Raw genomic sequence first — 57,339 nt, 5'->3', positions numbered from 1 at the left:
GCACGAGCGCCGGGAACACGCCGGCTTCGATCTTGCCGTTTTCGTCGCGGGCCTGTCCGATGAGCTTGATGCGGTAGCCGAACTCACGGGCGAACTGGATGTCCAGAGGATTGAGGCCGCGTATGCCCTCGATGGAGAGCTGCGAGAAATCGTAATGCACGCCCCATGCGAGGCGGATGAGCAGAACCAGCTTGTGGGCGGCGTCCTGTCCGTCGATGTCCAGCGAGGGATCGGCTTCGGCAAGGCCGAGGTCCTGGGCTTCCTTGAGCGCGGTGGGAAAGTCGAAGCCGTGGCTGTTCATTTCGGAGAGTATGTAGTTGGACGTGCCGTTCAAGATGCCCATCACAGACGTGATGTGGTTGCCGGCAAGGCTGTCGCGCAGGGTCTGAATGACGGGAATGGCTCCGGCGGAACTGGCCTCGTAGCCGAGGGCCACGTTCTTCCTTGAGGCAAGCGCGAAGATTTCCCGCCCGTATTCCGCCAGAAGCGCCTTGTTGGCGGTGACGACGGACTTGCCGTTTTCCATGGAGCGCATGATGAGTTCTCTGGCCACCGTGGTTCCGCCCATGAGCTCCACGACCACCTGAATGTCGGGATCGTCGGCGAGGGACAGGGCGTTGTCGGTGAGAACGATGCCTTCGGGCAGATCCCGCTTCTTGGCGAGATTGTGTACGGCCACCGCCTTGATCGTGATTTCACGGCCCGTTCTGCGCAGAATTTCGTCGTGATTCTTTTGCAGCATTTCCACGAGACCGCTGCCGACCGTACCGAGGCCGGCTATGCCGATGCAAAGGTTCTGAGACATGCAAGCTCCAAAGGAGGAAAAAGGTTCTGCCGGTCAGACGGCGGATGCCGCCTCACACCGGCCCGGAGCGGGCGGAACCGTGCGCCTGTGCGCGTTCTGCCGTCCGCCCCGTCTGGTGATGATCAGCCTTCCTGAAGCACCTTCTTGATGCCCTGAAGGGCCTGTCTGGTGCGTTTCTGGTTTTCAATGAGCGCAAAGCGCACGTATTCGTCGCCCATCTGTCCGAAGCCGATGCCGGGCTGCACGGCCACGTGGGCCTTCTGCAGCAGAAGCTTGGAAAACTCCATGGAGCCCATGGCACGGAAGGGTTCGGGAATGCGGCCCCAGGCGAACATGGTGGCTTTGGGCGGCGTGATGGGCCAGCCTATGCGGTTGAGCCCCGCGCAGAGCACGTCGCGGCGCTTGCGGTACTCGTCGCAGATCTTGTCCACGGCGTCGCGCGGCGCGTTGAGGGCCACGGTTGCGGCTATCTGGATGGGCTGGAAGATGCCGTAGTCGAGATAGCTCTTGATGCGGGTGAGAATGTGCACGAGATCGCGGTTGCCGAGGCAGAAGCCCATGCGCCAGCCGGCCATGGAATACCCCTTGGTCATGGAATAGAACTCCACGCCCACGTCTTCGGCGCCCTTGGCCTGCAGGAAGCTCGGCGCCTTGTAGCCGTCGTAGCACAAATCGGCGTAGGCCATGTCGTGGATGACCCACATCTTGTGCTCCTTGGCGAATTCCACAATGCGCTCGAAGAACGGAAGGTCCACGACCTGCGTGGTGGGATTCTGCGGGTAGCTTATGATGAGCAGCTTCGGCTTGGGCCAGGTCTGTCTGGTGGCGGTGAGCAGGTCTTCAAAGAAGTCGCGGTCCTCCGCCACGGGAATGCGGCGCACGTCGGCCCCGCAGATGACGGGGGCATACACATGGATGGGATAGGTGGGGTCCGGAGCAAACACCACGTCGCCGGGGTTCAGCATGGCAAGGCACAGATGGGCGAGCCCTTCCTTGGAACCTATGGTGGCTATGGCCTGCGTTTCCGGGTCGAGGTGCACGTCGTAGCGGCGGGCATAAAGGTCGCATATGGCCTTGCGCAGGTTGGGAATGCCCCGGGAGACGGAGTAGCGGTGGTTCACGGGCTTGCGGGCGGCCTCGCACAGCTTGTCCACGATGAACTTGGGCGTCGGCAGATCCGGGTTGCCCATGGAAAGATCGACGATGTCGATGTTCTGCTGACGCAGCTGCTTCTTGATTTCTCCCACCACGGCGAAGGCGTAGGGGGGCAGACGGTCTATCCTCGAAAATTCGGGCATACTGTCCTCACAGTACGGAAAGCCAGACCATGCCGCGCTCTTTCCCATGGCGCTGGCATGACGCTTCCGGGCTGCTTCGACGCAGTCTGAACTGCTGAGGATTACAGGCATGCCGGGCTCTTGCGCGGCATACGGAAGATGGCGGACTCTGGACCGGTGCCGGAGGCGCGCTGGCATGACGCGCATCCGACGGAGCCTGCCTTGATGATATTTCACGTTTATAGTAGTACATCAAGGGAGTTGTAAAGAGGCCGGCATGAGGGCTGCCCGGCTTTTCTTTTTTCATAACGCGGCCCGGGCGAAAATCATGGAACAGATGGATATGCTGGCCTCGGAAGACACCGACAGGCCGGAGGAGTTTTCCGGCACTCTGGAGAGGGTGGTCTTTCACAACGAGGAAAACGGCTGGACGGTATTCCGGCTCCGTGTCGAGGGGCGGGAAGACCCGGTGGTGGTCGTGGGCAGTCTGTCCTCGCCTCAGCCCGGCGCCCGTCTTCGCGTGAAGGGTCGCTGGATCAATCATCCTAAATTCGGCAGGCAGATTCAGATGACCTCCTGTGAGGAGGAACTTCCGGCCACGGAAGAGGGCATACGTCTCTTTCTTGCCTCCGGCTGCATCAAGGGCATAGGCCCCAAGTGGGCCGACCGCATCGTGTCGCATTTCGGCGCGGACACGCTCGACGTCATGGATCACGATCCGGACCGCATGCTGGAGCTGCCGAGATTCGGCAAGAAGCGCCTTGAGGCCATGAAGGCTTCCTGGGCGGAGCATCAGGGCATACGCGAGCTCATGATCTTTCTTCAGCCCCACGGCGTGACCGCCAACATGTCGGTGCGCATCTATCGCCAGTACGGCGCGCAGGCCCTTGCCGTGGTGCGCGAGAATCCCTACCGCCTCGCCATGGACATACACGGCATAGGCTTCACCACCGCGGATGCGCTTGCCCGCAAGCTCGGCTTCGACGAGTCGAGCCCGCTGCGCGCCGAGGCGGGCGTGCTCTACCTGCTCATGCGCCTCACCGAGGACGGGCACATTTACTACCCTCGCAATCTTCTTGTGGAAGAGGCCGTGGCCAGGCTTTCCATTCCCGCGGACATGGCCGACGAGGCCGTGGTCGATCTGGAGCGGGAAGAGCGCGTGGTCATCGAGGATCTTGGAGATCACGAGGGCGTGTACCTTACGCGCAACTATGTTTACGAGTCCAAAATAGCCTTCTACATGCAGAGGCTCCTGCACTCTCCGAAGTCCGTGCGCATTCCCGAGCCGAAGAAGCTCGTGAGAAAGGTCATAGACTCCATGCCCATGACGCTGGCAGAAGAGCAGAAGCAGGCCGTGTATACCGCGGCATCCTCCAAGGTCATGGTGCTCACCGGCGGTCCCGGCACGGGCAAGACCACCATCCTGAACGCCATCATCAAGGTTTTTCTGGAGGCCAAGGCACGCGTGCTCCTTGCCGCGCCAACGGGCCGCGCCGCCAAGAGAATGTCCGAGGCGAGCGGGCTGGAGGCCAAGACCATACATCGTCTGCTGGAATACAGTCCGGCGGAGGACGGCTTCAACCGCAACGAGAACAATCCTCTCGCCTGCGGACTTCTGGTGGTGGACGAGGCCTCCATGATGGACACCATGCTCATGTATCATCTGGTGAAGGCCGCTCCCGTGGGGGCCACCTTCATTCTTGTGGGCGACGTGAATCAGCTTCCTTCCGTAGGGCCGGGCAACGTCCTGCGCGACGTCATCGCCTCCGGCGTGGTTCCCGTGGTCGAGCTTCTGGAAGTGTTCCGTCAGGCGGCGCAGAGCGACATCATCTGCAACGCGCACCTCATCAACAGAGGCAGTCTGCCGGAGCTGCATCAGCGGGCCGGGCAGAAGACGGACTTTTATTTCTTCCGTCAGGAAGACCCGGAGGCAGCCGCGGATCTTGTGGTCGATCTTGTGAGAAACCGCATTCCCCGCAAGTTCGGTTTCCATACCGAGGACATTCAGGTGCTCTCGCCCATGCTGCGCGGCGCCGTGGGCGTGAACAGCCTGAACCGGCGCATTCAGGACGCCGTGAATCCGCAGCCTTCGTCCCTGGTGCGCGGAGAACGGCAGTTCCGCCTGAACGACAAGGTCATGCAGGTGCGCAACAACTATGACAAGGACGTGTTCAACGGCGATACCGGAACCATCATCTATCTGGATGCCGAGGAACGCGAGGTCACCGTCCGTTTCGACGACCGCAACGTGAACTATCTCTGGGAAGAGATGGACGAGCTCGTTCCCGCCTACGCCATTTCCATACACAAGTCGCAGGGCGGCGAGTATCCCGTGGTGGTCATTCCGCTCATGATGCAGCACTACATGCTCCTTCAGCGCAATCTGCTGTATACGGCCGTGACGCGCGGCAAAAAGATGGTCGTGCTGGTGGGAGAATGGCGCGCGCTGTCCATGGCGGTGAAAAACAATCATATCCGCAGACGCTACACCTGGCTCGCGCACAGGCTTGCCGGCAGCGAAGGTTCGGTGCATGCCGACATGCTGCCCGAGGTGGGCTCCGGCAGACGCCGCGCGGGAAAGGACGAGGAGAAATCATGACAGCAGTGCATCATCCGACGCTCGGAACGCTGACGGAATTTTTCGGCGCGAAGGCCGTCGTTCTTGGGCTTGTGCTCTCCGGGGCGGTGCTTGCCGGCGGCTGTGCCGGTCAGCCCAAAGTGCCGCAGCAGAAACAGAACGCGGCCGGCGAAGTGCGGGACGTGCAGACCATTCCCCAGAGTCTTGCCGTGTTTGCCGAGAAGGCCGGCGGAAGCGCGCTTCTGCGTTCGTCGGCTGCAGCTGCAGCGGATATGCAGAAGTTCCGCAGGAATTTCCTTGCGCCCTGGAAGGCGGGCAAGATGTCCCGCGCCACGCTGCGGGAATTTGAGGCCGTGCTGAACTGGGCTCCCGGCAGGCGCGGCTACGCAGAGAACCTGCGCCCCTGGAGCGACGCGGCGTGGGAGAAAATGAGATACAACGCCGCGCTGGACGACGTTTCGCAGGAGCGCCGGGCGGCCATTGTGGTCCGTCATGCCGATCTTCGTCTCGCTCCTACCGTGAAGCCGCGTTTTGCAAGAATCGAGGGCGCGGGGCAGGGCTGGCCCTTCGACGACTTCCAGCAGAGCTCCATGGCGGCAGGCACGCCGCTCATGGTGCATCACGCAAGCCGCGACGGTGCGTGGCTTCTGGTGCAGAGCCCCATGGCCTGGGGCTGGGTGGAGGCCGGAAGCGTGGCCTTCGTGGACGAGTCGTTTAAAAATCTGTGGCAGTCGGCTTTACTGGGCTGCGTGGTGAGGGAAGGCGTTTCCCTGCGTTCGGCGGGCGCGTTTCTCGCTCTGGCGGACATAGGCACGGTGCTGCCCATGAGCGGGCAGACGGTGCTTGTGCCCGTGCGCGGTGCGGACGGGCGTGCGGCCGCGGCACATGCCTTTGTGGAAGAGGGGAGCGTGCTGCCCATGCCGCAGCCGCTTTCCGCCCAGGCCGTGGCCGTCATAGGCGACCGCATGATGGGCGAGAATTACGGCTGGGGCGGCATGTACGGCAACAGAGACTGTTCGGCCATGATGCGCGACCTGTTCGCGCCCTTCGGCATATGGCTGCCCAGAAATTCCGCGGCGCAGGCAAAGGCCGGAGATTTTCACAGCGTTCAGGATCTTTCCGCCGAAAACAAGGCGGACGCCATACTTCGCGGGGCCGAACCCTTCCGCACGCTTCTGTGGCTGCCCGGCCACATCGGGCTCTACGTGGGCCGCTTTGACGGAAGACCCGTGTTCTTCCACGATATCTGGGGCGTGCGCAGCAGACTGCGCGACGGACGCGAGGGACGCGTCATTCTCGGCAGAGCCGTGATCACGGGACTTGCGCCCGGCAGCGAGAGAGGCGATGTCGACCCGAAGGGACTGCTTATTGAGCGTATACGCGGATATTCCATCATCGGCGGACGGTAATCATGGAAAGGACGTTTAAATTTTACGCCGTCACCTACGGCTGCCGTGTGAACCAGTATGAAACGCAGGCCATACGGGAATGGTGGCAGAGTCTGGGCGGCACGGAAACCGACGACCCCGCCGAAGCGGACGTGATGCTTGTGGATTCCTGCGCCGTGACGGCCGAAGCCGTGAGCGACGCAAGACAGATGACGAGAAAGCTCGGGCGTCTCAACCCCGAAGCGCGCATTTTTGCCGCAGGCTGCGCAGCCTCGGCGGAACCTGCGGATTTCAGGCTGCCCGGCGTTGCCGCGGTGATTCCGCAGAGGGACAAGTTCGTGCTTCTGCGGGGGCATCCGCTGGAAATGACGGACTTTTCCGTTGCGGAGGAGGGCAGGCCCCGCTTTGCGCCCTTTGCCATACGCTCCTTCCGTCGGGCGAGGCCCGTGGTCAAGGTGCAGGACGGCTGTTCCCAGGGCTGTGCCTACTGCATCATCCCGCTCACGCGCGGACCGGCGCGCAGCCGTCCGGTGGACGACATTCTGGCCGAAACGCGGCGGCTGCTTGAGAACGGATACCGGGAAATCATGATTTCCGGGGTGAATCTGCGTCAGTTCCACGCCGACGGCGCAGACGGAAGGAATTTCTGGACGCTGCTTCGGCGCATGGACGCGGAGTTTTCACCGGAGTGGCGGGACAGGGCGAGATTTCGCCTGAGCTCTCTGGACCCTGCGCAGGTGACGGCGGCGGAATGCCTTGAAACGCTGGAAGGCTGCCGCATGGTGTGTCCGCATCTGCACCTTTCTCTTCAGAGCGGCAGCATGGCCGTTCTGCGTCGCATGGGGCGTTCTCCCTATTCGCCGGAAAGCGTGACCGACGCCGTGGCGAAGATGCGCCGCTTCTGGCCGGTGATGGGGCTCGGGGCCGACATTCTCATGGGATTCCCCGGAGAAACCGAAGAGGAGACCGAAGAGACGCTGGCGATGCTGCGCGCTCTGCCTATGACCTACGCCCACGTGTTTCCCTATTCCGTGCGCCCCGGAACGCGCGCGGCCGAACTGAAGGATCAGCTCCCCAAAAAGGTGCGTCAGGAGCACGCCGCGAGGGTTCGAGCCCTCATGGCGGAAAAGCACGGGAAGTTTCTTCAGGCTCAGCTTGCCATGCCCGGCATGACCGTAGCGTTCGACAGCGCGGACGCAAGACACGGCAACAACGAGTGGTATGCCGACTGCCGCATGGAAGACGAATCGTGCGCGGCGAGGCGCGGGCATGAACTTGTCCGGGTTTCTCCCGTGCGCGTGGAAGGAAATTTGATCATCGTTCGCCCCGCAGGGGGAGAAGACCTTACGAACCATCCACCAGGAGAATAGTATGCCGCTTCGCAGCATGACGGGCTTCGGCCGTTTTCAGCAGGACAACGGCGACATGGTCCAGACCTGGGAGATCCGCAGCGTCAACAGCCGCTTTCTCGACCTCAAGTGGAAGCTCCCCCCGCAGGCCCGCAACATGGAGGCCCGCTTTGAAAAGATCGTGCGGCGCTTCGCCTCGCGCGGTCGCGTGGAACTTACGCTGAACATTCAGTTTTCCCGGGAAGAGCGCACAAGTTTCGACAGCGCGCAGGCCGCGGCCATGCTGGACGCCGTGAAGGCCTTTGCCTCGTCGAGAGGCGACATTTTCGAGGTGGACTACATGACGCTCATGCAGCTTCCCGTGCTCTGGAGCTCGGCGGGAGAGGAAGACGACGATGCGCTTTTCGAGCCCCTCGCCCTCGGACTGGAATTCGCTCTTTCCGACTGGAACGAGTCCCGCGAGACGGAGGCCGCAGCGCTTGCGGGCGATCTTGAAGTGCGCTTCGGCCGCATGGCCGAATGGGTTTCCGCCATCGAGGAGCGTGCGCCCGAGGTGAAGGCCGCCAGGTTCGAGCAGGTGCGCGAACGCCTTTCCGACATGATGAGCAATCTCGGCGTCGAGCTTGAGGAAGGACGCTTTCTTCAGGAAATGGTCATCATGGCCGACAAGCTGGACGTGACGGAAGAACTCATACGCCTGCATTCTCATCTGCTGCGTCTGGCCTCGCTCATGGAGAGCGGAGAGGATGCGGGGCGCAAGCTGGACTTCACGCTTCAGGAGAGCTTCCGCGAAATCAATACCTGCGGCAACAAGATCCAGGACGCGCAGGTCTCCCGCATCGTGGTGGACTGCAAGAACGAACTGGAAAAGTGTCGCGAACAGGTGCAGAATCTGGAGTAGTCATGGCAAGGCAGCAGCTTGTCAACGTGGGGTTCGGCAACTACGTGCTGGCCTCTCGCGTGGTGGCCATAGTGAACCCGCTCTCCTCTCCCATGCGGCGTCTTCGCGACGACGCCCGCGCGGAGGGCCGTCTTGTGGACGTTTCGCAGGGACGCAAGACGCGGGCCATTCTGGTCACCGACTCCAACCATGTCATACTGTCCGCCATTTCTGCGGACACGCTGGGCCAGCGCTTCGCCTCGCAGGGCGGGGCCGACGGCTCCGACGAAGAAGACGAGGATGATATATGAGCAATGATTTCGGTCCGCGCCGCGGCCTTCCCTTCGTCATCTGCGCGCCATCCGGTGCGGGCAAGACGACGCTGGTGAGCAGGCTGACCGCGGAATTCCCTCTGGAGTTTTCCATTTCCTGCACGACCAGGGCCCCCCGCGGCACCGAGAAGGACGGCGTGGATTACATTTTTCTCGATCGTGAGACCTTCGTGCAGCGGCGCGGGCAGGGATATTTTGCCGAATGGGCCGAGGTTCACGGCAATTTCTACGGCACGCCCCTTCAGCCCGTGCTCGACAGACTGGCGCTCGGCAGGGACATGCTTTTCGACATCGACGTTCAGGGCGCGGCGCAGCTTTCCCTTTCCCTGCCGGAAGCACGCTTCGTGTTCATTCTGCCTCCGTCCATGGAGGAGCTCGAGAGGCGGCTGCGCGGCCGCGGCACCGACAGCGAGGAGGCCATTCGTGTCCGTCTTTCCAACGCGCGCACCGAGATCATGAGCAGCCACTGGTTCGACGCCATCATCGTGAACGACGACCTTGACCGTGCCTATGATCAGCTGCGTTCCTTCTATCTGGCCTCCACGCTTCAGCCTTCGCTCAAGCCCCAGCTTGCCCGGAGCATCTGCGGAGGTTAGTCTTTTCCTGCCCGGCGTCATGGGAATGACGCTTCGACGCAGAAGAGCGAAAGAGCCGTTTGCGGCGTTTCACGCTGCGCCCCTTCAACCCTGACGACGGGAGAGCTCGGCAAAAGACGACGACACCCGACATGGACGGACTATGAGCAAGAACTGGATATTCCGCACCCGCAGGGACGGCAGAGCCGTCCCGGATTCCTTCCACGACGCGGCCGAGCGCTGCGGCATTTCTTCCCGCCTGGCCGAAATTCTCTGGCTGCGCGGTCTGGAGAGTCCGGAAGAGCTGGCGGAATATCTTTCTCCCGGTCTTCGTCATCTGGCCAGGCCTTCATTGTGGCCGGGCATGGCAAAGGCAGCCTCCGTACTGGCGGAAGGTCTGCTGGCCGGGAAAAAGCTTGCCATATGGGGCGACTATGACGCCGACGGCGTGACGAGCACGGCTCTTGCTCTTCAGGTGCTGCGACATCACGGCTACGACGCGCTGTGGCATTTGCCCGACAGACGGGAGGAAGGCTACGGCATGAACGCGAAGGGCGTGGAGGCGCTTGCGGAAGCGGGCGCGTCCATGCTGCTTACCGTGGACTGCGGCATTTCCGACGCGGCGGCCATCGCGAGGGCCAGAGAGCTCGGCATGGACGTGGTGGTCACCGACCATCATCTGCCGCCGGAAACGTTGCCGCAAGCGACCGCATTGTGCAATCCCAGGCTGGCGGAATGTCCCTGCGCTTCCCTTGCGGGCGTGGGCGTCACGTTCTTTCTCATGGCCGAGCTCAACGCACGCCTCGCCGAGGCGGGCTCGCCGCGCATGGACATGCGCCGCACGCTGGATCTCGTGGCGCTTGGTACGCTGGCCGATCTTGTGGATCTGGAAGGACAGAACCGCATTCTGGTGAAGAACGGCCTGCTCGTCATTGCCGAAGCGAAGCGTCCCGGCATTTCCGAGCTCAAGGCGGTGAGCGGATTCGCGCCGCTTGCCAGTCTCGGTGCGGGACAGGTCATCTTCAGCCTTGCCCCGCGCATCAATGCCGCCGGGCGCGTGGCGTCGGCGGAAACGGCGCTGGCGCTTCTGTGCGCCGGGGATTGCGACAGCGCGGCGGATCTTGCTCGCACGCTGGACGGCTACAACACGCAGCGCCGTCAGGAAGAGGAGCGCATTACCGAAGAGGCCATGGTGCAGGCCGAAGCCGCGCTGAACGATCCTGCGCTGGTCATTGCGGGACGGGACTGGAATCAGGGAGTCATAGGCATTGTGGCTTCGCGTCTGGTGGAGAAGTACCACAAGCCTGCGCTCGTGCTGTGTGCCGACGGCGACACGCTGAAGGGCTCGGGACGCTCCATCAGCGGATTCGACCTGCATGCGGGACTTGCCCGCTGCGCGGGAGAACTGCTTTCCTACGGCGGACACCGCATGGCCGCCGGCGTGCGCGTGCGGCCGGAAAATCTGGAATCGTTTCGCTCCCGCTTCGTGAGCGTGGTGCGCGAGACCCTTGGCGACGCGCCCGTGCCCGCCGTGCAGATGATTGACGGAAATCTTGATTTCAAGGCGGCGACGAATTTTATTTTTCTCAAGGAACTTGAGATGATGCAGCCTTTCGGCGTGGGCAATCCCGAGCCTGTGTTCCAGTCCCCGCCGCTGCTTGTGAAAAGGCGCAAGATTTTCGGGCCGCAGAAGAATCACGTGCTTCTGGAACTTGCCGACGAAAGCTGCGGCATCACGCTTCAGGCCAAGGCATGGAGGCAGGCCGAGCAGTTTCCGGCCGACCTTGAGGGCAGGCGCATTCTGCTTGCCTACAGCCCCGGCATAGACATGTATAACGGCGCGGCCAGCGTGGACGTGCGCATAAGAGACTGGAAGCTGGTCTGACGATTGCGTCACGGGACGACGTTTCCGGCATACGGGCTCCGCAGAGCTTTTCCGGCAGGAAGAGTTTTGCGGGGCTTTTGTCATGGCCCGGGGAGCGACGACGAAGAAAGAGAGCGTTTCAGGGACGGCAGGCCAGAACCTTCGTGCGGCATCTTGCGAAGGGCGGCCCGGGCAGGCTTCTGCGCCCTTGTCCTGCGGAACGCGCGGCAGAGCGCATAAGCGCTTTTCATCGCGCAAACGCGGGAAAAGAAAAGGCCTCCGCGCAGCGGAGGCCTTTCGGAATGCCGGGCGCAGGCGCCTAGTCGCGCACGCCGTGGAATTCGATCTCGGTGATTTCGTAGGTCACGCGGCCGCGGGGAATGTCGATGGTGACTTCGTCGCCGACCTCATGACCGAGGAGGGCGCGTCCCACAGGAGAGTTGATGGATATGGAGCCCTTGGCGAAGTCGGCTTCGTCGGGGCCAAGCAAGGTGAACTGGCGTTCCTCGTCGGTGTCCACGTCGACCACATGCACGGTAGCGCCAAAGATGACCTTGTCGCTGTGGAGCGTGTCAAGGTCGATGACAGTGTACTGAGGAAGCTGGGACTCGATGTAGTTGATGCGGGCTTCCAGAAATCCCTGGCGCTCACGGGCAGCGTCGTAACCGGCATTTTCCTTGAGGTCGCCCTCTTCGCGGGCTTCCTTGATGGCCTGAATGACGATGGGACGCTCTTTCTTGAGCTCTGCGAGTTCTTTTTCCAGCTTCTTGTAGCCCTGTACGGAAATAGGCGTGCTCATGGCAGGTACCTTCAAACAAAAGTGATATGCAAAAAAAGAGGCCCAACTTCTTGAAAGAGAGGTCGTCACTTCCAAAGAAGCGGGGCATCAGGAAATGCTTTCTTTGCAATATAGGCCTGCCGGAGAGCGAAGTCAATCCCCGGGAGCGTTTTCAGGCCTTCGACGGGGCGTTCGGCGCGGATGATGCGTAAGGTGCGACCTCAGGCGGCACGGGGCGTGCGGAAACGTCGGGAGGACGGCGGACCTGACTTCCGGCCGGTTCGCATGGAAGGCCCCTACGTCCGTCTCTCTGAAGAGGCAGAAGGCGTACGCTTTTATTGCTGGACAAGTTGTCCGGCTTCTGAGAAGATAAGAGTTCTATTATTCTGTTGCTCGGCTTGACGGGCGACTAAAAACTTCATGGAACTGCTATGGCAAACGATAATCAGCCGGATAAAGTCATTTATTCGATGAACCGCGTGACCAAGCGCCATGGTCAGCGCGAAGTGCTCAAGGACATTTCGCTCGGCTATTTCTACGGCGCGAAGATCGGCGTGCTCGGTCTGAACGGCGCGGGCAAGTCCTCGCTGCTCAAGATCATGGCCGGCGTGGACAAGGCCTTTGACGGCGACGTGGTGGTCGCTCCGGGCTACACCATCGGGTATCTTGAACAGGAACCGCTGGTGGACGAAACGCGCACCGTGCGCGAGGTCGTGGAGGAGGGCGTTCAGGAAGTCGTGGATCTCGTGAAGGAATTCAACGAGATCAACGAAAAGTTCGCCGATCCCGATGCGGATCTGGATGCGCTTATTGAGCGTCAGGCCAAGGTTCAGGAAAAGATGGACGCCCTGAACGCGTGGGATCTCGACTCCCGCCTTGAAATGGCCATGGACGCTTTGCGCTGCCCGCCCGGGGACACGCCCGTCTCCGTGGTGTCCGGCGGCGAGCGCCGCCGCGTGGCCCTGTGCCGTCTTCTTCTTCAGAATCCCGACATTCTTCTGCTCGACGAACCGACCAACCATCTTGACGCCGAATCCGTGGCCTGGCTTGAACGCTATCTGCAGAGCTTTCCGGGCACGGTCATCGCCGTCACGCATGACCGTTATTTTCTCGATCATGTGGCCGGATGGATTCTTGAGCTCGACAGAGGGCGCGGCATCCCGTGGAAAGGCAACTATTCTTCCTGGCTCGAGCAGAAGGAAAAGCGTCTCGCGCTGGAAGAAAAGGCCGACAACGAGCGCCGCAAGACCCTTGCCCGAGAGCTGGAGTGGATTCACATGTCCCCCAAGGGGCGTCATGCCAAGGGCAAGGCCCGCATCAACGCCTATGAGGCCATGCTGAGCCACGAGAGCGAGCGGCTTGCGCCAGACCTTGAGATCTACATTCCGCCGGGACCGCGCCTCGGCAAGTCCGTCATCGAGGCGAAGGACCTGTGCAAGAGCATGGGCGACAAGGTGCTTGTGGAAAAGGCGAACTTTCTGGTGCAGCCGGGCGCCATCGTGGGCATCATCGGCCCCAACGGCGCGGGCAAGACCACGCTCTTCAAGATGCTCGTGGGCGAGGAGAAGCCCGATTCCGGCACGCTCAGCATAGGCGAGACCGTGAAGTTCGGCTACGTGGATCAGAACCGCGCCTCCCTTGAGCCGGGCAAGACCGTGTATGAAATCATAAGCGGCGGCAACGACTTCATCAAGCTCGGCGGCCGCGAGGTGAACGCACGCGCCTACTGCTCCCGCTTCAACTTCCAGGGCGGCGATCAGCAGAAGAAGGTGGACGTGCTTTCCGGCGGCGAGCGCAACCGCGTGCATCTGGCCTGCATGCTCAAGTCCGGCGCCAACGTTCTTCTGCTCGACGAACCGACCAACGACATCGACGTGAACACCATGCGTGCGCTGGAAGACGCGCTGGAGAACTTTGCCGGATGCGTGCTTGTCATCAGCCATGATCGCTGGTTCCTCGACCGCATCGCCACCCATATTCTCGCCTTTGAGGATGAGGGGCAGGTGACCTTCTTTGAAGGAAACTTCTCGGAGTATGAGGAAGATCGCCGCAAGAGACTCGGCAAGGAGGCGGACACGCCGCACCGCATGAAGTACCGCAGGCTTACCCGTCAGTAAGCCCGGCTTCACAGGGGGAAGAAGCGACCTTCGTTCCTTTTTCTGAACAGAAAACGAGGCAGCCCGTCGGGCTGCCTCGTTTGTGTTTCAAGCCGGGAGGAATTCCTTCCTGCTTTTCATGCCGCGCTGGGATGCGGGAAGCGTTCTTGCGGGTCAGGCGCCTATCCTGCCTCTGTAGGTGGGCTTCTGCGGCACGACGGGCTCGGCGCGGCGCAGGGTGAGCAGCGTGATCTCCGCGCCCACGCCGAGACGCATGGGCACGTATCCCCACATGCCCGTGCCGGGACTGACGTAGAGAGGCATGGAACCGGCCTTGTAAAGGCCTGAGCGGAACCCGCCGTTCAGTCGCGATACGAGGGGGAAAAGAAAGAAGAACTGTCCGCCGTGCGTATGCCCGGAAAGCTGGAGATGACAGCCGAAGGCGGCGTTCTGCTCCGCGTGTCCGGGGCGGTGCGACATGAGCACTTTCAGTCCTTCTCCCGCGCCTTCCAGCGCCTTGCGGGGATCGGGCGCGCCCATGGATTCGTCGAGACTGCGGAAGAGCACGGCGCAGGGGTCGGTGACGGCGGCGATGACCACGTTTCTGCCGTTCACCTCATATGTCCGATGCTCGTTGAGCAGTACCGTCATGCCCCAGCTCCGCCAGGTTTCCACCCATCGGCGAAGCCCTGAGTAGTAGTCGTGATTGCCCACGCTGATGATGACGTCGAAACGGGCGCGCAGTTCGGTGATGGGCCGCAGAAGGCTGCCTATGCGTTCGGGCCGGCCGTCGGCGAGGTCTCCGGTGATGAGCGTGAAGTCGGGGTTGAGTTCGTTGGTGCGGCGCACCACTTCTTCCAGCCACGCCCCGGTGAAGGTGGAACCGATGTGCAGATCGCTCAGATGGGCGATGGTCAGACCTTCCAGATCCTTCGGAAGTCCCTGCAGGGGAACGTCGACTCTTTTCACGGAGGGCACGACCAGGGCCCGGGCCATGCCGAAGGCCGCCGCAACAAGACTTGCGCCGAACATGGACCATTCCGCAGCCGGAGAAAGAAGCACGGAGAACATGCCGTCCTTCACGCCTTCGATCTGCGGCACGAAAAGGGAGACGGCAAAGGTGAGGGCCAGCAGCGCGTCGCGCAGAAGGACGATCCACGAGAGCACCATGAACGACGAGGAGATGAAGCCCCCGGCCCGGATGAGCGAAAACGGCAGGTCCGGCCGCCACGTGATGAGCACGCGCATGCCCGTGATGGTCTGGGAAACAAGGAAGAGCAGAACGGTGAGCGGTATTCGCCAGCCCATGGGGACGGGGTCGTGCCATAACAGGCTGAACGACATGTAGGCTGCCACCACGAGCATGAGGGTGGTGCTCGATGCAAAGAACATTCGGTTGCGGGCGTAGTCGGCCATGGCAAGTCCTTGGACGGGGTTCGGGGAAAAGCCGGGCCGCGGCATCTGCCCGCGGCCGGCATGAGGGGTGAGGGGCATCGTGGCGCCCGGAGGCGTCCTGAAATTATTTCGGGGCGATGTACTTTTCCATGGCCTGGGCGGAACAGGTCTGCCCGCGCCAGAAGGAAGAGGCCCAGAGTATGAGCACGGAGGCCTGCGCATCGTCGAGATGGCGGAACTTCGTTTCCAGATTGCGCGGGCTGCTGCCGTGCTTCTGGTAGAGCTCCTTTCTGTCGCAGTGCTCCATGACGTGGATGAGCAGATGCGTGAGCCTGAGGTGCGAGGTGTCGATGACGATGTTCTTGTGCGCGTCGATGATGGTTTTCAGCTCCGCGGCGGTGAAGAGCGATTTCAGCGCGCTCACGGTACTGAACCAGGTGTCGATGGTCCAGGGCAGCATGAATTCCGCTCCGGCGGTGCGGCTGCGGAAATGCTCCTTGATCCAGACGTCCTGTTCGTCGCTCGGGGTGCGGCCGTAGTGAAACATGATTTCTCCGAAGGCTAGAAGGGACGGGTGTAGGGAATGTCGCCGTATTCGAGGGAGGGATCTTCGGCGCAGGGCAGAAGAGGCCTCCGTCCTTCCTTCCAGTCCCGGAAATGGGCGATGATGCGGGCGTGATCGAAGCAGAGCGGCTCGGGCAGCGCGTCCAGAGGATAGAAGGCCGCGTCGGCGGCATCGTCGCCGGCAAGCAGATTTTCGGGGTGTTCGCTGCGGCCCACGAACACCGTGGTGAGCGTGTGACAGCGCATGTCGCGCAGCGGCCAGGAGTACACGCCGAGAACGCCCTCCAGCGTGACGTCGAGGCCGGTTTCTTCCTTCATCTCGCGGACGGCGGCGTGTTCGGCGCTTTCGCCTTCCTCAATGAAGCCGCCGGGCAGCGCCATGCCGAGAGGCGGATTTTTGCGCCGGACGAGAACGATGCCGCGCGCATCGTCATGAATGACGACGTCGGCGGTGGGCAGGGGGTTGCTGTAGCGGACCACGAGCGTGCCGCAGGAGGGGCAGTAACGGGGATGATTCATGCGTGAACCTCGGAAGCTGATGAAGTCAGAATGGTGAACCCGGCCTGTTCGAGGGTGGAGAGGGGCAGGGCGCCTTCGCGCAGAAGGCGCAGGCGGCGTTCCCCCAGAGGTTCCACGATGGTGCTGGCTTCTCCGCCGCCGGGAGCGGGAGGCTCGTCGAGAATGCCGTCGGTGGAAGGATCGAGAGACTGAAGAAGTTCCGGATCGAGCTCGGATGCGCGGGTGACGGCCGCTCTGCCGCTGATGTTGGCGCTGCTCGAAACGATGGGGAAGCCGCAGCGCCCGGCCAGAGCCCGGGCCGCGGGATGAGAGCTTACCCGTGCGGCGATTTTGCCGGTACCTCCGGTGAGCGCCTCGGGAAGATCATCCTTTGCGGGCAGAAGCAGGGTGAGAGGCCCGGGCCAGAAGCGGGCAAGAGCGGCGATGTCTCCGGTAAGGTCGCTTCCGGGGACGGCCACAAGGTCAAGCTGGCTTTCGTCGTCCAGAATGACGGGCAGCGGCATGGAAAGAGAACGCTTTTTGCATCGGAACACGCGGTGCACGGCGGCATCGTCGTCGGCCCGGCATCCTATGCCGAAAAAGGTTTCCGTGGGATAAAGGAGCAGGCCTCCGTCTTTTATGCGACGGGCCGCTTCCTGAAGGGAAAGGGTCACATTTTTCTCCGTGGCAACAGTAAAGGCTGATCGCAGAACGGATGACCGATCCCGCGTTCGCTGTTCCGGCGGAGGCTGGAACGGCCGTCGCCTTCCGGGCGCGGAAAAACGGTTTTTCCAAAGGCCCGGACGGCTGATCCCCGAAATGCGGGATTTCGGGAATGTCCGGCTTTGAAGCGGAAACGTCAGACCGTTCCTTTTTTTCATACCTGTTCGCCTGATGACTTGCAAGGGAGAGGAGAAGGCGGACCGGAGAAACGGCGCTGGATGAGAACGCAAAAACGAACCGGCCGTAAAGAACCGCGCCTTTGCTTCCTGGAAGAGATGATGGGCAGGAGAAAGCATGACGGAAAATGCCTTGGGCAGCGCCGGAGACCGTGGCCGTTACTGCCTCGACAGTTTTTCAGCGCTCGCGCCTTCAGGGAAGAGCGCCACAGGGAGCCCCGGAAATTCAGGGCTCCCTGTGGCGCTCAGAGGAAGCGGCGCGCACGAGACGTGCGAGCCGCGGCGATTTGCGGTCAGCGTACCGTGACGACTTCGCCGTGCGCAAAGCAGTATTCGGAAAGTTCGTTTCCCAGTCCCGGGAGGTCGGGAATGGAGAAGCGTCCGTTTTCCGGCTGATAGTCGTGAATGCAGAGCCTTCGGTTGTAGTCGTAGCGGCAGTAGACGTGCTGTTCGTGAATGGTGAAGTTGGGAATGGCCGCTTCCAGATGCAGTGCCGCTGCAGTGGAGAGCGGGGAGGCGCACACGTGCGCCTGCACGCCCACGTCGTAGATATGGGCGAGGTCACAGACCTTTTTGGTTTCCGTTATGCCGCCGCAGTTGCCGATGTCGGGCTGGATGAGCTGAATGGATCCGTCTTCAAAATAGGGCGCGTAGCCCCAGCGGGTGTAGATGCGTTCGCCCTGACTGATGGGTACGGACACGCGGTCGGCCACGAACTTGTTCATTTTGGGCGTGGGAGTGCAGGGTTCCTCAAAGTAGAGCACGCCGTATTCTTCCGCAAGACGGCCGAGCTGAACCGCGCCCTGCGCGTCGATGTAGGAATGGTTTTCCATGATGATGTCCACACCTTCGCCCACGGCCTCGCGCACGGCCGAGAGACGGCGCTTTATCATGTCGTAGTTCTTCGGCGTGAGAATGCGGGTCGTCTCCTCGGCCTTCAGACGATGTCCGTCCTCGGCAAAGGTGAAGAAGTCTATCTTGATGGCGTCGTAGCCTTCGCGCACGGCCTTCATGGCATTGGATGCGTAGTCTTCCACGGTGATTGCGGGAGTCTTTCTGTCATCCCAGCCGAACTGGAGCTGCGAGGCGTAGCATCTGAGACTGTCGCGCATTTTGCCGCCCAGAAGCGTGTAGACGGGCACGTTGAAGTGTTTGCCCTTGATGTCCCACAGCGCAATATCGAGGGCCGATATGCCGGAAAAGACCACGGGACCGCCGTTCTGTCCCCAAAACGAGGACTTGTAGAGCTTTTCCCAGATGACTTCGTTTTCAAGCGGGTCCATGCCGAGAATACTTCTGGCAAAGTCCTGAATCATGCCGAATGCGGCCCTGTGCGCGTTGCCGTAGGCAAGCGCGGCCTCGCCGTCGCCGTAGATGCCGGCATCGGTGTAGACGCGGCAGAGCACGGGAGCCCAGCCGGGATTGTCCGCAGGATGCATGTCCATGAGTATGACGTCGACACTGGTTATCTTCATAGAATCAACCTCCAAGTGCAGGCTTAGTGAATCGTCCATCTGAGCAGACGGTTTTTGGCCTTTTCAAAAAACTGCATGACAATGACGAGCACGATGACCATGAATACGAATCCGCACCAGGCTTCCGCGTACAGGCCGTATTCCGTGTACTTTTTGACGTAGAAGCCCATGCCGTATTCCGCGCCGTACATTTCGGCATAGACGAGAACCAGAAAGGAACCGCGCAGGGACGTGATGAATCCGGAAAGTATGGACGGCATGGCTGCGGGAAGAATGACCTTGCGCATTCTTTTGAAGCCCGTAAGCTCCAGCGTGGCGGCATTGTCGAGATAGCGCCTGTCTATGGTCATGATGCCGTTGATGGTGGCAAAGAGCGTGGCCCATATGGTGTTGTAGACCACGAGAAACAGCGAGGCCGCGCGAAAGTTCGGGGCAAGAAGCAGCGCGAAGGGCGACATGAGAATGGCCGGAATGACGCTGATGGAATAGATGACAGGGTGTATGACTTCCCGGAATTTTTTGTGCATGCCCATGAGCGTTCCGAGAAAAAGGGCGAAGGCTACGGCAATGACGATGGAAGGAATCATGAGCTGGAAGGAATAGAGCATGTTCATGAGAAGCGTCTTCCAGTCCTTCAGAAACGCGGCGCCTATTTCGCTCGTGGGGGGAAAGAGAAAGGAGTTGAAGGCCTTGGTGTCAGCAATGTATTTGTAGCCGAGAATGATGCCTATATAGATGAGGATGGTGATCCAGTATTTCTTGAGGAACGTGACAAACCTGACCATAGACGCTCCTTGAAAGGAAAGGGCCCGTCGTTCCTTCCGGAGGACGGGCCCGACGGATTAGAAGTTGTTGGCCTTGAAGAAGGCGAGACGGTCATCGTAGAACGCGGGATCTTCATTGTAGCGTTCCGCAACGAGCTCATCGAGAGCGGCCTTGTAGAGATCCACGTTGATGTGGGCGTCGAGGTCGTAGTTCCTGGCGCTCTCCGGCAGGAAACCGGTATCCATCATGATCTTCCAGGTGGCCTTTACGGCGTTGCGCACGGGATCGACACTGGGACGGTAGTTGGGATTCTTGAGATATGCGGCCACGAAGTCTTCGCTGGCATGCAGTTCCCTGGCAAGTATCTTCACGCTTTCATCGGGATGGGAGAGAAGGTACTGCTCGGAGCGGATGAGAGCCTTGAGCAGCAGTTTGACCGTCTTGGGGTTGGCCTTTACGAAGTCGCTGTTCATGTTCATGCGGCAGCAGCCGTAGTTGGGCTGAAGCTGGTCGGCCCACACCACGATTTCCAGCTGATCCTTCATGTTGCCCACGCGGAACAGAAGGTCGCCGCTCAGGCTGGCGTAGTCGGCCTCACCCTTGATGACGGAGGTGAGGCGGTCGCTGTTGGTGCTGTAGGTGAGCCAGGTCACGTCGTCGATGTTGTACCCCGCCCACATGAGGGGACCGGTGATCCATGTCTGGCTTTTGGGCGCAGCGATCTTCTTGCCGATGAAGTCGGAAACGCCGTGCCAGCCTGTGCCCTTCTTGGCTACGATGTACATGCCCTTGAGCATGTAGCCGCCCACGATGGTGAAATCCGAGCCCTTGGCCATGAACTGCAGAGGGTTGTTGGTGCCGTTGTTGGAGGTAACGTCGACCTGTTTGGCGTTCAGGGCAGTGAGGGCATCAGAGGTGGAGTTGAGCGGAATTTCAATGACGTTGATGCCCACGTCCTTGAGATAGCCGTTGTTCTTGGCAAGAGTGACGAGCACGTTGCCGCTGTTGGCGCGGGCCCAGCGCACGGTGTCCACTTCGGGCTTGTCCTGGGCCATGGCCGTGCCGCAGGTCAGCAGAGCGGCGGTAAGCATTGAGACGAGAATTTTTTTCATGGGTAGGCTCCTTGCATGATTTGTACGCGTTCAGGCCATGCGCCTGTTCACGTCACGGTTGATCTGATGGATGAGGGTGTTTCGCAGTTTCAGCGTTTCCAGGTCGTCGAACTGCGTTTCGCGCGTGGGACGTTTTTCCGGCGGTATGGAGCAGTCGTAGATGACCCTGCTCGGCGACTGGCCGAACACAAGAATGCGGCTAGAGAGCAGCAGCGCCTCGTCCACGTCGTGGGTGACGAAGAAGACGGTCTTCTTGGGATCGGTTCTGGCCCACAGCTCGAGCACGAGATCCTGAAGTCTTGCCCGGGTGACGGCGTCGAGCGCGCCGAAGGGTTCGTCCATGAGCAGTACGGGAGGATCAATGGCAAAGGCGCGGGCGATGGCGCAGCGCTGCTTCATGCCGCCTGAAAGCTCCTTGGGCAGCTTGTCGAACACGGACTCGTCGAGTCCGACGTCGCGTATTTTTTCAAGCGCCGTTTCTTTCCAGTGTTTTTTTCCGTCACTGGGAAAACGCTGCTCAAGCGCCAGCATGATGTTTTCTCCCGTGGTCATCCACGGAAAGAGTCCGTAGTCCTGAAACACCATGCCGCGGTCGAGGCCGGGCTTTTCTATGCGTCGGCCGTTCATGGTGATGTCGCCCTTCACGGGGTGCTCAAGTCCTGCCAGAAGACGGAGAAACGTGCTTTTCCCGCAGCCGGAGGGGCCGAGCAGACAGATGAACGACCCGGTGTCGATGGAGAGGTCGATGTCGTCCAGCACAAGATGTTCCGGACTGTAGCCGAAAGACAGATGGTTGATGCGGATGTCCTGCATATGAAAAAGCGCTCCTTGCCTCAGCGGAGCATTTCAAGGAAGGCTTCCACGCGGACCTTGAGCTGCTCCGTGTCGGCAGGAGAGTAGTCGGTGACGATCTGCAGGAAGGGAAGATGCAGCTTCTCCCGGACGAATCTCTTGACCGACCACGATTCCACGTCATAGGTCTGGCAGCCCTGCCAGGTGAGGTCGACCACGGCGTCGACCCGGAATTCCGCGGCCAGATTTTCCAGCACGGCGTAGCGGTTCGGATTGGGCGACATGACCGAACAGGGCGTGTCGAGGTAGCGGGAGGCAAGGGCATCCAGCGGATCGGCATTCTCATCGATCATGAGACGTACCTTCTTGTAGCACGAGCAGTTGTCCAGGCAGACGACGCTTGCCCCGCAGTCTTCCAGCAGCTTCACTACCTTGTGGGAGCCGAGCCCCACGGGCACGCCGGTAAGAAGAATGCGCGGCGCGGAGGCGGCGAAGGGGCTTTCGCCGGAAGCGTCGACTTCCCGTGCCATGTCTTCCAGCAGTTCCGTGGCCTTGTCCCAGTCAGGCACGAAGGAGGCACGGTGCGCGATTTCCATGAGCTGCATGCCGGAAAGCGGCGAGGGCTTTTTTTTCGCGAGGTCGAGCACGCTCTTGAGGGCGAGGCGGAAGCGGTTGGCCTTGCGTATGGCCGAGCGCAGCTCCTTTTCTCCTATGACCACGCCGAAGCGCAGCTCGAGTTCCCGGACGAGACGCTCATACTGTCCCTTCCAGTACGCGAGCGCGGGCTCGTTCTGAATCTGCGGAAGCTGGAGCATGAACATGCTCTTGCGTTCGGACAAAAGCTCGAACATCTTTTTTTTGCCGTCGCAGGTGGTGTCGGCAACGACGATGTCGGAGGCGGCGAGGTACGGGCAGCTGTCCTCAAGGGCAAAGCCGAAGCTGCTCTTGATGAGCGGACAGAGCGAGCGCGGAAGAATGCTCTCCGCGGGTGGAATGGAATCGTTTTTCGTGCCGCACAGCGAAACGGGGACGGCACCCGCCGCCAGGGCGATTTCCAGAGGGGAGTATATGCAGTACTGACCGACTACCTTCACTCCGGCCTGCTTCGCTTCCTGAAGGGCCAGAACGTTGCGGTCGGTGACGTCCTTGAATCGTTCAACGCTGGGATAGCTCATGAGTTCTCCTTAGCAAGGCGCGCGGCAATGAGCGCCGCGCCGAGTGCGCCTGTGTTTTGAGGATCGTTTGCCACATTGACGGTGGTGCCGAGTTCCGAGGACAGGCAGCGCGCAAAGGCCGGCAGCGTGGCGAGTCCGCCTGTGAAGGTGTACTCGCCGCGACAGGCGATGCGTCTGGAAAGCGAGACCATGCGTTTTGCCAGAGATCGGAACACTCCGGCGGCCACGTCTTCGGGACTCACGCCCTGCGCCAGCAGACCGACGATTTCCGTTTCGGCAAACACGGCGCACATGCTGGAAATGTCCGCGGGCTTGCCCCGACCCGCGGCCTCGTCCAGAGCCTGAACGTCCATGCCCAGAATGCCGGAAAGCACCTGAAGAAAGCGGCCTGTTCCGGCAGCGCACTTGTCGTTCATGACGAAGTCCTGTACCGATCCGTCGGCATCTACGGCAATGGCCTTGCTGTCCTGGCCGCCGATGTCCAGAACGACGCCGGTGCCCGGAAAGAGATGCACGGCCCCCAGAGCATGACAGGTGATTTCCGTGACGGTTTTGTCCGCAAAGGGCAGGGCTATGCGTCCGTAGCCCGTTCCCGTGACGCGCGTCAGCGCCGGGCGGTCCACCCCGGCCTGTGCGCATGCCCAGTCAAGGGCGTCTTCGCCTGCCTGTCGGGGATTCCAGCCCGTGGGCACGAGCGCATGGGCCAGCACGTTGTTGGTGAGTTCATCCAGAATGACCGCTTTTGCGGCCACCGAGCCTACGTCGACGCCTGCCACCGGCATGATGTTTCTCCTGTTCTTCCGCGTCGCGCCTCGGCATGGAGGCGCGACGGCGGGATGCTGTTACGGACGGATGACCTTGTCGGCAAGGTCGAGACTTGTGACGATGTCCAGCATGTTGGTGGTTTCGCCGACCTGCTTCTGCTCGGTGAGGTGGAAGAATTCAAGGCAGGTGCCGCACACAAGGATGCTCACGCCGGACGCTTCCAGCTTCTTCAGGGCATCCAGAGCCTTGCCGGGCGTGGAAGCGAGGCGCACGCCGCCGTTGACCATGACGATGCGCCAAAGCTCATTCATTTCGGGCAGCGTAGCGAGGAAGTTTGCCATGAGTCTGGCGCCGAGTTCGTCGCTGCCGGAACCGATGACGTCGGAGGTGAGCATCACCAGAGTCTTGCCGGAGCGCGAGGGGCCAGCCTCGGCAATGATGTCTTCGGCCTCGGCGCAGTTGATGCCTGCCTTGCGGCCGCAGACCTTCCATTCCGAGTCGCCGGTCTTTTTGATGTCCGTGACGTAGCCGGAACGGCCGAGGAAGCGACTGACGTTTTCCGTGGCGGGCACGTTGTCCACGCAGACTTCAACGAGGTCGGGAGAATCTTTCAGAGCGTCGCGGGTGCGTATGACAGGTTCAGGGCAGGCCAGGCCTCGGCAATCAAGAGAAACGGACATGGGACCTCCAAAAAGGGTTGCAGGTGAAGAATGATGAATGCGGAATCTCTGGGACATGCTCCGCACGATTTGCGGATGCGGAGCAAGGGAAGACGGCGTTGCGGACAGGCGCATTGCGGCAGAACGGGGATGACGGGCCGGGGGGGGGCACGCCGGGCGATCGGTTCTTCATGTCTGGTGCCGGGAAGCCGTCGCTTCGGGAAGAAAGGACAGAGGCGTCGTCGCGAGTCCGCAACAAAAACGCTCCTTCCGGGCAGGTGACCGGAAAGAGCGTCGAAGCGGCGAGATCGGAATTAAATCAATCAGCGCTGCCGGAACCGTTGATGTCCAAGAAAGAAACTCTTCCCGTCACAGAAGCGGGAGAGTCAGGTGAAGGGAATCTTGTACATGGACGTCATCATGGCTGAACGGGCAACGTATGCTTGGCCAACGTGCGCGCCTGATGCGCGACACGGATGAAAAAAAATTCAGGATGTTGTCATCAACTTCATGATTCTTATTCAAGATGCTGTGAAACTGTCAAGACTCATTTCGCCGTTTTTGCCTTTTTCATCATGCTGCGATGAAAGGCTCATGACGAGTTCATGGTTCTTCCGGGCGACCGCCGTTCCCGAAAGCGGCACCGGACAGATGCAGAATTTCTTGTCCCTTTCGGAAGACGGGAGGCATGGGCGGAGCTTGGACTTGCTTCCGGCGCAGGCTCCGCTTATAAGAGCCTCATGAGCTTGAAACCCCTGCGAATCATGACCGTCGGCAGACCGCATGCGCCTTTCTGGAAGGATGCGGCGGCCCATTATCTGGAAAGGCTTGCCCGCTTCAGGAAGGTGACGGACACCGTCATCCGCGATTCCGATCCCGCGCTTCCGATCGCGAGGCGCGTGGAGGAGGAAGGAAAGCGCATACTCGCCGCCCTTGCCCCTCAGGACATCGTGATATGCCTCGATGAAAAGGGGCGTTCCATGACGTCCCGGGACTTCTCACGGTTTCTGGAAGGACTGTCCTCGGATGCGACGCGTCGTCCGTGCTTCATCGTGGGAGGGCCTTTCGGCCTGCACGACAGCGTGCGGGAGAAGGCGAGACATCTCATGGCGCTGGGCCCGCAGACCCTGCCGCACGAGCTGGCCCGCGTGGTGCTCCTTGAGCAGCTTTACCGGGCGGAAACGCTGATCCGCAACATGCCGTATCATCACGACTGAGGTGATGTCAGCAGGGGACGCGAAGCGTGCCTTCCATTCCGGCGGCAGGGCGACACGGCCGAGACCTGTGTGCCGCCTGGTTCGTGCGTCTGTCGTTCGCGGCAGTGAGTCACCTGTCAACGAAGGGCCGGCGTCTTTTTCGCCGTTTGCCCGCCCGCTCGCAGCACGGCCGCGACTGCCTGCAGCCTGCGCAGAGCCGGGCCGTGCCGGAAAGTTTTGTCGTTAGCCTTCCTCGCCCGCCATTCTCCGAAGTTCCGTTTCTCTTGCTTTCGCATCCAGCGGGCGGCAGAGCGTGAACGTTTCGTCGCCGCGCACTTCCTTGGATACCTGAAAATGCTGGGCCGCCCGCGCCGCGAGCTGCGGCCAGTGCGTGATGATGAGAAGCTGACGGCGCGAGGCAAGATCGTTCAGACGGTCGGAAACGCGGTTCAGCGTGATGCCGCCCACGCCGGCATCCACTTCGTCGAAAATGAGCGTGGCGTCTTCGTTCGTGGACTGTATGCCCACCACGGCGAGAAGGAAGCGGGAGAGTTCGCCGCCCGAGGCAATCTTGTCCAGAGGCTGGGGGCGCTGTCCGGGATTCGGTGCCCAGAGCAGACGGTAGCGGTCTTCCATGCAGGCGGGGCAGATGACCTTTACCTTGTCTTCCACCTGCGGCCACAGTTCGTGAGGCGTGCGTTCCGGCTCCACGTGAACGCGCTCGGAAAAGCCGAGTCCGGCCAGTTCCTTTTCCAGCGCGGCGCAGAAGCGCGAAGCGGCGTCCTTGCGCAGGGCGTTGCATTCTTCAAGCGTCGCATGAAGTTTTTTGGCCAGTTCGCGTTCCTGTTTTTCCAGTCGGTGCAGATCCAGTCCGCAGGCGTCGAGAAAGGAAAGATTCTCGGTGATTTCGTCGCGCAGGCGCAGAATTTCGGGTATGCTGCGGCGCATCCGGCGCTTGAGCTGGGAAAGCTCGTAGAGTCTTGCCTCAAGCTCGTCCGGGTCGTACTCGCCGTCGGATGCGGGGGTGCTGCGGAATCGCCGCGTGAGCTCCCTGGCCTCCTCCTCGAAGTTCATCAGAGATTCCAGCGAGGGAGAAAAGCTTTCGTCTTCCTGTGAGAGGGCATGGAGCAGGCGTTCCAGCTCGCCGAGCAGCGTGGAGAGGCCTCCTCCTTCGCCGCCGAGCATGAGCTCGAGCCCCTGCTCGTACTGTGAACGCAGGTGCTCCACGTTCTTGAGTTCCGCGCGGGCCTTTTCCAGGCGTTCTTCTTCGCCTTCCTCAGGGGCGACGCGTTCGATTTCCTTCTGCTGCATTTCCAGAAGCTCGCGCTTCTCGCTCAGCATTTCCATGCGCTCCAGAAGCCTGCGCCGCTGTTCCGCCACTTCTTTGAGCTCCCGCACGAGCGCGTCCTTGCGGCCGATCAGCGACGGATCGGGAAGAAAGGAGTCGATGAGCGACGCCTGATAGGAGGGCTGAAGCAGCCGCTGCTGACCGTGCTGGCTGACGTGAAAGAGCAGCGCGGGACGAAGCGCGCGCACGGCATCCTGCGAGGTGAGGGATCCGTTGAGAAAAAAGTGGCTGCGCCCGGAAGAGGCGGAAAGCTCGCGACGAAGCACCACTTCTTCCTCTCCCTGTGCGCCTCGTCGCGTGAAAAGCGCTTCCACCTGCGCCTTGTCGCGCCCGGGGCGCACCATGTCGGTGGTGAGCCGGTCGCCGAGGACGAAGTTGATGGCCTTGAGAATGAAGCTCTTGCCGGCGCCGGTTTCACCCGTGAGCACGTTCATGCCGTCGCCGAACTCCAGCTCCATGTCGTCGATGAGCGCAAGACCGCGTATGCGCAGATATTCCAGCATCGTATCACCAGAAAAAAGGTTGACCGGGCAGTCCCCGACAGCAACATCTTTCGTTGAAAACGGATAAAAAGTCAAGAATAAATTTACTTAATGATAAATTAAAAATTGATTTATTAACCAAAAAAACGATGCCGTGTCAATGGAAAACGTATTTTTACGATCGGTGTGACGAAGAGTGAAGCGGAAGTTTGAGGGAAGACTTCGAGGACGTCGGGGAGAGACGAATGAAGTTTGCAGGGAAGAGGGCGAGCCTTGTCGCGATCCGGGGCACCATGTCGGTGCTGAGCCGGTCGTCGACGGATCGGGCGTCGCGGGAGACGACGCGGCATCGGGTGCGGCGCGAAAAGCACCGGTACGTGGCGTTCCGGCAGGGGGAAAACGACTGAAAAGTCAGGCGTTGTCCCTGAGGGTGCGGCCGGGATTCCCGCGTGTTTTATCCGTCAGAACGGCGGACTCGGGCTTGCGCCTTCAGAAAGAGGGACGGTTCGGGAATCCTCTTCGCTGTCGGCGCATGAGAGGGGCAGAAAGTCGGGGCGTGCCGTGGAAGGGGGGGGCTTCGTACGCGGCGCGAGCTCGGAGAAACGGACGGGAAGAGCGGGGATGCGGCGGAAGGGGGAAAAGGCTGTCCGAAGACGCATGATGCGCCTTCGGACAGGGAAGATCAGCCTTTCAGTGCCTTGCGGAAGCCTTCGGCGGAACGCTCGATGACGGCGTCTTCCACGGCGAAGGACAGACGGATGTAACCGGGATAGCCGAAGCCGGAGCTCGGGACCGCAAGCACGAGATTCTTCGTGAGGCGTTCCACGAGGCCCTTGTCGTCACCGCCGGGGGCCTTGGGGAAGAAGTAGAACGTGCCTCTGGGCGGCGTGAATTCGTAGCCTGCGTCCGCGAGGATGGCGGCAAGCTTGTTGCGGCGGCAGGTGTAGATGGCGAGGGCCTCGTCGGTGGAGGTGCCGAGGCATTCGGCCATGAGGTACTGACCCACCACGGGCGGATTCACGAAGCCGAGCACGCGGTTGGAGAAGATGAGGCCGTCCATGAGCTTGTCGGCATCTTCCATGTCGGGATTGACCGCGATGTAGCCCACGCGTTCGCCGGCCATGCCGTAGTTCTTGGCAAAGGAGCTGATGACCACGCTGTGCCGGTAGAGCGGCAGCGCGGCGGGCACGTCGATGCCGTCGTAGGCAAGGAAGCGGTAGGGTTCGTCGGCCACGAGATAGATGATGCGGCCGATGCGCTTCGAGGCTTCTTCCAGCATGGCGGCGAGGCTCATGATGTCTTCTTTGGAGTAGACAGCTCCGGAGGGGTTGTTGGGGGAGTTGATGATGAGCGCGCGGGTGCGGGGCGTGACGGCGGCGGCAAGGGCCTCCACGTCGGGACCGAAGTCTTCGGCCCGGCAGGGAACAGGATGCAGCGTGCCGCCGTGATTGCTCACGTAGAAGCGGTATTCGCCGAAGAAGGGAGCCACGGTGAGCACTTCGTCGCCGGGTTCGAGCACGGTGTGGAAAAAGGCGTTCATCACGCCTGCCGCGCCGCAGCCGAGCATGACGTGCCGAGCCTTGAGGGGCGTCTTCTGCTGGTCGCTCAGCCATGCGGCCAGCTTTTCGCGAGCCCAGCCGAATCCGCCGTTGGGCATGTAGCCGAGAATGCCGGGTTCGGACAGACGGGCGGCAAGGGCGCTCATGGCGCGGGCCGCTTCGGCGGGCGGAGCGAGGTCGGGATTGCCGAGGCTGAAGTCGCACACGGCGTCGTCGCCGTATTTCTTGCGCAGCTCGATGCCGGCTTCAAACATCCGCCGGATCATGGATCCCTGAGAAAGATTTTGCTCCATGGCGGAGCTGAGAACGGAAGCGGACATGGCAGTCTCCTTGAATGAGGGAAAGAAAGCGGGAAAAAAGAGTTTCGATGCGGAAACAGACTGGGCGGACGCGGCGCGGGAGGCTCGTGCGTTTCCGGCAGCGGCGTTCAGAGCGGTAAGTGCCGCATCCAGCCGGTCCAGCCACAGATCCACGAAGGCGGGATCGTCGGCAAGGCCCCTGAGCTCGGCCTGTACGCGGAAGCCCGCGGCTTCAAGTCTGCTTTTCCATGATGAGGGGGACGCGCCCGCCATGTCTTCCAGCGTGTGTCGTCCCACCACGGAAAGCAGCGGCAGAAGCCAGATCCGGCCGCTGGGGGCGGCTTCGGCGGAAAGCAGCGGCAGCAGCATGTCGAGCCCGTCGAAGGCGGGCGATTCCAGCGTGGCTTCGTCGGGGCGAACCATGCCGGAACCGACCATGCACGCCACATGAATGTGCGGATCCTGCGCGCGCACGGCATCGCCCCAGCGCCGATAGAGAATGTCGCATTCATGACGACTGCCGTGGGCCATGCACACCACGGGCTCACTGGAAGAGCGCAGGGGAGAAATGTGTCTGAGAAGCGTTCCGGCGGCCTGCGCCACGCATGGGTCTTCAGGATCGAGACTGGAGAGAAGCGGCCGGCCGAGACTGACGGTCATGCTGCCTTCTTCCGCTATGACGCGGCAGTCGGCGGCCACCCCGTCGTACTCCATGCCGGGGATGAGATGCAGAGGCTGCACGGCGACATGGGTGTAGCGCTCATAGCGCATTCTCTTCAGAGCCTTGAGAACGGAGTCGGACTTCGTGCGGGAGCTTGCGAGTCTGAGGCGCATGGCTTCGGACGTGAACGCCCAGCGGACGGGCAGGTGGAAGCGTGCCTGCGTGGCGGCCTGCACGGCACGCAGGGCCGCAGCCCCGCGAATGTTGCCGCAGCCGTAGGCTACCAGAAGAACGCCGCGCTTCATGCCTTTTCCGCAGAGAAGGTTTCTTCGGTAAAGAGCTGGAAGCCCTTTTTGCGCAGAAGGGCGGCGAAGAGTCCGTCGCCGTCGACAAGCGTGTGGGTGAAGGTGCCGTCGTAAATGCGCCCGCATCCGCAGGAAGGAGAGCGGGCCTTGAGAACGGCGGCCGAACAGCCGCATTCCTCGGCAATGTAGAGCGCAGCTTCGGCCCCGGCCGAGAATTCTCCCGTGACGTCGTCCCCCTCGGCGGACACGACGCGCTCTCCCCGCCGTTCGCTCGGCGTGCGGGGCGTGGGCAGTCCTCCGAGGACCTCGGGGCACACGGGCACGGCCTCGCCGCTCTCCACGAGCGCGGCGATTTCCGGGCGCAGGTTCGAGCGTCCGTCATAACGGCAGGGGGTGCCCGCAAGGCAGGCGCTCACCACATAGCGACAGGGTTTGGGAAAATCAGTCAAAGGAAATCTCCACCTGTTCCTGGTTGTCCTTGCGCCGGACTATGGTGCCTATTTCCCACGCGTCCGTATTCATGGACTTGAAGCGGGGGAGCATGTCGTCGGCCGTGTTGCGGTCGGTGATCATGATGTAGCCTATGCCGCAGTTGAAGACCTGGAGCATTTCCGGCCAGGTGAGATTTCCCTGTTCCTTCAGCCAGTTGAAGATGGCGGGACGTTCCCAGCTCGAGAAGCGGATGCTTGCGCACACGGAGGGCGAAAGCACGCGGGGAATGCTGTCGTAGAAGCCGCCGCCCGTGATGTGGACCATGCCCTTGATGGGCAGGTCGCGCATGATGGACTTCACCTGATCGGCGTAGATGACGGTGGGCGTGAGCAGCACGTCGGCAAAGGTGCGGTCGGTGCCGGGTACGATGTCGTCGGGCCTTGCGCCGCTCTCTTCAAAGATCTTGCGCACGAGGGAAAAACCGTTGGAGTGGAGACCGGAAGAGGCCAGGCCTATGATGACGTCGCCCACGCTGATGGTGGAGCCGTCCACGATGTTCGGTCCGTCCACGATGCCCACGCAGAAGCCCGCCAGGTCATAGTCTCCGTTGGCGTACATGCCGGGCATTTCCGCCGTTTCCCCGCCGAGCAGCGTGCAGTTGCTCATTTTGCAGCCCTCGACGATGCCGCCGACGACGGTGGTCGCCTGCTCCACGTTCAGCTCGCCGCAGGAAAAGTAGTCAAGAAAGAACAGGGGCTTTGCGCCGAGAACCAGACAGTCGTTCACGCTCATGGCCACAAGGTCGATGCCCACGGTGTCATGTCTGTTGAACATGGAGGCCATCTTGAGCTTGGTTCCCACGCCGTCGGTGCCCGCCACGAGAACCGGAGCCTGCATGCCCGTGATGTCGGGACGGAACAGGCCGCCGAAGCCGCCTATGTCCGAAAGGACGCCGTGGGTCTGCGTGCTGGCCACCATGGTCCTGATGCGGGAAACCAGTTCGTTGGCGGCAGTGATGTCGACGCCGGCGGAGGCGTATGCGTCGGAACGGGAAAAGCTCATGGTCGTATCTCCTGTTTGAAGGCGTCCGCCTTTTGCGGTCGGGCCGTCCTGCGTTTGCTCCTGCCTCCCGCAGCGCAGGCCTGTGAAGGGCTTTTGCGCGCGGCATTTCCCCGGGAAATCGTTTGTGCAGGTGCCTCGTATTAATAGTCGCTTCCGTTCCGTTTGCCAAGTTTTTTAAATGGATTCCGCCCGGCGGGCGTTCTGCGGACGGCCTGCCCTGCGGAGCGGAAAAAGGCGGGATGAGGAGCCTCCGTCCTTCTTTGGGGGGCGCTTCTTCCGGGCGTCGGGAAGCTCATCCTCTTGCATTTCCCCGAGGAGTATTTAGAACATGACAGGCCCGAGCGGCATGAATTCCTATTTTCAAGGCGGTTTCCCATGAGCAAAGATGCTTCCAATCCGTTTTCCAGACTGAATGCGCGGGACTTTCCTTCCCGCAATGAACGAGACAACGAGAAAAAGCAGCGCCGTGCCAAAACGGTGGTGAAGAACAGGGACGCCGAAGCCGTCGCTCTGGACGCCGATGAGCAGCTTTTCATGCAGGCCATGGGCGGAAACGTGCGTGTGCTGTCTTCGCCTGAATCCCCGAAGGGCAGAGCGGCAGGAAAGCGCGCCGGAAGCGTTTCGGACGGCGACAACGACAGCTTTGCCAGAGCGCTGGAACATGAGGGCGTGAAGAAGCTTTTGCAGAAAAAGTCGGAAAGGAAGACGCAGGAAGCGCCCAAGCCCGAGCCGGAGGAGGAAAAGGAACCCGCCACGCTGACGGCCATGGCGCTTGCCGGCGCGCGCATAGGTCGGCGCGACGACTCGGCGCTCATGGCCGAGGCCGCCGGAAAGGGCGCGGATGCCGATGACAGCCGTGATTTCTTCAGCGCCATCAAGGGAACGGTGCCGCTCAACGGCAAGGGGCGCGACGTGCCTGTGGAACCCGAACCTCCGCTCGTGCCGGTGACGGATCCTCGTCATCCTCTGCAGGACTTCATGGAAGGCAAGGTGGAATTTTCGGTGGCGAGCACTGCGGAGTACGCCGAAGGTCATGTCGTCGGGCTGGATCTCATGATTGTTTCCCAGCTCCAGTCCCGTCAGTTCAGCCCCGAAGCGCATATCGATCTGCACGGGCTCAACTGCGAGCAGGCTTTCCAGAATCTGGTGGGCTTCTTCCGCAATGCCTACTACAAAGGGTCGAGAACCGTGCTCATCGTCACCGGCAGAGGACTCAATTCGGTGAACGGCGTGCCCGTGCTGCGTTCCCGCGTGCAGCAGTGGCTTACCCAGGACCCCTTCAAGCGCGTGGTGCTGGCCTTCTGCACCGCAAAGCAGGAAGACGGCGGCGCGGGAGCCTTCTATGTGCTCATACGCAGACGCAAGAAGAGCTACGGAAAGATCCGCTGGGACGTCATGCCGTCGGATCCCGACCTTTACTCCTGATGCGAAGCGTGTTCATGGCGGGCAGATTCCGGGAACGTCTGCCCGTTTTTTATGCTGCCGGCCGCAAGTCACAAGACCGTCGTCCGGCGGAGAGTAAAGAAGAATGCGCAGGTCTCCCCGTCCGAGGAAGGGAGTCGACGAGGCGGCGTGAAGCTCCGCCTGCGCCGACGGCCCCGGGAAGAAAGGCGGCCTCCTCGCTGTCTCATGAGGGTGCCTCCGGGACCTTTTTTCTGCAAGGACGTCCGCTGTAAAAACTTTCGGACATTTCAGGCGCGGCCGTAGCATTGCGTCAAAGTCTTTACTCTTGATGAAAAACGCGGGCTCGGCTATAGTTATGCCATTGAGGCCTGCGTCTGGGCCTTTCTTTATGCAACAGCCCCTTTCCGAGGGAGGACGATATGCAAGCTCCTGAAAAAAATCTGGCGTTCGATCTGCTCCGTGTAACGGAATCCGCAGCTCTTTCCGCGGCCCGCTGGCTGGGAAAGGGTGCGAAGGAAGACGGGGACGGCGCGGCTGTGGACGCCATGCGTCTGTCTTTTGACTCCCTTTCCATCAAGGGTCGCGTCATCATAGGCGAAGGCGCCAAGGACGAGGCCCCCATGCTGTATAACGGCGAGGAAGTCGGCGACGGCACGGGGCCTGCCATCGACATTGCCGTGGATCCCGTGGAAGGCACGAATCTGCTGGCGCTCGGGCGTCCCAACGCCATTGCCGTCATAGGCGCATGCAAGTCGGGCTACATGTACAACCCCGGCTCCAGCTATTATATGAAGAAGCTCGTGGTGGGCCCCGAAGCCCGCGACGTGGTGGACATCGACGCTCCCGTGTCCGACAACCTTCAGGCCGTGGCCCGTGCCGTGGGCAAGGACATCAACGACCTTGTGGTGTTCGTGCTCGACAAGCCCCGGCACAAGGGACTCATCGAGGAAATCCGCAAGACCGGCGCGCGCATCACCCTGCATACCGACGGCGACGTGGCGGGCTCGCTCATGGTGGCCGACCCCAGCGTGGACGTCGACGTGATGATGGGCACCGGCGGAACTCCCGAAGGCGTGATTTCTGCCTGCGCCATCAAGGGCGTGGGCGGTCAGATGTTCGGCCGCTTCGACCCGCAGTCCGACGCCGAGCGGCAGGCCATGATTGCGGAAGGTACAAGACTGGATGAGATTCTTACCGTGGATTCCATCATACGCGCCGACGACGCCTTTTTTGCCGCCACCGGCATTTCCGGCGGAACCTTCCTCGGCGGCGTGAGCTATTCCGGCAGAGGCGCCGTCACCCATTCTCTGGTCATCCGTGCCAAGACCGGCACCTTCCGCTACATTGAATCCCACCATAACTGGGAACGGCTGATGAAGTTCAGCTCCGTTCGTTACGACTAGATTTCCGCAGGGGCCGAAAACGGCTCCGGCGGGTGCCAAAAACGCAGACAGTAAGCGTCCGACGCCGCGGAATCTTCCCGGGCGCGGGCGGCGCGGTCTGCGCATCGCCCAGCCCTGCGCAGACAACGTGCTTTTTTATGGCGCAGCCCCCGTGTTCGGACGGCCTGCGCGTATGACCCATAACACCCAGTCAGGGAGTATGGAAATGAACAGTGTCAAGACCGCCATCCTGTTCCCCGGTCAGGGGGCGCAGGCATCTGGCATGGGAAGGCGTCTCGCCGAGGCGTCTTCCGATATCATGGATATCTGGAAGAAGGCGGAAAGCATAAGCGGCCTGCCGCTGCGCGAAATATACTGGGAGAGCGACGACGCCACGCTCATGGCCGAAACCCGCAATCTTCAGCCCGCCATCACCGTGGTCAACCTTGCGCTCTGGCTGAGCGTGGCCGACCGGCTTTCTCCTGCCTGCGCGGCCGGTCACAGCCTGGGAGAATTCAGCGCTCTGGCCGCGGCCGGCGTGCTTGAAATGGACAAGGTTCTGGAACTCGTTTCGCTGCGCGGACGTCTCATGGCCGACGTGGATCCCGAACACATAGGCACCATGTGCGCCATGATCCGCCTCTCTCAGGAACAGGTGGAAGCCGCCGCCAGAGAGGTTTCCGAAAGCACCGGCAAGCTGGTGCGCGTGGCCAACAAGAACACGCCGCTTCAGTTCGTGCTGAGCGGACACCGTGAGGCCGTGGAGGCCGCAGCCGAAAAGCTCAAGGCCGAGAATCCGCGCGCCAAGGGCTTCCCTCTTGCCGTGAGCGGAGCCTTCCACACGCCCATGATGGCCGAGGCTTCGGCGGAATTTTCCAAGCTGCTGGACAAGCAGGACTGGCATGACGCGAGATTCCCCATTTATTCCAACATCAACGGCGAACCTTTGAGCGATGCTGAGGCGCTGCACGGCGCCATGCGTCGTCAGATGACTTCTTCCGTCTGCTGGGTGGACACCATTTCCAACCAGTGGAGGGACGGCGTGCGCCGCTGGGTGGAATTCGGTCCCCAGGGCGTGCTTACCCGCATGGTCCGTCCGATTCTCGTGGCTGCGGACGTGGCTGACGGCAGCTACACCACCGTTCACATACCCAATAAAGACGCCGTTGATGCATTTGAAGGATAACGATGCGCGACATACTTCTCATTGAAAGGGCACTCCGTGACATTGTGGCCGGAAACGGCTGGCAGTGGCCTGAAAAGGCCGTTCTGGAAATTCCCAGAGAGTCCAGCTACGGCGATCTGGCCACCAATCTGGCCATGGTGCTTTCCAAGCAGGCAAAGGCCGCGCCCCGCGTGGTGGCCGAAAAGATTCTGAAGGAGCTTTGCGAAAAGTTCCCCGGTCTCGTCACGGCCGAAATCGCCGGCCCCGGCTTCATCAACATCACCTTCGCGCCGTCGTTCTGGCAGGGCGTCGTTTCCGAGGTGGAGGAGCAGGGCAGGGCGTTCGGCTCCTCGAAGAACGGCAGCGGCCGCCGCATCGTGGTGGAATACGTTTCCGCCAACCCCACCGGCCCCCTGCACATCGGTCACGGACGCGGCGCCGCCGTGGGTGACTCGCTCACCCGTCTGCTGCGTTTTGCCGGCTACGACGTGTCCACGGAATATTACATCAACGACGCCGGTCGTCAGATGCGTCTTCTGGGCGATTCCGTGTATCTGCGCATGCGCGAGATATGCAACCTGCCCGTGACCTATCCCGAAGATCCCAAGGGCTGGTATCACGGCGACTACATCCGCGACATCGCCCGCGAGATGCTGGAAAAGGATCCCTCCCTGCCGGAACGTCCCGAAGCGGAGGCCAAGGACCTGTGCTACGAATACGCCTGCGCCACCATTCTGGCGGGCATCAAGGAAGACCTCCGGGAATTCCGCGTGGAGCATCAGGTCTGGTTCTCGGAAAAAAGCCTCGTGGACGCCGGAAAGGTTGAGGAAGCCTTCGACAAGCTGCGCGCCATGGGCCTCGTGTACGACAAGGACAACGCCGTATGGCTGGCCACCCAGCAGTTCGGCGACGACAAGGACAGAGTGCTCAGAAAGAGCGACGGGTATCTGACCTATTTCGCCTCCGACATCGCCTATCATGCCAACAAGTTCGAGCGCGGCTTCGACGAGTGCATCGACATATGGGGCGCGGACCATCACGGCTATGTGCCCCGCATGAAGGCCGCCATCACCTGCATGAAGCATGACCCGGAAAAGGATTTTCACGTGGTGCTCATCCAGATGGTGAACCTCATGCGCGGCGGCGAGCCCGTGGCCATGTCCACCCGTTCCGGCGAGTTCGTCACCCTGCGCGAAGTGCTCGACGACGTCGGTACCGACGCTGCGCGCTTCATGTTCCTTTCCCGCAAGAGCGACAGCCCGCTGGACTTCGATCTGGATCTCGTGAAGCAGCGCAACATGGAAAATCCGGTGTACTACGTTCAGTACGCCCATGCCCGCGTGGCCGCGCTGCTGCGTCGTGCCGCCGATCGCGGCGTGGTCCTGCCCGAGCGCTGCCCGGCGGACATGCTGACCCCGCTTACCTCTGCCGACGACCTGGCGCTTCTGCGCGAGGCGGAACGCTTCCGCAACGTGGTGGAAGACGCGGCCCGCGCCCGTGCGGCGCACCCCGTCAGCTTCTATCTCATGGAGCTCGCCGGCAGGCTGCACAGCTACTATGCCAACAACCCCGTGCTGAGCGGCGACGATGAAGCCGTGATGAAGGCCCGTCTTGCGCTTTTGCGCGCCGTGAGCGTCGTCATTGCCAACGGCCTTGATCTGCTCGGCGTCAGCGCTCCGGAATCCATGTAGTCATGGCCAACGCCTTCTATCGCAGTTCATCTTCAAGCGCGAAGAAAAACAGCGACCGGGAACGCCGGACGAGCACCTTCTTTGCGTCGGAGGAAAGTTCGGACGCCGCGGCATCCTCTGCCGCGGCCGAAGACTCCTCTTCGCGCAAGAGTTCCGCCGCGCGCACCCAGAGCCGGTCGGAAGGGCGCAGCGTGTTCGCCTGGCGGGCGAACATCACGCCTTCGGCTCTCGTGACCATGAGCGTGCTTGCGCTCGTCATGCTGGGCTTCTGCTTCCTGTCCGGCGTCATCGTGGGCCGCAGCAGCATGCCGCTGCCCCAGGCCCTTGAGCTCGACACGCTTCTTTCGGAAGAACCAAAGGAGAGCGCAGGAGAGAGCGAGGAGCCGGAGAAGATTCTTCCCAAGGAAGAGCTGCGCTTCATGACGAGCCTGAAGAGCGACGCCGCAGGAGGAGTGCTTGCCGACGCTCAGAAGGACTCGGACGCGAAGCCCGCAGTGACGCAGGAAAAGGCCAGACAGGAAAAGCCCGCCCAGGAAGTGCAGAAGCCCAGGGAACCCCAGTTCGACTATGTTCTGCGCGTGGCCGCCTTCAAGGAGGCCAAGCAGGCGCAGACGCTTCTGAACACGCTTACCAAGGACGGACTTCGCGCCCGCCGCACGCAGACGAAGACCAGCCGGACCACGTGGTATTACGTGCAGGTGCTCATGCGCGGCAGCAAGGCCGATCTTCAGATGCTGCGCCGCAAGCTGGACGGCTACGGCCTGCACGACGCCATGGTGCTGAGTGAAAAGGCCGTAAAGGGCAAATAGCGTCTCTGCGGCGGAGGAGGGCGTCTTGCCGCCTTCCGGGACGCGCCGCTTCCGGCGGTGCCGTTCTTCGCATACTTGACAAAGAAGGGCACGGTAGGTATTTTGTCATGTTTCCAGAGGTAAAGCATGGATCTTAGACACATCGCACTCAATGAGATTGACCCCCAGGGGATGAACCTTACGGTTTCCGACGAGGAAGTCTGGAAGACTCCGCTGAAGGAATATCATGTGTCATGCCGCATAGTTGAGCCTGTCATTGCGGATGTTTTCCTGCTTCCGCAGCAGGACGGCTGTCTGCTTCGCGGCACGATACGGGGCGTTGTGGCCATGCCGTGCAATCGTTGCATGGAAGAGACTCTTGTGGTGCTGAACCAGAGCTTCGACGAGTTCGAGGAATACCCCGGACAGGCCGGAACCGAACCGGAAGAGGAAGATCCTGCCGACATTCTGGATGAATGCGCCGTGACCATGGAGGGCGGAGCGCCTTTTCTTGATCTGGCGTCCCTTTTGTGGGAGGAGTTTTCGCTGGCCCTGCCGGTGAAGCCTCTCTGTAAGCCGGACTGCCGGGGCCTGTGCCCCGTGTGCGGCAAGAATCTTAATGAAGGTGCCTGCAGCTGTTCCCGCGACAGCGGGGATCCGCGGCTGGCTGCTCTGCGTCAACTGAAAGTGAAACATCAGGGGTGATTCCCCCGTTTCCGAGATAAGGAGAAACAACATGGCCGTTCAGCAGAACAAAAAGTCCCACTCCAGAAAGTGCATGCGTCGTTCTCATGACCGCGTGGCCAAGCCCACCGTCATCTACTGCTCCTGCGGCGCTCCCACCAAGCCCCACAGTGTCTGCCCTTCCTGCGGCAAGTACGACGGTCGTCAGGTCGAACCTGTAGCCAGCGATGAGCAGTAATCGCGCAAGACTCGCCGTGGACGCCATGGGCGGGGACTTCGGTCCCTCCGTGGTTGTTCCCGGCGCGCTTCAGGCCGCTCGCAACACGGGGGCCAAAGTAATCCTCGTCGGTATCGAGGAAGAAATCCGCAAGACCATCGCCGGCCTTCCCGATGCGGGTGAGGAGGGCGATCTTTATGAGATCGTCAACGCCACGCAGCTGGTGGAGATGACCGACAAGCCTTCGGAGATTCTTCGTACCAAGAAGGATTCTTCCATGCAGGTGGCATGCAGGCTTGTCCGCCAGGGAGAAGCCGACGCCTTCATCAGCGCCGGTCACTCCGGTGCGGCCTATGCCTGCGGCATGTTCATACTCGGGCGCATCCCGGGCGTGGAGAGGCCTGCGCTGGCTTCCGTGATTCCTACGGAAAAGTCTCCCATGCTCCTGCTTGACGTGGGCGCCAACGTGGAGTGCCGCCCGCATCATCTTTTTCAGTTCGGGCTCATGGGAGCCACCTTCGTCAAGGACATCCTCGGCTACGAGGATCCCAGAGTGGGCATCCTGAGCATCGGCGAGGAGGAAGGGAAGGGCAATTCCCTCGTCAAGAGCAGTTACGAACTGCTCAAACAGGCCTCCAACCTCAACTTCATCGGTAATGCCGAGGGCAGGGATCTGTTCACCGGCAACATCGACGTTGCGGTGTGCGACGGCTTTGTGGGCAACATCGCCCTCAAGCTGAGCGAAGGGCTGGCTTCTTCCCTGACGCATCTTCTGAAAAGGGAACTTCTGAACAACGGGGTGCTGCCCCGTCTGGGCGCGTTCCTTTCCATGAAGGCCTTCCAGAACTTCAAGAAGATGGTGGACTATGCGGAGTACGGGGGCGCGCCCCTTCTCGGTCTGAAGGGCATTGCCATCGTGTGCCATGGCAAGTCCAACGTCAAGGCCATCACCAGCGCCGTGACCATGGCCAACACCTACGTGGTCAAGGGAACGCAGCAGCGTCTGGTGGAAACCATCAGCGCCAACGAGGAGCTGACGAGTTACGGCCGCACCGTATAGTTTCCTGCATCATGTTTTTCGTCATGCGGAAAGCTTCTTTCATGGGAGCTTTCCGCATGACGCGCCATAAGACGACGCTCCGTCGTCCGACGTGTCAAGGTGCCTTTCCCTGCGCACCTGCCGGCCGCTTCGTCCCTGTGCGGAAAATGCGCGGCTTCTCCCGGAAGGCGGTCCGTAGGGACTTTCCTCCGTCTCAAAAGGAACGACTGCCGCCCGGGTGCGGCCGTGTTCGGACATCTCATGAATCATCCCTGCTATATTTGTGGACTCGGCTCCTGCATTCCTCCCCGCGTCATGACCAATCATGACCTGGAAAAGCTGGTGGAAACCTCCGATGAGTGGATCACCACCAGAACGGGCATCAAGGAACGGCATGTTCTCGAAGATGGCGTCAATGCTTCCGACTGCGGCGTGAGCGCCGCCCGTGCCGCTCTTGACGAGGCCGGTGTTTCTCCGGAAGAAATCACCCATATTTTTGTTGCCACCTGCACTCCCGACTACCTGTGCCCCAGCACGGCCTGTCTCATCGCCGGCAAGCTCGGCATCAGCGCCTCATCGGGGCGCATGGGCAGAGTGATGTGCATGGACTTCAACGCCGCATGCACCGGTTTCGTCTACGGGCTGGAACTGGCGCGCGACGTCGTGGCCGCCCATCCCGACGCCATGGTGCTGCTTGTCGCCACCGAGGCTCTTTCCCGCCGCACCAACTTTACCGATCGCACCACCTGCGTCCTCTTCGGCGACGCGGCCGGCGCCGTGGTCGTCCGCGGCTCCGACAAGGGCGCGCTCTGGCAGGTCCGCGACTCCGTATGCTCGTCCGACGGCTCCCTGCACGACCTCATCAAGATAGGCGGCGGCTCCGCCTGCCATGTGAAGGAAGGAGACGTCATAGGCGCGGACTGGTTCATTTCCATGCAGGGCATGGCGGTGTTCAAGCATGCCGTGCGCAGCATGACCGAAGAGAGCCAGAGCATTCTTGCGCGCAACGGCGTTTCGCTGGAAGAGCTCGATCTGTTCATTCCCCACCAGGCCAATCTCAGAATCATCAAGGCCGTGGGCGAGCGTCTGGGCATAGACGAGAACAAGGTCTTCGCCAACGTGCAGCACTACGGCAACACCTCCGCCGCCACGCTTCCCGTTGCCATGGAAGACGCCCGCCGTCTCGGCCTCCTCCGTCCCGGCATGAAGGTTCTGCTGACCAGTTTCGGCGGCGGAATGACCTGGGGTTCCGTGCTTCTGGCCTAGTTTCTCCGTTGTCATTTCCCCGGAAAACGCTTAGTATCCGTCCATCAGGAGCATGTGTATGAGCGAACTCACCCCTACCGCGCTTGTCACCGGCGGTTCCCGCGGCATAGGCCGCACCGTGGCGCTGACCCTCGCCGCCGCCGGCTACCAGATATACTTTACCTACGTGAGCCGTCCCGAGGCGGCGGAGCAGACCGTGGCCGACATTGAGGCCGCAGGCGGTCATGCCCGCGCCTTCCGTCTGGACTCCGGCGATTCCGAAGCCGTAAGCCGCTTCTTTGCCGAGGAAATCAAGGGCAAGGTTCATCTTTCCGTTCTCGTGAACAACGCCGGCATCACCCGCGACGGGCTTGTGCTGCGCATGAAGGATGAAGACTTCGACGCCGTGGTCAACACCAATCTGCGCGGAGCCTTTCTTTTCCTGCGCGAGGCCGCCAAGATCATGACCCGTCAGCGCGACGGACGCATCATCAACATCTCTTCCGTCGTCGGGCAGATGGGCAACGCCGGACAGATCAACTATGCCGCAGCCAAGGCCGGGCTCATAGGCATGACCAAGTCCGCGGCCAAGGAACTCGGCAGCCGCTTTGTCACCGTGAACGCCGTGGCTCCCGGATTCATCGAGACCGACATGACGGCCGCTCTTGCTGAAGACGTGAGAAAAGCCTATGTTTCCGCCATCCCGCTGGGCCGTCTCGGCTCCGCGCAGGACGTGGCCGATGCCGTGGCGTTTCTTGCGTCGGACAAGGCCTCGTACATCACCGGTCAGGTCCTTGCCGTGAACGGCGGCCTGTACTGCTGAGGATATTTTCGGAAAAGCCCGGCATTGTCCCTGCGCCGCGAGGCCGGGGAGAGGGCCTTTCCCCTTGTCGTTTGGTATGGCCGGATGCAGTGCTTCCGGCCGAATCTGGAAAACCTGAAACACCCCCTGGAGGGAAACATGGCCGCCGTTGAAGATAAAGTTAAGCAGATCATCGTGGAACAGCTTCAGCTTTCTGAAGAGGAAGTGACTCCCGAAGCTTCCTTCATCGAAGATCTGGGTGCCGACTCTCTCGACCTGACCGAGCTCATCATGGCCTTTGAAGAAGCCTTTGGCGTGGAAATCGCCGATGAAGACGCCCAGAAGATCCTGAAGGTCAAGGACGCCATCAACTATATTGAAAGCAAGCAGAAGTAAGTTCTTACTTCCTTTCATCTTGTTTTCACGAAGATGCCGGGGAGCTTCGGGTTCCCCGGCGTATTCGGGTTAAGAGCGGCTTCGCTCCGGCGCCCGCGGAAGCGGAAGGCCGACTCCTGCTGAGGAACGATGTTTCGGCACGCAGGAATCGCGGCCCGCAAGGGGCGCCGCTTTTCAGGCCCGCGATTTTCCGGGCCGGGAGCTGTTCCCTGCAGCTTGTTTCGCGGAAGGAGAGGTCCGCGGGACGGACGTTCGTTTTCGGGCCATGCCATGGATGTTTCGGGACGGTCGGTCCGGGGCGTTTTCCGGCATGATGCCGGCGTCTTTCTCAGGGAGCCTTGTCCCGTCACCTTTATATGGAGTTGTTCCGCGTGGATCGTAAGCGCATAGTCATCACCGGCCTTTCTGCCATCACTCCTCTGGGTACCGACCTTGAGAGCAGCTGGGAGGCCCTTCTTGCAGGCAAGTCCGGCATCGGCCGCATCACTCAGTTTGATTCCACCGAATTTCCCACGCACATCGCGGGCGAAGTGAAGGACTTCAAGCCCGAGACGTTCATTCCGGCCAAGCAGTGCCGCAAGATGGACCGTTTCTGTCAGCTGGCCGTGTGCGCCGGCATGCAGCTCATGGCCGATTCCGGCCTCAAGATAGACGAGAGCAACGCCGGACGAGTGGGCGTGGTTCTCGGCGTCGGTCTCGGCGGCCTCAAGACCATTGAGGACTTCCACGAAAAGCTGCGCACCTCCGGCCCCAACCGGGTTTCTCCCTTCTACATTCCCATGCTCATTTCCAACATGGCCCCCGGCCAGGTGGCCATATTCACGGGAGCGAAGGGCATCAACGTCGTGTCCACGAGCGCCTGTGCCTCGGCTCTGCACGCCATAGGCAGCGCCTATGATCAGCTCGTGCTCGGTCGTGCCGATGCCGTCATCACGGGCGGCGCCGAGTCCACCATCACGGAAATGGGCATTTCCGGATTCACGTCCATGAAGGCTCTCTGCACGGCCCATCAGGACGAGCCTGAAAAGGCCTCCCGTCCCTTCGACGCCGGACGCAGCGGCTTCATCATGGGCGAAGGCGCGGGCATGCTCATGCTCGAGACCCTTGAGCACGCGCAGGCCCGCGGTGCGAAGATCTATGCCGAAGTGGCCGGTTTCGGCGCTTCCGACGATGCTCATCACATGGTCGCCCCGCTGGAGACCGGCGAAGGCATGGCTGCCTGCATGCGCAACGCGCTTGCCGATGCCGGGGTTTCGCCCGACGTCATCGACCATGTGAGCGCGCACGGCACGTCCACCCATGCCAACGACGCGGCTGAAACCAGGGCATTGCATGAAGTCTTCGGCGATCACGCCGGAAAGCTGGCCATTACGGGCGTGAAGTCGCAGATAGGCCATCTGCTCGGCGCCTCCGGCGGCGTGGCCAGCGTGTTTGCCTCCATGAGCCTGACCACCGGCATGGTGCCCGGAACCATCAATCAGGAAACACCCGATCCCGAGTGCGACCTCAATTATATGGGCGAGGGATCGAAAAAGCTCGATCCTTGCTATGTCATGATAAACTCCTTCGGCTTCGGCGGCACGAATGCCAGCCTTGTGCTGAAGAAGTTTACCGCGTAATCTGCAGGGCCGGAGCAACCGGCCCTCAATTTTCAGGAACGGAGAACCATGGACGAACTGATTCTGCGCGACCCCGAGGTCGCGGACGCCATCTGGAAGGAATCCCGCCGTCAGGTGAGCAAGCTTGAACTCATCGCGTCGGAAAACTTTGTATCCTCTGCCGTGCGCGAGGCGCAGGGCTCCATCATGACGCACAAGTATGCTGAAGGATACCCCGGCAAGCGTTATTATGGCGGCTGCGAATTCGTCGACATCGTGGAAAATCTCGCCCGTGACCGAGCGATGCAGCTCTTTGACTGCGACTTCGCCAACGTTCAGCCCCATGCGGGCAGCCAGGCCAACATGGCGGCCTATCTTGCCCTCATCAAGAACGGCGACACCGTGATGGGCATGGATCTGACGCACGGCGGTCATCTGACGCACGGCAGCCCCGTCAACTTTTCCGGCCGCGAGTATCATTTCGTTCCCTACGGCGTGAACCGTGAAACGGGACGCATCGACTACGACGAGCTTGAAAGAAAGGCCGAGGAATGCCATCCGGCCCTCATCGTGGCCGGCGCGAGCGCCTATTCCCGAATCATCGACTTCGAGCGCTTCCGCAAGATAGCCGACAAGGTCGGCGCGAAGCTCATGGTTGACATGGCTCACATCGCCGGTCTCGTGGCCGCCGGACTTCATCCTTCTCCGCTTCCCTGGGCCGACATCACCACCACCACGACGCACAAGACCCTGCGCGGTCCCCGCGGCGGCATGATTCTTACCTGTCGCGGCGAGGAATACGGCAAGAGCATCAACAGCAAGGTGTTCCCCGGCATACAGGGCGGCCCGCTCATGCACGTCATCGCGGCCAAGGCCGTGGCACTCGGCGAAGCGCTGCGTCCCGAGTTCAAGGACTATCAGGCTCAGATCCTCCGCAACGCGAAGGTGCTTGCCTCCTGCCTTGTCGACGCAGGCTACGACCTCGTTTCCGGCGGCACGGACAATCATCTCATGCTGCTTGACCTGACGCGCAAGGACATCACCGGCAAGGACGCCGAACACGCGCTGGATCTGGCCGGCATCACGGTGAACAAGAACACGGTTCCCTTTGAGACCCGTTCTCCCTTCGTCACGTCCGGCGTGCGCATCGGCACGGCCGCGCTCACGACGCGCGGCATGAAGGAAAAGGACATGGAAAAGGTGGGCGGCTGGATCGTGGACGTGCTTTCCAACACCACCAACGAGACTCGTCTTGCCGAGATTCGCGGTGAAGTGGAAGCCTTTGCCCTCCAGTTCCCGCTGTTTGCCTGGTAAATGACGGGGCGGCCCTGCGCTCTTTTGCGCGCGGGGCCGCTTTTTTTCCTTGTTTTCAAACGGATTCTCACGTGATAGTTTCCGGAGATGAAACGGGAGGATTTATGGCGCAGGGCGGCAGAGCAAGCTGGCCACGATATTTCATGGACATCGCCTATCTAGTGGCGGAGCGTTCCACCTGCCTGAGAAGGAAGGTCGGCGCCGTGGCCGTTCTGGACAGGCGCATTCTTGCGACAGGCTACAACGGCGCGCCTTCCGGAGTGCCGCACTGTCTTGAGTCCGGCTGTCTGCGCGCACAGCTCGGCATTCCTTCCGGTCAGCGTCATGAGATCTGCCGGGGCATACATGCCGAGCAGAACGTCATCATTCAGGCCGCCGTGCATGGGATTTCCCTGCGGGGCGCAGAGCTTTTCTGCACAACGTATCCGTGTTTCATCTGTGCGAAAATGCTTATTAATTGCGGCATCAAGAAAATATGGGTTTCTGAAAATTACCCGGATGAGCTGTCCAAGGCCATGCTGGCCGAGGCGGGAGTGGAGGTCATGCACCTTCCTCACGGCGCGGACGAGGCCTGCCCTGCGGGGGGAGAGATGCAGGGCGCAGCTGCGGAAGAAAATGAAGGAGGCAGAGCGTGAATCAGCACGAAACATTCATGCGGGCGGCTCTGGAACTGGCCGAAAGAGGCCGCTGGAGCACGGCTCCCAATCCTACGGTGGGCGCCGTGCTGGTGCAGGACGGAAAAATAGTCGCCGAGGGCTGGCATCAGGTCTGCGGGCAGGCTCATGCCGAGGTCAACTGCCTGCGCGATGCCAGGGAAAAGGGCGTGGATGTTTCCCGCTGCACGTTGTACGTGACGCTTGAACCCTGCAATCATCAGGGCAAGACGCCTCCCTGCACGAAGGCCATTCTCGAGGCGGGCATTTCTCATGTGGTCGTCGGCATGCCCGACGTGAACGCGCAGGCTGCCGGCGGCGCGGAGTATCTTCGCTCCATGGGCGTTTCCGTGGAAACGGGGATTCTTGAAGCCGAGTGCCGTGATCTTGTGGCGGACTTCGTCGTATGGCAGACGACTCGCCGTCCGTACGTCATCCTGAAGATGGCCTCCACGCTTGATGGCCGCATCGCCACCCGTGCGGGGCGTTCACAGCTCATTTCCAACCGGGCTTCCCATGAGGAGGTCATGCGTCTGCGCGAAAATATAGGGCGCGCGGGCGGTGCGGTGCTCGTGGGCGGCAACACGTTCATGCTCGACAATCCCAGACTCACGGCACGCACGCAGAGCGCGCAGCGTCAGCCGCTGGCCGCGGTCATGACGTCCAGACTGCCCGCGGGGGACGCCTCCTGCCATCTGCTCGACGAGCGTCCCGGCGACTGCGTGTTCTTCAGCACGGCGGCGCAGGCGGCCTCGCCTTCCGCCGCGGCCCTGCGCAATCGCGGCGCGCGCGTGTACGGCGTGGATTGTCCCGCGGGCAAGCACGCCCTGGACGCGGAGGAAGTGCTCACGCGTCTGCGGGAGGACGAGCACTGTCTGTACGTGCTCTGCGAAGGCGGCGGGAGACTGGCGCTTTCGCTTCTGGAACGCGGACTGGTGGATGAATTTCATCTTCATCTTGCGCCCATCATTCTCGGCGACGCCGACGCGACCCCCGTCTTTGCCGGCCGCACGGCGGACAGCATGGAAGACGCCCTCAGAATGCGAGTGGTGAAGACTTCCGTGGTGGGCGGGGACATTCACCTTTATTTTCGCGCGGACAGGGGCTAGCCATGTTTACCGGACTTGTGGAAGGGCAGGGCCGCATCGAGGCCATGGAAAAGCGGGGCGGGGACATCCTTTTCCGTTTCCATCCTCTTTTTCCGTGGGACAGACCGGAAATCGGCGAGTCCGTCGCCTGCAACGGGGTGTGTCTCACCATGGAGACCTGGATTCCCGCCGGGCCTTCCTTTACGGCCTTCGCTTCGGCGGAGACGCTTTCCTGTTCCAACCTGGGCGCCCTTGCCGTGGGCGGCCGCGTGAACATGGAGCGGGCCATGGCCATGGGCGAGCGCTTCGGCGGGCACATCGTGAGCGGTCATGTGGACGCGGTGGCTCATGTGGAGAGCGTGCGTCCCGTGGGACAGTCGAGATGCGTCCGTCTCGTCTTCGCGCCGGAATGGAGCGCGCAGATCGTTCCCAAGGGCTCGGTCACGCTGGACGGCATCAGCCTGACGGTGAACGACTGCGGTCCGGGCTTCCTTGAAGTTAACGTCATTCCCGAAACCTGGCGGGTGACCACCGTGGCCTTCTGGCGTCCGGGTTCCGCGGTGAATCTTGAAACGGACGTCATCGGCAAGTATGTGAAGCACCTCATGCAGCCCTATGTCGCTTCCGGCGACGACAAGGCTCCCGAGGAGCGAGTGACCATGGACTTTCTGCGCCGTAACGGCTTTGGCTTTTGAGGTAGCGTATGCCCCTGTGCAGTGTGGAAACAGCCCTTGACGATCTGAAGAACGGTCGGATGATCATCCTCGTGGATGACGAGGACCGTGAAAACGAAGGCGACCTTGTGGCGGCCGCCGAGTTCGTCACGCCTGAAATCATCAATTTCATGTCCCGTGAGGGAAGAGGACTCATCTGCCTCTCCCTTTCCGCGGAGCGCGCCGACGCGCTGGATCTGCCGCTCATGACGCGGCGCAACGGTTCGCGGTTCGGCACGAACTTCACCGTGTCCATCGACGCGAGAAAGAGCGCCTTTCCGCCCATTTCCGCAGCCGGACGCGCCCATACCGTGCGCACGGCCGTTGCCGACGGCGCAAAGCCGGCCGATCTCGTGACGCCCGGATGCGTGTTTCCTTTGCGTGCGAAGAAGGGCGGCGTGCTCACCCGTGCGGGACAGACGGAAGGCAGCGTGGACCTGTGTCGCATGGCCGGCCTCGGGGAGGCGGCCGTCATCTGTGAAATCATGAAGGATGACGGTACCATGGCGCGTATGCCCGATCTTGAGAAATTCGCCGAGGCGCACAATCTGCACATCGCCGCCAACAAGGACATCATCCGTTGGAGGCTGGAGCACGGAGAGGTGGCCGTCAAAAGGGCCGCCGAGGCTTCCATGCCCACCAAGTACGGGAATTTCCGCATCATCGCCTACGAAAATTCTGTGGACGGACGCACGCATGTGGCGCTCGTGAAGGGAGACGTGACCACGGACGAACCCGTGCTCGCCCGCGTGCACAGCGAATGTCTGACCGGCGACGTGTTCGGTTCCATGCGCTGCGACTGCGGGGGGCAGCTTGCCGCGGCCCTTTGCCGCATAGAAAAGGAAGGTCGCGGCGTTCTGCTCTACATGCGCCAGGAAGGGCGGGGCATAGGTCTGGCCAACAAGATAAAGGCCTATGCGCTGCAGGAACAGGGACTGGACACCGTGGAGGCGAACATTCGTCTTGGCTTCCGTCCCGATTTGCGCGATTATGGCGTCGGCGCCCAGATTCTGGTGGATCTGGGCATTCGCAAGCTCCGTCTTCTGACCAACAATCCCACCAAAATCGTGGGGCTGGAAGGGTACGGGCTTGACATCGTGGAGCGGGTGCCCATCGAGCAGGAGCCCGGCCGCTACAATGAAGATTACCTGCTGACGAAGAAAGAAAAAATGGGCCACCTGCTTCGGCGGGTATGCCCCAAGACAGAGTGAGGAAATCATGTATTCCGTCAAGACCATAGAAGGACAGCTCAATGCCCAGGGCCTGAAGATCGCCATCGTGGCGTCGCGTTTCAACGATTTCATCGTTCAGCATCTGGTGGAAGGCGCCATTGACTATCTGACCCGTCACGGAGCCTCTCAGGAAGACATCACCGTGGTGCGCGTTCCCGGTGCGTATGAACTGCCCATCGTGTGCAAGAAGCTGGCGGCGTTCTCGCAGTACAGCGGCATCATCGCCCTCGGCGCGGTCATTCGCGGCAGCACTCCCCACTTCGACTATGTCTGTGCCGAGGCCTCCAAGGGCATCGCTCAGGTGTCGCTGCAGTCGGGCCTGCCCGTGGGATTCGGCCTTCTGACCTGCGACACCCTGGAACAGGCCATTGAACGCGCCGGCGCCCATGTGGGCAACAAGGGCGCGGAAACCGCCGCCGCCGTGGTGGAAACCATCCGCGTCATGGAGCAGCTGTAATGGGTGTGAAAGAACCCTCCCGTCGCGCTCAGCGCCTGCTGGCCTTTCAGGCCCTGTACGGTCAGGAATTTCTGGAATGCACTTCCGTGGAACAGCTCAAGGCGGCCTTTCTCGCCGTGCCCCGTCAGGACGAGGCACTGGAGCAGGAAGGCGAGCCTTCCGGCTTTGCCTGGGAGCTTGTGTACGGCGTATGGCAGCATCGCGACGAGCTGGATGCCGTCATCGAACGTTTCGCCCGCAACTGGCGGCTTGATCGCGTGGGACGCGTGGAACTGAACCTGCTGCGTCTCGGCGTGTATGAAATGCTGTATCGCGCCGATGTTCCGGCCAAGGTTTCCATGAACGAAGCTCTTGAGCTCGACAAGCAGTACGGCGATTCCCGGTCCCACACCTTCGTGAACGGCATTCTCGATGCGGTGAGCAAGGCCGTGGACAAGGGAGAGCTTCGCATCCGCGGCTGAGGTCCGGGTACGGGCAGGTATTTTCCCGATATGCACAGCGGGCGCAAGCCCGAAGTTTTCAAGGAACTAAAATGGCACTTTCGTCTCGTTACGATCCTCATGCGCTGGAAGAAAAATGGCAGAAGATATGGGCTGAAAAGGGCTCCTTCGACTGCGATGTCGATTCTTCCAAACCCAAGTATTTTCTTATGGAAATGTTCCCGTACCCTTCGGGCAACATTCATATGGGACACGTCCGCAACTATTCCATAGGCGACGTCATGGCCCGCTTCCGCCGTCTGCAGGGCTACAACGTCCTGCATCCCATCGGCTGGGACGCCTTCGGCCTGCCTGCGGAAAATGCCGCCATCAAGCACGGCACGCATCCTGCAAAATGGACCTACGCCAACATCGACAACATGCGCTCCCAGCTCAAGCGCATGGGCTATTCCTATGACTGGCGCAGGGAAATTGCGACCTGCCGTCCCGAATACTATCGCTGGGAACAGGAATTTTTCCTGAAGTGCCTGGAAAAGGGGCTTGTGTACCGCAAGAAGGCCCCGCAGAACTGGTGCCCGAGCTGTCATACCGTGCTCGCCAATGAACAGGTCATCGACGGAAAGTGCTGGCGCTGTGATTCCGAAGTGGAACAGAAGGACCTTACGCAGTGGTTCTTCCGCATCACGGCCTATGCCGACGAGCTGCTTGTCGACCTCAAGAAGCTGGAAAAGGGCTGGCCTTCCCGCGTGCTCACCATGCAGCACAACTGGATAGGCCGTTCAACCGGCGCGGAGATCGTGTTCAAGCTGGAAGGGCGCGAAGGCGAGATCAAGGTGTTCTCCACCCGTGCCGACACGGTGTTCGGCGTGACCTTCATGACGCTGGCTCCTGAGCATCCGCTGGTGGAATCCCTCATTGCCGGTCGGGAAAACGAGGCCGAGATCCGCGCCTTCATCGAGCGTACCCGCAACATGGACCGTCTCGACCGTCAGTCCGAAACCCTGGAAAAGGACGGCGTGTTCACGGGGGCCTACTGCCTCAATCCCTTTACCGGCGACCGCATTCCGATCTGGCTCGGCAACTTCGTGCTGGCCGACTACGGCACCGGCGCGGTCATGGCCGTGCCCGCGCATGATCAGCGCGACTTCGACTTCGCCCGCAAGTTCGGCATCGGCATCAAGGTCGTGGTGAGCCCCGAAGGCGGGGAACTCGATCCCGCGACCATGACGGAAGCCTATGTCGATCCCGGAGTTCTGGTGAACTCCGGCGAGTTCACGGGCATGCCCAATGAAGAGGGCAAGGCCGCCATCATCAGAAAGCTCGAAGAAACGGGCAAGGGCCGCGCCACGGTGAACTACCGCCTGCGCGACTGGAACATTTCCCGTCAGCGCTACTGGGGCGCCCCCATTCCCGTGGTCTACTGCAAGAAGTGCGGCGTGCAGCCGGTCCGGATCGAAGATCTGCCCGTGCGTCTGCCTCTTGACGTGAAGACCTGTGACGACGGTCGTTCTCCTCTGCCCGAAACGCCTTCCTTCGTGGAGACCGTGTGCCCCTGCTGCGGCGGCCCCGCCCGTCGCGAGACGGACACCATGGACACCTTCGTGGAATCTTCCTGGTATTTTGCCCGCTACACCTCCGCCCGCAAGGACGACGCGCCCTTCGACATGGAGGCTCTCAAGTACTGGCTGCCCGTGGATCAGTACATCGGCGGCGTGGAGCATGCCATTCTGCACCTTCTGTATTCCCGCTTCTTCACCAAGATGCTGCGGGACTTCGGGTACCTGCCCGCCGACATGGACGAACCCTTCAAGAATCTGCTCACGCAGGGCATGGTTCTGCTCGGCGGCAGCAAGATGTCCAAGTCCAAGGGCAACATCGTGGATCCCGACGCCATGGTGCAGAAGTACGGCGCCGACACCGTGCGTCTGTTCTGCCTGTTTGCGGCGCCTCCGGAACGCGACTTCGACTGGAGCGACAGCGGCATTGAAGGCTCCTACCGTTTCGTGAGCCGCGTGTGGAGAATGTTCTCCGAGATGCAGTCCATTCTCAAGCCCGTGAATGCCTGTTCCGACCTCTCCCCCGCGGCGAGCGACGCCGTTCGTGCCCTGCGGCGCAGCGAACACGCCACCGTGAAGAAGGTGGGCGAGGACATTGCCGAGCGCAATCAGTTCAACACGGCCATTGCCGCCATCATGGAACTCGTCAACGCCGTCAACCAGTACCGCGAGGAACTTTCCGCCACGGAGGAGGGCCGCAACGCTCTGTCTTCCGCCATGGCCACGGTGCTTGTCATGCTCTTCCCCTTCACGCCTCACATGTGCGAGGAAGTCTGGCAGCAGCTCGGTCATGTCGATTCCCTGGACGACGTGCGCTGGCCCGCATGGAGCGAGGACGCACTCAAGAAGGACGTGATCACCGTGGTGGTCCAGGTCAACGGCAAGCTGCGCGGCAAGGTGGAAGTGCCCGCCGATTCCTCCCGTGAGGACATGGAAAAGGCCGCTCTTGCCGAGCGTTCCATCCAGAATCACATTGCCGGAAAGACGGTGCGCAAGGTCATCGTGGTGCCCGGCAAACTGGTCAACATCGTCGCGGAATAGCGCCGCGCGATGGGAAATACGGGCCTTCCCGCCCAAGGCGGGAAGGCCGGGAACGGAGGGACTTTTCTCTTCGTTCAAGGAGAAAAGTCTTTCCGGCGTCTCCCGGAAGCCGCCCTGTGACGGCAGTCCGCGGGGACGCCTCATCCTGCGTCGCCATGAAGGAATGTCTGATGATAAGACCAAGGGGAACCTGGAAGGGACTGATTGCGGCCGCCGCCTGCTGCCTGAGTCTGTTTGCCGGCGGCTGCGGCTACAGCCTGGACGGCTATTCCACCAGCAGCTCTCGCGCCGTCAGCATACTTGGCGACGGAAACAGCACGCTCAAGATCGACAAGGTGGATCAGGTCACCATGTATCCCTGGGTGCAGTATTACCTGCGCGGCATCGTGCGCGACGAGGTGAACCTGCGCCGGCTTGCTCGCTGGGTGGACAGCGGCAACGCCGACTATCTGCTTACCATCACCATGCCGGGCTTCCGCGTTCGTTCCTCGGTGTCCAACTACGTGGACAACACGCTGCTCAGCGATACCGTGGTGCAGATCGAGCTTGTCGTCCGCAGCGGGAAGACCGGAGCCGTGGTCTGGCGTTCCGGCGTGATCTCCTACAGCGACAAGTTTGAAACCGTGGATGAGTCCAGCGCCATTCGCGACGGTCTGAAGGAAGCGCTGCGCCGGGCTCTCGACCGTATGCAGCAGAATTTCTGACGCCGGCGTTCTGGAGAAGCGAATGGACAGGCCGGGGTTCTTTTTCTGCATATGTCCCGATGCCGCCCTGCTGCGAGAGTACGTGGAGAGGGAGCTCGTCGCTCCTTTTGCGTCCGGCGGCAGCGGGGCGCCTGGGCCTGACGTTCAGACCTTTTGGGGCGACGAGGGGCTGGATCGTCGTTTCTGGGACGCGCTGACGCTGCTCGGCATGGATGGACGCAGCCGTGTGCTCATAGTGCGCGGTGCGCATCAGCTTCCGGCGGACGTGTGGAAAAAGCTTTCGTCGCTGCTCGGCACGCCCCGTCCCGGCATCCTGCCCGTGTTCTGCCTTGAATGCCCCTGGGAAAAAGGGCAGTCGAAGCTTCCCGCCCACGTGGCGAAGCTCAAGTGCCTTGCCTTTGCCGAAAGCCGAAAATGGGTATGGCGCTCCATGGGCATAGACGTCCGCTCTCTGCGGCAGTACGTGCAGAAGCAGGCCGCCGCCGTGGGACTGCGTCTGAATCCCGACGCCCTCAATGCGCTTTCGGAAATGCTCATCCCCGATGCCGCCGCCATCCGCGGCGTGCTGGAGCAGCTTTATCTTGCTTCGGCCGACGGCTCCGTGGATGCTGATCTTGTGCGCCAGATGACGGAATTCACGCCCGATGCCGTCATATTCGACGTCATCCGCCAGCTTGAGAACGGCAATCCCCGTGCCGTGTGGAAGGTGCTTCTGCGTGAGGGCGACGGCGGAGAATCGCTGCTTTTTCCCCTTCTTACGCTCATGGCCAGAGAGGCCCGCATTCTCTGGCAGATGAATGCCGGAGAGCGGGTGTTCGTCCCTCAGTTTCTGGAAAACGAGAAGCGAAGGCTTGCCGCCCGTCTCGGATTCGAGGGCCTCTGTCGAGTTTTTGCGGCTCTTGAAGCGGCCGAGCTCTCCGTGAAGAGCGGCGCAAGACAGCCGCTTCAGGCCATGGAAGAGCTGACGGCTTCTCTTTCTCTCATATTTTCCTCTCCCCGCGGAGAAAAGGGTTCGGGACGCTGAATACCATGAAGGACGGCACGCCCCATTCCGAAGCTGATCTTCGCGCCGGTCACAGAAAGCGTCTTCGGGAACGTTTTCTTTCGGATCCTTCGGCGCTTCCCGATTATGAACTGCTTGAGCTGGCGCTCGGCTGCGTATACATGCGCCGGGACAACAAGCTTCTTGCCAAACGGCTTCTTGCCCGCTTCGGCTGCTTTGACGGTCTGCTTTCCGCCTCTTCGGAAGAGCTGGCCGGGGTGGAAGGCTGCGGGCCGGCCGTTGATAGTTTTCTTGTGCTTCTTCGGGAAATCATTGCCCGTGCATCGCAAAGCAACGTACAACAAAAGCAGGCCATTACGCTGCCCGACATCGTGGAAATGGGCAGGAGGCGGCTGAAGCATTGCGCAGAGGAAGAAGTGTGGGCTGCGCTTCTGGACAAACAGAACAGACTGCTTATGTTTAAAAAGATTCGTCATGGCTCTATGGATCATGTGTCTCTGGAACCTCTTGAGGTCGTGGAGCTCATGATAAAGAGCCGTGCCAGCAGCCTTGTTCTCATGCACAACCATCCTGGCGGCACATACATGCCGTCGCAGGAGGACAGGGCTCTGACAGGACGCATAGCCCTGACGCTCCGGCAGCTGGGCCTGTTCCTGCACGATCATGTGATCATCACTTCCGACGCCGCATTCAGCATGATGCGTGACTGCCGCCTGAAGTGACGAAAAGGAATGTACGGGATCTGCCCGAATGAGGATAGCATGAGCAATACGCAAAAGATACCTTCCGCAATGCCGGAAGAAGACAAGAAAGACCTGCTGGAACAGGATCCGGAACTTTCCGCCCCTGTGGAAGTTCGGGCCGAAGCTTCGAACGATTCCGGACACGACTCCGGGGAAGAGCAGGAAAAACAGGGGGGAGACTCCGGGGACGCACCCGCCGGCGAGAACGACGAGCTGGCCCCCGCCATTCCTTCCGTTTTGCCGGTGCTTCCTCTGCGTGACAGCGTGGTGTTCAATTCCATGATAGTGCCGCTGTTCGAAAATCGCGAAAAAGCCATGGAAACCGTGGAGTTCGCGCTTAACGGCAATCGGTATCTGCTGCTTTGCGCCCAGCGCGACGCCTCGGCCGAGGAACCTTCGCCCGAGGAACTGTACGACGTCGGTTCCGTGGTCATGATACTGCGCATGATCAAGATGAACGACGGTCAGGTGAAGCTTCTGGTTCAGGGGCTGACGCGGGCCCATGTGGAGGAGTTCGACAACGACGGCCCCATTCTGCTCGCACGCGTGCAGGTGCTCGACGAAAAGCGCGGGGATGTTTCCGACGTGGAACTTGAGGCCATGATGCGCTCCGCGCGGGAGCAGAGCGACAAGATTCTGCATCTTCGCGGACTTCCCTCCGGGGAGATCATGAACGTGCTCAATTCCGTCAACGATCCCGGCAGACTGGCCGACATCATCGCGGCCAACATGCGTCTGCGCGTCGACGAGGCACAGGCGATTCTCGAATGCCTCGACCCGGTTGAGCGTCTGCGCCTTGTCAATGATCATCTCATCCGCGAAGTGGAAGTGGCCGCCATGCAGGCGCGCATTCAGAGCATGGCGCGGGAAGGAATGGACAAGGCGCAGAAGGATTATTTTCTGCGCGAACAGCTCAAGGCCATTCACAAGGAACTTGGAGACGGAGAAGACGCGGACGACGAGAACGAAAATCTCAGGAAAGCCCTTGAAAAGGCTTCTCTTCCTCCCGACGCTCGACGCGAGGCCGACAAGCAGCTGCGGCGCCTTGCCTCCATGCACGGAGACTCCGCCGAAGCCAACGTGGTACGCACGTATCTTGACCTTCTTGCCGAGCTTCCGTGGAAGAAGATGTCCCGCGACAGGCTGGACATTGTGAAGGCCGCCGCCATCCTTGACGAAGATCACTTCGGCCTTGAAAAGGTGAAGGACCGCATTCTGGAATTTTTGAGCGTGCGCAAGCTGAATCCCGACTCCAAGGGGCCGGTGCTCTGCTTCGTCGGGCCTCCCGGCGTGGGCAAGACGTCGCTCGGACGTTCCATCGCGAGAGCGCTCGGACGCAAGTTTCAGCGCATCTCCCTCGGCGGCATGAGGGACGAAGCGGAAATCCGCGGCCACAGGCGCACCTACATCGGCGCCATGCCGGGCCGCATCATTCAGGCCATACGTCAGGCCGGAACGCGCAATCCGGTCATCGTTCTGGATGAAATCGACAAGCTCGGCAACGACTTCCGCGGCGATCCAGCCTCGGCGCTTCTGGAGGCGCTGGATCCCGAACAGAATTCTCATTTCAGCGACCACTATCTGAACCTGGAGTTCGACCTTTCCAAAGTGCTGTTTCTCTGTACGGCCAACCAGCTCGACACCATTCCTGCGGCTCTTCTGGATCGTCTTGAGATCATTCATCTTTCAGGCTACACCGAGCAGGAAAAGCTGGCCATTGCCCGCAAATATCTGCTGAAGAGGCAGATTGCAGAAAACGGTCTGAAGGAGGATGACATCGTGTTTCGCGATGCGGCCATTGCGCGCGTCATTCGCGGATACACGCGAGAAGCCGGTCTTCGCGGCCTCGAGCGGCAGCTCGGCTCCATATGCCGGAAGCTTGCAAGGCGCAAGGCCGAGGGAGAAAAGCCTCCCTTCGTGGTCACGCCGGCGCTTGTGGCGCGTCTGCTCGGCGCTCCTCGATTCCTTGACGAAGAAAAGGAAAAGGAACTTCTGCCCGGTGTCGCCCTCGGTCTGGCCTGGACGCAGGCCGGAGGCGAAGTGCTGCATGTGGAAGTGAGCACCATGGAAGGGAAGGGCGGACTGCTTCTGACCGGACAGCTCGGCGACGTCATGAAGGAAAGCGCTCAGGCCGCCGTGACGTACGCGCGTTCCCATGCCAGAGAGCTGGGCATAGATCCGGACTTCTCCCAGAAGCTGGACATTCATATTCATGTGCCCGCCGGTGCGACGCCCAAGGACGGACCTTCCGCAGGTGTGACGCTGGTTTCGGCCCTGGTATCCGCGCTTACCGGGTGTCCTGTCCGCGGCGATACCTGCATGACTGGTGAAATCACGCTTCGAGGACGGGTGCTTCCCGTGGGCGGCATCAAGGAGAAAATTCTCGGCGCTGTGGCGAGAGGGCTGAAGAGAGCCGTCATTCCGACGCAGAACGTCAAGGATCTTGAAGAGATTCCTGCCGATCTGCGTCGCAGGATAGAAATACACACGGTAAGCACCATAGGTGAACTGCTTCCTCTGGTCATGGAGAAAAAGAAAGAGAAGGAAGCATCATAGAGCCGGTTTTGACGAAGCCGGACGACAGAGGAGCGGCCGCTTCCTTCGGGGCGGCCGCTCCTC

General features: G+C 61.2%; 51 protein-coding genes (1 of these 51 only partly in view). 33 read left to right on the top strand and 18 right to left on the bottom strand.

The window, feature by feature from the left end; genetic code table 11:
* Together QZZ60_RS00260 and QZZ60_RS00255 are read right to left on the bottom strand one after the other, a co-directional pair.
* Positions 1–805, bottom strand: partial view of a homoserine dehydrogenase gene (locus QZZ60_RS00260; protein ID WP_295636202.1) — the 5' portion only. The gene continues 515 nt to the left of window position 1, outside the view; 805 of the gene's 1,320 nt are visible here — the first part of the coding sequence; it begins with the start codon at positions 803–805; its stop codon lies beyond the left edge, outside the window.
* A gap of 122 nt (positions 806–927) precedes the next feature.
* Complete coding sequence (locus tag QZZ60_RS00255) at positions 928–2,103, bottom strand: aminotransferase class I/II-fold pyridoxal phosphate-dependent enzyme (RefSeq protein WP_295636200.1); 1,176 nt, start codon at positions 2,101–2,103, stop codon at positions 928–930.
* A 307-nt stretch (positions 2,104–2,410) separates the two neighbouring features.
* On the opposite strand from QZZ60_RS00255, the gene QZZ60_RS00250 reads away from it, so the two are divergent.
* The 7 genes from QZZ60_RS00250 to recJ all read left to right on the top strand — a co-directional run bounded on the left by QZZ60_RS00250 (position 2,411) and on the right by recJ (position 11,069).
* Positions 2,411–4,681 carry an ATP-dependent RecD-like DNA helicase gene (locus QZZ60_RS00250; RefSeq protein WP_295636198.1) on the top strand — a complete coding sequence of 757 codons (2,271 nt, stop codon included), beginning with the start codon at positions 2,411–2,413 and terminating at the stop codon, positions 4,679–4,681.
* The gene (locus tag QZZ60_RS00245) at positions 4,678–6,069 is read left to right on the top strand and encodes an SH3 domain-containing C40 family peptidase (RefSeq protein WP_295636196.1); all 1,392 of its coding nucleotides are present in this window, start codon (positions 4,678–4,680) and stop codon (positions 6,067–6,069) included. The genes QZZ60_RS00250 and QZZ60_RS00245 overlap by 4 nt, the downstream gene beginning before the upstream one ends.
* 2 nt (positions 6,070–6,071) lie before the next feature.
* Positions 6,072–7,418 carry a MiaB/RimO family radical SAM methylthiotransferase gene (locus tag QZZ60_RS00240; protein ID WP_295636194.1) on the top strand — a complete coding sequence of 449 codons (1,347 nt, stop codon included), beginning with the start codon at positions 6,072–6,074 and terminating at the stop codon, positions 7,416–7,418.
* A 1-nt stretch (position 7,419) separates the two neighbouring features.
* Positions 7,420–8,298, top strand: a complete 879-nt coding sequence (locus QZZ60_RS00235) for a YicC/YloC family endoribonuclease (RefSeq protein ID WP_295636192.1) — start codon at positions 7,420–7,422, stop codon at positions 8,296–8,298.
* Positions 8,299–8,300: 2 nt separating this feature from the next.
* Positions 8,301–8,588 (top strand): DUF370 domain-containing protein, encoded by a 288-nt coding sequence (locus QZZ60_RS00230; protein WP_295636190.1) that lies wholly within the window; start codon positions 8,301–8,303, stop codon positions 8,586–8,588.
* A complete protein-coding gene (gene gmk / locus QZZ60_RS00225) occupies positions 8,585–9,205 on the top strand; it encodes a guanylate kinase (RefSeq protein ID WP_295636188.1) in 621 nt (206 codons plus the stop codon). Before QZZ60_RS00230 ends, gmk begins: the two co-directional genes overlap by 4 nt.
* Positions 9,206–9,347: 142 nt before the next feature.
* Complete coding sequence (gene recJ / locus QZZ60_RS00220; RefSeq protein WP_295636186.1) at positions 9,348–11,069, top strand: single-stranded-DNA-specific exonuclease RecJ; 1,722 nt, start codon at positions 9,348–9,350, stop codon at positions 11,067–11,069.
* A 298-nt stretch (positions 11,070–11,367) separates the two neighbouring features.
* Here the strand turns inward: recJ and greA are convergent, their stop codons facing one another.
* Complete coding sequence (greA, locus tag QZZ60_RS00215; RefSeq protein WP_295636184.1) at positions 11,368–11,847, bottom strand: transcription elongation factor GreA; 480 nt, start codon at positions 11,845–11,847, stop codon at positions 11,368–11,370.
* A gap of 410 nt (positions 11,848–12,257) precedes the next feature.
* Between greA and ettA the strand changes: the two genes are divergently transcribed.
* Complete coding sequence (gene ettA, locus QZZ60_RS00210) at positions 12,258–13,943, top strand: energy-dependent translational throttle protein EttA (protein ID WP_295636183.1); 1,686 nt, start codon at positions 12,258–12,260, stop codon at positions 13,941–13,943.
* A gap of 153 nt (positions 13,944–14,096) precedes the next feature.
* Here the strand turns inward: ettA and QZZ60_RS00205 are convergent, their stop codons facing one another.
* The 11 genes from QZZ60_RS00205 to yedF form a co-directional block, all read right to left on the bottom strand.
* The gene (locus QZZ60_RS00205) at positions 14,097–15,338 is read right to left on the bottom strand and encodes a metallophosphoesterase (RefSeq protein ID WP_295636181.1); all 1,242 of its coding nucleotides are present in this window, start codon (positions 15,336–15,338) and stop codon (positions 14,097–14,099) included.
* Between the two features lie 103 nt (positions 15,339–15,441).
* Entirely contained in the window at positions 15,442–15,864 is a 423-nt protein-coding gene (locus tag QZZ60_RS00200; RefSeq protein WP_295636179.1) for a hypothetical protein, read from the bottom strand.
* A 14-nt stretch (positions 15,865–15,878) separates the two neighbouring features.
* A complete protein-coding gene (locus QZZ60_RS00195) occupies positions 15,879–16,400 on the bottom strand; it encodes an NUDIX hydrolase (RefSeq protein ID WP_295636177.1) in 522 nt (173 codons plus the stop codon).
* On the bottom strand, positions 16,397–17,053 hold the full coding sequence (locus tag QZZ60_RS00190) for an L-threonylcarbamoyladenylate synthase (RefSeq protein WP_295636175.1): 657 nt from the start codon (positions 17,051–17,053) through the stop codon (positions 16,397–16,399). Before QZZ60_RS00190 ends, QZZ60_RS00195 begins: the two co-directional genes overlap by 4 nt.
* Positions 17,054–17,571: 518 nt before the next feature.
* The gene (locus QZZ60_RS00185; protein ID WP_295636173.1) at positions 17,572–18,753 is read right to left on the bottom strand and encodes a mandelate racemase/muconate lactonizing enzyme family protein; all 1,182 of its coding nucleotides are present in this window, start codon (positions 18,751–18,753) and stop codon (positions 17,572–17,574) included.
* A gap of 23 nt (positions 18,754–18,776) precedes the next feature.
* Complete coding sequence (locus QZZ60_RS00180; RefSeq protein ID WP_295636171.1) at positions 18,777–19,538, bottom strand: ABC transporter permease; 762 nt, start codon at positions 19,536–19,538, stop codon at positions 18,777–18,779.
* Positions 19,539–19,595: 57 nt separating this feature from the next.
* Positions 19,596–20,630, bottom strand: coding sequence for an ABC transporter substrate-binding protein (locus QZZ60_RS00175; protein WP_295636168.1), 1,035 nt, complete (start codon positions 20,628–20,630; stop codon positions 19,596–19,598).
* A gap of 30 nt (positions 20,631–20,660) precedes the next feature.
* Positions 20,661–21,443 carry an ABC transporter ATP-binding protein gene (locus QZZ60_RS00170; protein ID WP_295636166.1) on the bottom strand — a complete coding sequence of 261 codons (783 nt, stop codon included), beginning with the start codon at positions 21,441–21,443 and terminating at the stop codon, positions 20,661–20,663.
* 20 nt (positions 21,444–21,463) lie between these two features.
* Complete coding sequence (locus QZZ60_RS00165; protein ID WP_295636164.1) at positions 21,464–22,597, bottom strand: double-cubane-cluster-containing anaerobic reductase; 1,134 nt, start codon at positions 22,595–22,597, stop codon at positions 21,464–21,466.
* Positions 22,594–23,379 (bottom strand): acyl-CoA dehydratase activase, encoded by a 786-nt coding sequence (locus tag QZZ60_RS00160; RefSeq protein WP_295636162.1) that lies wholly within the window; start codon positions 23,377–23,379, stop codon positions 22,594–22,596. Before QZZ60_RS00160 ends, QZZ60_RS00165 begins: the two co-directional genes overlap by 4 nt.
* A gap of 60 nt (positions 23,380–23,439) precedes the next feature.
* Complete coding sequence (yedF, locus tag QZZ60_RS00155) at positions 23,440–24,042, bottom strand: sulfurtransferase-like selenium metabolism protein YedF (RefSeq protein ID WP_295636160.1); 603 nt, start codon at positions 24,040–24,042, stop codon at positions 23,440–23,442.
* A gap of 719 nt (positions 24,043–24,761) precedes the next feature.
* On the opposite strand from yedF, the gene QZZ60_RS00150 reads away from it, so the two are divergent.
* Positions 24,762–25,238: a 23S rRNA (pseudouridine(1915)-N(3))-methyltransferase RlmH gene (locus QZZ60_RS00150; protein WP_295636158.1), complete on the top strand. Its 477-nt coding sequence runs from the start codon at positions 24,762–24,764 to the stop codon at positions 25,236–25,238.
* Positions 25,239–25,460: 222 nt separating this feature from the next.
* On the opposite strand, the gene QZZ60_RS00145 is transcribed toward QZZ60_RS00150, so the two are convergent.
* From QZZ60_RS00145 to purM, 4 genes are all read right to left on the bottom strand, one after another.
* Positions 25,461–27,068 (bottom strand): AAA family ATPase, encoded by a 1,608-nt coding sequence (locus QZZ60_RS00145; protein WP_295636156.1) that lies wholly within the window; start codon positions 27,066–27,068, stop codon positions 25,461–25,463.
* Between the two features lie 661 nt (positions 27,069–27,729).
* Entirely contained in the window at positions 27,730–29,871 is a 2,142-nt protein-coding gene (locus QZZ60_RS11410) for a pyridoxal phosphate-dependent aminotransferase (RefSeq protein WP_367119396.1), read from the bottom strand.
* A complete protein-coding gene (locus tag QZZ60_RS00130; RefSeq protein WP_295636154.1) occupies positions 29,868–30,320 on the bottom strand; it encodes a DUF523 domain-containing protein in 453 nt (150 codons plus the stop codon). Before QZZ60_RS00130 ends, QZZ60_RS11410 begins: the two co-directional genes overlap by 4 nt.
* On the bottom strand, positions 30,313–31,365 hold the full coding sequence (purM, locus tag QZZ60_RS00125) for a phosphoribosylformylglycinamidine cyclo-ligase (RefSeq protein ID WP_295636152.1): 1,053 nt from the start codon (positions 31,363–31,365) through the stop codon (positions 30,313–30,315). The genes QZZ60_RS00130 and purM overlap by 8 nt, the downstream gene beginning before the upstream one ends.
* A 375-nt stretch (positions 31,366–31,740) precedes the next feature.
* Between purM and QZZ60_RS00120 the strand changes: the two genes are divergently transcribed.
* From QZZ60_RS00120 to lon, 24 genes are all read left to right on the top strand, one after another.
* Positions 31,741–32,790, top strand: a complete 1,050-nt coding sequence (locus QZZ60_RS00120) for a Smr/MutS family protein (RefSeq protein WP_295636150.1) — start codon at positions 31,741–31,743, stop codon at positions 32,788–32,790.
* Positions 32,791–33,188: 398 nt separating this feature from the next.
* On the top strand, positions 33,189–34,172 hold the full coding sequence (gene glpX, locus QZZ60_RS00115) for a class II fructose-bisphosphatase (protein ID WP_295636148.1): 984 nt from the start codon (positions 33,189–33,191) through the stop codon (positions 34,170–34,172).
* Positions 34,173–34,377: 205 nt separating this feature from the next.
* Positions 34,378–35,337 carry an ACP S-malonyltransferase gene (locus QZZ60_RS00110; protein ID WP_295636146.1) on the top strand — a complete coding sequence of 320 codons (960 nt, stop codon included), beginning with the start codon at positions 34,378–34,380 and terminating at the stop codon, positions 35,335–35,337.
* A gap of 2 nt (positions 35,338–35,339) precedes the next feature.
* On the top strand, positions 35,340–37,007 hold the full coding sequence (argS, locus tag QZZ60_RS00105; protein ID WP_295636144.1) for an arginine--tRNA ligase: 1,668 nt from the start codon (positions 35,340–35,342) through the stop codon (positions 37,005–37,007).
* 2 nt (positions 37,008–37,009) lie between these two features.
* Positions 37,010–37,816, top strand: a complete 807-nt coding sequence (locus QZZ60_RS00100; protein WP_295636142.1) for an SPOR domain-containing protein — start codon at positions 37,010–37,012, stop codon at positions 37,814–37,816.
* A 126-nt stretch (positions 37,817–37,942) separates the two neighbouring features.
* Positions 37,943–38,500, top strand: a complete 558-nt coding sequence (locus QZZ60_RS00095; protein WP_295636140.1) for a DUF177 domain-containing protein — start codon at positions 37,943–37,945, stop codon at positions 38,498–38,500.
* A 31-nt stretch (positions 38,501–38,531) separates the two neighbouring features.
* Entirely contained in the window at positions 38,532–38,717 is a 186-nt protein-coding gene (rpmF, locus tag QZZ60_RS00090; protein ID WP_294447246.1) for a 50S ribosomal protein L32, read from the top strand.
* Positions 38,707–39,756, top strand: a complete 1,050-nt coding sequence (gene plsX, locus QZZ60_RS00085; protein ID WP_295636138.1) for a phosphate acyltransferase PlsX — start codon at positions 38,707–38,709, stop codon at positions 39,754–39,756. The genes rpmF and plsX overlap by 11 nt, the downstream gene beginning before the upstream one ends.
* Positions 39,757–39,996: 240 nt before the next feature.
* Positions 39,997–41,001: a beta-ketoacyl-ACP synthase III gene (locus tag QZZ60_RS00080; RefSeq protein ID WP_295636136.1), complete on the top strand. Its 1,005-nt coding sequence runs from the start codon at positions 39,997–39,999 to the stop codon at positions 40,999–41,001.
* Positions 41,002–41,059: 58 nt separating this feature from the next.
* The gene (gene fabG, locus QZZ60_RS00075; protein ID WP_295636134.1) at positions 41,060–41,803 is read left to right on the top strand and encodes a 3-oxoacyl-[acyl-carrier-protein] reductase; all 744 of its coding nucleotides are present in this window, start codon (positions 41,060–41,062) and stop codon (positions 41,801–41,803) included.
* Positions 41,804–41,941: 138 nt separating this feature from the next.
* Entirely contained in the window at positions 41,942–42,178 is a 237-nt protein-coding gene (locus QZZ60_RS00070) for an acyl carrier protein (protein ID WP_077072368.1), read from the top strand.
* A 371-nt stretch (positions 42,179–42,549) separates the two neighbouring features.
* Positions 42,550–43,797, top strand: a complete 1,248-nt coding sequence (gene fabF, locus QZZ60_RS00065; RefSeq protein WP_295636131.1) for a beta-ketoacyl-ACP synthase II — start codon at positions 42,550–42,552, stop codon at positions 43,795–43,797.
* 48 nt (positions 43,798–43,845) lie between these two features.
* Positions 43,846–45,090, top strand: coding sequence for a serine hydroxymethyltransferase (glyA, locus tag QZZ60_RS00060; protein ID WP_295636129.1), 1,245 nt, complete (start codon positions 43,846–43,848; stop codon positions 45,088–45,090).
* Between the two features lie 104 nt (positions 45,091–45,194).
* Positions 45,195–45,725 carry a cytidine/deoxycytidylate deaminase family protein gene (locus QZZ60_RS00055; protein ID WP_295636297.1) on the top strand — a complete coding sequence of 177 codons (531 nt, stop codon included), beginning with the start codon at positions 45,195–45,197 and terminating at the stop codon, positions 45,723–45,725.
* Positions 45,722–46,852, top strand: coding sequence for a bifunctional diaminohydroxyphosphoribosylaminopyrimidine deaminase/5-amino-6-(5-phosphoribosylamino)uracil reductase RibD (gene ribD, locus QZZ60_RS00050; protein WP_295636127.1), 1,131 nt, complete (start codon positions 45,722–45,724; stop codon positions 46,850–46,852). The genes QZZ60_RS00055 and ribD overlap by 4 nt, the downstream gene beginning before the upstream one ends.
* A 2-nt stretch (positions 46,853–46,854) precedes the next feature.
* Positions 46,855–47,526 (top strand): riboflavin synthase, encoded by a 672-nt coding sequence (locus tag QZZ60_RS00045; protein ID WP_295636125.1) that lies wholly within the window; start codon positions 46,855–46,857, stop codon positions 47,524–47,526.
* A gap of 8 nt (positions 47,527–47,534) precedes the next feature.
* Positions 47,535–48,755 (top strand): bifunctional 3,4-dihydroxy-2-butanone-4-phosphate synthase/GTP cyclohydrolase II, encoded by a 1,221-nt coding sequence (locus tag QZZ60_RS00040; RefSeq protein WP_295636122.1) that lies wholly within the window; start codon positions 47,535–47,537, stop codon positions 48,753–48,755.
* Positions 48,756–48,762: 7 nt separating this feature from the next.
* Positions 48,763–49,233, top strand: a complete 471-nt coding sequence (gene ribE / locus QZZ60_RS00035) for a 6,7-dimethyl-8-ribityllumazine synthase (protein WP_295636120.1) — start codon at positions 48,763–48,765, stop codon at positions 49,231–49,233.
* The gene (gene nusB, locus QZZ60_RS00030) at positions 49,233–49,694 is read left to right on the top strand and encodes a transcription antitermination factor NusB (protein ID WP_295636118.1); all 462 of its coding nucleotides are present in this window, start codon (positions 49,233–49,235) and stop codon (positions 49,692–49,694) included. The genes ribE and nusB overlap by 1 nt, the downstream gene beginning before the upstream one ends.
* Positions 49,695–49,765: 71 nt before the next feature.
* Positions 49,766–52,270, top strand: coding sequence for a leucine--tRNA ligase (gene leuS, locus QZZ60_RS00025; protein WP_295636116.1), 2,505 nt, complete (start codon positions 49,766–49,768; stop codon positions 52,268–52,270).
* Between the two features lie 170 nt (positions 52,271–52,440).
* On the top strand, positions 52,441–52,974 hold the full coding sequence (locus QZZ60_RS00020; protein WP_295636114.1) for an LPS assembly lipoprotein LptE: 534 nt from the start codon (positions 52,441–52,443) through the stop codon (positions 52,972–52,974).
* Positions 52,975–52,996: 22 nt separating this feature from the next.
* Positions 52,997–53,998: a DNA polymerase III subunit delta gene (locus QZZ60_RS00015; protein WP_295636112.1), complete on the top strand. Its 1,002-nt coding sequence runs from the start codon at positions 52,997–52,999 to the stop codon at positions 53,996–53,998.
* Positions 53,999–54,003: 5 nt separating this feature from the next.
* Positions 54,004–54,699, top strand: coding sequence for a RadC family protein (locus tag QZZ60_RS00010; protein WP_295636110.1), 696 nt, complete (start codon positions 54,004–54,006; stop codon positions 54,697–54,699).
* 39 nt (positions 54,700–54,738) lie between these two features.
* Positions 54,739–57,276, top strand: coding sequence for an endopeptidase La (gene lon, locus QZZ60_RS00005; protein WP_295636108.1), 2,538 nt, complete (start codon positions 54,739–54,741; stop codon positions 57,274–57,276).
* Positions 57,277–57,339: the final 63 nt, after the last annotated feature.

Origin of the sequence: uncultured Mailhella sp. (assembly GCF_905187505.1) — a bacterium.
Classification (GTDB): Bacteria; Desulfobacterota; Desulfovibrionia; order Desulfovibrionales; family Desulfovibrionaceae; genus Mailhella.
Note: the sequence above shows the minus strand (reverse complement) of the source record. Positions and strands in the feature narration are given on the sequence as shown.

Coding starts and splice junctions, on each gene's coding strand:
- QZZ60_RS00255 (WP_295636200.1), bottom strand. CDS start 2,103: ATGCCCGAATTTTCGAGGATAGACCGTCTGCCCCCCTACGCCTTCGCC.
- QZZ60_RS00250 (WP_295636198.1), top strand. CDS start 2,411: ATGGAACAGATGGATATGCTGGCCTCGGAAGACACCGACAGGCCGGAG.
- QZZ60_RS00245 (WP_295636196.1), top strand. CDS start 4,678: ATGACAGCAGTGCATCATCCGACGCTCGGAACGCTGACGGAATTTTTC.
- QZZ60_RS00240 (WP_295636194.1), top strand. CDS start 6,072: ATGGAAAGGACGTTTAAATTTTACGCCGTCACCTACGGCTGCCGTGTG.
- QZZ60_RS00235 (WP_295636192.1), top strand. CDS start 7,420: ATGCCGCTTCGCAGCATGACGGGCTTCGGCCGTTTTCAGCAGGACAAC.
- QZZ60_RS00230 (WP_295636190.1), top strand. CDS start 8,301: ATGGCAAGGCAGCAGCTTGTCAACGTGGGGTTCGGCAACTACGTGCTG.
- gmk (WP_295636188.1), top strand. CDS start 8,585: ATGAGCAATGATTTCGGTCCGCGCCGCGGCCTTCCCTTCGTCATCTGC.
- recJ (WP_295636186.1), top strand. CDS start 9,348: ATGAGCAAGAACTGGATATTCCGCACCCGCAGGGACGGCAGAGCCGTC.
- greA (WP_295636184.1), bottom strand. CDS start 11,847: ATGAGCACGCCTATTTCCGTACAGGGCTACAAGAAGCTGGAAAAAGAA.
- ettA (WP_295636183.1), top strand. CDS start 12,258: ATGGCAAACGATAATCAGCCGGATAAAGTCATTTATTCGATGAACCGC.
- QZZ60_RS00205 (WP_295636181.1), bottom strand. CDS start 15,338: ATGGCCGACTACGCCCGCAACCGAATGTTCTTTGCATCGAGCACCACC.
- QZZ60_RS00200 (WP_295636179.1), bottom strand. CDS start 15,864: ATGTTTCACTACGGCCGCACCCCGAGCGACGAACAGGACGTCTGGATC.
- QZZ60_RS00195 (WP_295636177.1), bottom strand. CDS start 16,400: ATGAATCATCCCCGTTACTGCCCCTCCTGCGGCACGCTCGTGGTCCGC.
- QZZ60_RS00185 (WP_295636173.1), bottom strand. CDS start 18,753: ATGAAGATAACCAGTGTCGACGTCATACTCATGGACATGCATCCTGCG.
- QZZ60_RS00180 (WP_295636171.1), bottom strand. CDS start 19,538: ATGGTCAGGTTTGTCACGTTCCTCAAGAAATACTGGATCACCATCCTC.
- QZZ60_RS00175 (WP_295636168.1), bottom strand. CDS start 20,630: ATGAAAAAAATTCTCGTCTCAATGCTTACCGCCGCTCTGCTGACCTGC.
- QZZ60_RS00170 (WP_295636166.1), bottom strand. CDS start 21,443: ATGCAGGACATCCGCATCAACCATCTGTCTTTCGGCTACAGTCCGGAA.
- QZZ60_RS00165 (WP_295636164.1), bottom strand. CDS start 22,597: ATGAGCTATCCCAGCGTTGAACGATTCAAGGACGTCACCGACCGCAAC.
- QZZ60_RS00160 (WP_295636162.1), bottom strand. CDS start 23,379: ATGCCGGTGGCAGGCGTCGACGTAGGCTCGGTGGCCGCAAAAGCGGTC.
- yedF (WP_295636160.1), bottom strand. CDS start 24,042: ATGTCCGTTTCTCTTGATTGCCGAGGCCTGGCCTGCCCTGAACCTGTC.
- QZZ60_RS00150 (WP_295636158.1), top strand. CDS start 24,762: ATGAGCTTGAAACCCCTGCGAATCATGACCGTCGGCAGACCGCATGCG.
- QZZ60_RS00145 (WP_295636156.1), bottom strand. CDS start 27,068: ATGCTGGAATATCTGCGCATACGCGGTCTTGCGCTCATCGACGACATG.
- QZZ60_RS11410 (WP_367119396.1), bottom strand. CDS start 29,871: ATGAAGCGCGGCGTTCTTCTGGTAGCCTACGGCTGCGGCAACATTCGC.
- purM (WP_295636152.1), bottom strand. CDS start 31,365: ATGAGCTTTTCCCGTTCCGACGCATACGCCTCCGCCGGCGTCGACATC.
- QZZ60_RS00120 (WP_295636150.1), top strand. CDS start 31,741: ATGAGCAAAGATGCTTCCAATCCGTTTTCCAGACTGAATGCGCGGGAC.
- glpX (WP_295636148.1), top strand. CDS start 33,189: ATGCAAGCTCCTGAAAAAAATCTGGCGTTCGATCTGCTCCGTGTAACG.
- QZZ60_RS00110 (WP_295636146.1), top strand. CDS start 34,378: ATGAACAGTGTCAAGACCGCCATCCTGTTCCCCGGTCAGGGGGCGCAG.
- argS (WP_295636144.1), top strand. CDS start 35,340: ATGCGCGACATACTTCTCATTGAAAGGGCACTCCGTGACATTGTGGCC.
- QZZ60_RS00100 (WP_295636142.1), top strand. CDS start 37,010: ATGGCCAACGCCTTCTATCGCAGTTCATCTTCAAGCGCGAAGAAAAAC.
- QZZ60_RS00095 (WP_295636140.1), top strand. CDS start 37,943: ATGGATCTTAGACACATCGCACTCAATGAGATTGACCCCCAGGGGATG.
- rpmF (WP_294447246.1), top strand. CDS start 38,532: ATGGCCGTTCAGCAGAACAAAAAGTCCCACTCCAGAAAGTGCATGCGT.
- plsX (WP_295636138.1), top strand. CDS start 38,707: ATGAGCAGTAATCGCGCAAGACTCGCCGTGGACGCCATGGGCGGGGAC.
- QZZ60_RS00080 (WP_295636136.1), top strand. CDS start 39,997: ATGAATCATCCCTGCTATATTTGTGGACTCGGCTCCTGCATTCCTCCC.
- fabG (WP_295636134.1), top strand. CDS start 41,060: ATGAGCGAACTCACCCCTACCGCGCTTGTCACCGGCGGTTCCCGCGGC.
- QZZ60_RS00070 (WP_077072368.1), top strand. CDS start 41,942: ATGGCCGCCGTTGAAGATAAAGTTAAGCAGATCATCGTGGAACAGCTT.
- glyA (WP_295636129.1), top strand. CDS start 43,846: ATGGACGAACTGATTCTGCGCGACCCCGAGGTCGCGGACGCCATCTGG.
- QZZ60_RS00055 (WP_295636297.1), top strand. CDS start 45,195: ATGGCGCAGGGCGGCAGAGCAAGCTGGCCACGATATTTCATGGACATC.
- QZZ60_RS00045 (WP_295636125.1), top strand. CDS start 46,855: ATGTTTACCGGACTTGTGGAAGGGCAGGGCCGCATCGAGGCCATGGAA.
- QZZ60_RS00040 (WP_295636122.1), top strand. CDS start 47,535: ATGCCCCTGTGCAGTGTGGAAACAGCCCTTGACGATCTGAAGAACGGT.
- ribE (WP_295636120.1), top strand. CDS start 48,763: ATGTATTCCGTCAAGACCATAGAAGGACAGCTCAATGCCCAGGGCCTG.
- nusB (WP_295636118.1), top strand. CDS start 49,233: ATGGGTGTGAAAGAACCCTCCCGTCGCGCTCAGCGCCTGCTGGCCTTT.
- leuS (WP_295636116.1), top strand. CDS start 49,766: ATGGCACTTTCGTCTCGTTACGATCCTCATGCGCTGGAAGAAAAATGG.
- QZZ60_RS00020 (WP_295636114.1), top strand. CDS start 52,441: ATGATAAGACCAAGGGGAACCTGGAAGGGACTGATTGCGGCCGCCGCC.
- QZZ60_RS00015 (WP_295636112.1), top strand. CDS start 52,997: ATGGACAGGCCGGGGTTCTTTTTCTGCATATGTCCCGATGCCGCCCTG.
- QZZ60_RS00010 (WP_295636110.1), top strand. CDS start 54,004: ATGAAGGACGGCACGCCCCATTCCGAAGCTGATCTTCGCGCCGGTCAC.
- lon (WP_295636108.1), top strand. CDS start 54,739: ATGAGCAATACGCAAAAGATACCTTCCGCAATGCCGGAAGAAGACAAG.